This window comes from Streptomyces albospinus (assembly GCF_014648695.1).
Taxonomy (GTDB): Bacteria; Actinomycetota; Actinomycetes; order Streptomycetales; family Streptomycetaceae; genus Streptomyces; species Streptomyces albospinus.
The window spans coordinates 153,442-204,187 of sequence record NZ_BMRP01000012.1 but is presented as its reverse complement, the minus strand read 5'-3'; the positions used below and the strand labels follow the sequence as shown (position 1 = coordinate 204,187).

General features: G+C 71.2%; 46 protein-coding genes. 41 read left to right on the top strand and 5 right to left on the bottom strand.

The genetic code is table 11. From position 1 onward, the window contains the following. Positions 1-66 precede the first annotated feature (66 nt). The 9 genes from ruvB (at position 67) to IEZ17_RS18765 (ending at position 11,018) form a co-directional block, all read left to right on the top strand. Positions 67-1,158 carry a Holliday junction branch migration DNA helicase RuvB gene (gene ruvB, locus IEZ17_RS18805; protein ID WP_189301582.1) on the top strand — a complete coding sequence of 364 codons (1,092 nt, stop codon included), beginning with the start codon at positions 67-69 and terminating at the stop codon, positions 1,156-1,158. 161 nt (positions 1,159-1,319) lie between these two features. Further along, the gene (gene yajC / locus IEZ17_RS18800) at positions 1,320-1,880 is read left to right on the top strand and encodes a preprotein translocase subunit YajC (RefSeq protein WP_189301580.1); all 561 of its coding nucleotides are present in this window, start codon (positions 1,320-1,322) and stop codon (positions 1,878-1,880) included. 152 nt (positions 1,881-2,032) lie between these two features. Next, positions 2,033-3,790 (top strand): protein translocase subunit SecD, encoded by a 1,758-nt coding sequence (gene secD / locus IEZ17_RS18795; protein ID WP_189301578.1) that lies wholly within the window; start codon positions 2,033-2,035, stop codon positions 3,788-3,790. Position 3,791: 1 nt separating this feature from the next. Beyond that, positions 3,792-4,904, top strand: a complete 1,113-nt coding sequence (gene secF / locus IEZ17_RS18790; RefSeq protein ID WP_189301576.1) for a protein translocase subunit SecF — start codon at positions 3,792-3,794, stop codon at positions 4,902-4,904. After that, a complete protein-coding gene (locus IEZ17_RS18785) occupies positions 4,901-5,449 on the top strand; it encodes an adenine phosphoribosyltransferase (protein ID WP_189301574.1) in 549 nt (182 codons plus the stop codon). Before secF ends, IEZ17_RS18785 begins: the two co-directional genes overlap by 4 nt. Positions 5,450-5,621: 172 nt before the next feature. Next, complete coding sequence (locus IEZ17_RS18780; protein WP_373299864.1) at positions 5,622-8,189, top strand: RelA/SpoT family protein; 2,568 nt, start codon at positions 5,622-5,624, stop codon at positions 8,187-8,189. Between the two features lie 19 nt (positions 8,190-8,208). Next, positions 8,209-9,504: a serine/threonine-protein kinase gene (locus IEZ17_RS18775; RefSeq protein WP_189301572.1), complete on the top strand. Its 1,296-nt coding sequence runs from the start codon at positions 8,209-8,211 to the stop codon at positions 9,502-9,504. Further along, entirely contained in the window at positions 9,497-9,892 is a 396-nt protein-coding gene (locus tag IEZ17_RS18770; RefSeq protein WP_189301570.1) for an effector-associated constant component EACC1, read from the top strand. The genes IEZ17_RS18775 and IEZ17_RS18770 overlap by 8 nt, the downstream gene beginning before the upstream one ends. After that, positions 9,876-11,018 carry a caspase, EACC1-associated type gene (locus tag IEZ17_RS18765; RefSeq protein WP_189301568.1) on the top strand — a complete coding sequence of 381 codons (1,143 nt, stop codon included), beginning with the start codon at positions 9,876-9,878 and terminating at the stop codon, positions 11,016-11,018. The genes IEZ17_RS18770 and IEZ17_RS18765 overlap by 17 nt, the downstream gene beginning before the upstream one ends. A gap of 70 nt (positions 11,019-11,088) precedes the next feature. Here IEZ17_RS18765 and IEZ17_RS18760 read toward each other — a convergent pair whose 3' ends face one another. Together IEZ17_RS18760 and IEZ17_RS18755 are read right to left on the bottom strand one after the other, a co-directional pair. Beyond that, complete coding sequence (locus IEZ17_RS18760) at positions 11,089-12,318, bottom strand: DUF349 domain-containing protein (RefSeq protein WP_189301566.1); 1,230 nt, start codon at positions 12,316-12,318, stop codon at positions 11,089-11,091. Between the two features lie 241 nt (positions 12,319-12,559). Beyond that, entirely contained in the window at positions 12,560-13,393 is an 834-nt protein-coding gene (locus IEZ17_RS18755; protein ID WP_189301564.1) for a peptidylprolyl isomerase, read from the bottom strand. 159 nt (positions 13,394-13,552) lie between these two features. Between IEZ17_RS18755 and IEZ17_RS18750 the strand changes: the two genes are divergently transcribed. From IEZ17_RS18750 to IEZ17_RS18735, 4 genes are all read left to right on the top strand, one after another. Next, positions 13,553-14,269 (top strand): MBL fold metallo-hydrolase, encoded by a 717-nt coding sequence (locus IEZ17_RS18750; RefSeq protein ID WP_189301562.1) that lies wholly within the window; start codon positions 13,553-13,555, stop codon positions 14,267-14,269. Between the two features lie 11 nt (positions 14,270-14,280). Continuing rightward, positions 14,281-15,543 carry a histidine--tRNA ligase gene (gene hisS / locus IEZ17_RS18745; protein WP_189301560.1) on the top strand — a complete coding sequence of 421 codons (1,263 nt, stop codon included), beginning with the start codon at positions 14,281-14,283 and terminating at the stop codon, positions 15,541-15,543. Positions 15,544-15,736: 193 nt separating this feature from the next. Then, positions 15,737-16,378 (top strand): vitamin K epoxide reductase family protein, encoded by a 642-nt coding sequence (locus tag IEZ17_RS18740; RefSeq protein ID WP_189301558.1) that lies wholly within the window; start codon positions 15,737-15,739, stop codon positions 16,376-16,378. Between the two features lie 84 nt (positions 16,379-16,462). Further along, on the top strand, positions 16,463-17,872 hold the full coding sequence (locus tag IEZ17_RS18735) for a replication-associated recombination protein A (protein WP_189301556.1): 1,410 nt from the start codon (positions 16,463-16,465) through the stop codon (positions 17,870-17,872). A gap of 37 nt (positions 17,873-17,909) precedes the next feature. On the opposite strand, the gene IEZ17_RS18730 is transcribed toward IEZ17_RS18735, so the two are convergent. After that, on the bottom strand, positions 17,910-18,662 hold the full coding sequence (locus tag IEZ17_RS18730) for a DUF2470 domain-containing protein (RefSeq protein WP_229852380.1): 753 nt from the start codon (positions 18,660-18,662) through the stop codon (positions 17,910-17,912). A gap of 182 nt (positions 18,663-18,844) precedes the next feature. Between IEZ17_RS18730 and rpsD the strand changes: the two genes are divergently transcribed. Then, a complete protein-coding gene (rpsD, locus tag IEZ17_RS18725; RefSeq protein ID WP_039638011.1) occupies positions 18,845-19,456 on the top strand; it encodes a 30S ribosomal protein S4 in 612 nt (203 codons plus the stop codon). 24 nt (positions 19,457-19,480) lie between these two features. Here rpsD and IEZ17_RS18720 read toward each other — a convergent pair whose 3' ends face one another. Further along, entirely contained in the window at positions 19,481-21,718 is a 2,238-nt protein-coding gene (locus tag IEZ17_RS18720; RefSeq protein WP_189301553.1) for an ATP-binding protein, read from the bottom strand. Positions 21,719-21,888: 170 nt separating this feature from the next. Here IEZ17_RS18720 and IEZ17_RS18715 point away from each other — a divergent pair, with 170 nt between their 5' ends. The 14 genes from IEZ17_RS18715 (at position 21,889) to nusB (ending at position 35,344) form a co-directional block, all read left to right on the top strand. Further along, positions 21,889-22,338: a DUF948 domain-containing protein gene (locus IEZ17_RS18715; protein ID WP_229852379.1), complete on the top strand. Its 450-nt coding sequence runs from the start codon at positions 21,889-21,891 to the stop codon at positions 22,336-22,338. Positions 22,339-22,346: 8 nt separating this feature from the next. Next, the gene (locus tag IEZ17_RS18710; protein WP_189301550.1) at positions 22,347-22,691 is read left to right on the top strand and encodes a DUF6167 family protein; all 345 of its coding nucleotides are present in this window, start codon (positions 22,347-22,349) and stop codon (positions 22,689-22,691) included. After that, positions 22,691-25,360, top strand: a complete 2,670-nt coding sequence (gene alaS / locus IEZ17_RS18705) for an alanine--tRNA ligase (RefSeq protein ID WP_189301548.1) — start codon at positions 22,691-22,693, stop codon at positions 25,358-25,360. Before IEZ17_RS18710 ends, alaS begins: the two co-directional genes overlap by 1 nt. A 14-nt stretch (positions 25,361-25,374) precedes the next feature. Beyond that, a complete protein-coding gene (ruvX, locus tag IEZ17_RS18700) occupies positions 25,375-25,839 on the top strand; it encodes a Holliday junction resolvase RuvX (RefSeq protein ID WP_159509929.1) in 465 nt (154 codons plus the stop codon). Between the two features lie 126 nt (positions 25,840-25,965). Then, positions 25,966-27,717: an endolytic transglycosylase MltG gene (gene mltG / locus IEZ17_RS18695; RefSeq protein ID WP_189301547.1), complete on the top strand. Its 1,752-nt coding sequence runs from the start codon at positions 25,966-25,968 to the stop codon at positions 27,715-27,717. A gap of 10 nt (positions 27,718-27,727) precedes the next feature. Continuing rightward, positions 27,728-28,555, top strand: coding sequence for a shikimate dehydrogenase (locus IEZ17_RS18690; RefSeq protein ID WP_189301545.1), 828 nt, complete (start codon positions 27,728-27,730; stop codon positions 28,553-28,555). 138 nt (positions 28,556-28,693) lie between these two features. Continuing rightward, on the top strand, positions 28,694-29,878 hold the full coding sequence (gene aroC, locus IEZ17_RS18685; RefSeq protein WP_189301543.1) for a chorismate synthase: 1,185 nt from the start codon (positions 28,694-28,696) through the stop codon (positions 29,876-29,878). After that, positions 29,875-30,432 (top strand): shikimate kinase, encoded by a 558-nt coding sequence (locus tag IEZ17_RS18680; RefSeq protein ID WP_189301541.1) that lies wholly within the window; start codon positions 29,875-29,877, stop codon positions 30,430-30,432. Before aroC ends, IEZ17_RS18680 begins: the two co-directional genes overlap by 4 nt. Next, entirely contained in the window at positions 30,429-31,520 is a 1,092-nt protein-coding gene (gene aroB, locus IEZ17_RS18675) for a 3-dehydroquinate synthase (protein ID WP_189301539.1), read from the top strand. The genes IEZ17_RS18680 and aroB overlap by 4 nt, the downstream gene beginning before the upstream one ends. Before the next feature lie 5 nt (positions 31,521-31,525). Next, a complete protein-coding gene (gene aroQ, locus IEZ17_RS18670; protein WP_189301657.1) occupies positions 31,526-31,966 on the top strand; it encodes a type II 3-dehydroquinate dehydratase in 441 nt (146 codons plus the stop codon). Between the two features lie 235 nt (positions 31,967-32,201). Further along, positions 32,202-33,086: a Pro-rich N-terminal domain-containing protein gene (locus IEZ17_RS18665; protein WP_189301537.1), complete on the top strand. Its 885-nt coding sequence runs from the start codon at positions 32,202-32,204 to the stop codon at positions 33,084-33,086. Between the two features lie 81 nt (positions 33,087-33,167). Then, positions 33,168-34,274 carry an aminopeptidase P family protein gene (locus IEZ17_RS18660; protein ID WP_189301535.1) on the top strand — a complete coding sequence of 369 codons (1,107 nt, stop codon included), beginning with the start codon at positions 33,168-33,170 and terminating at the stop codon, positions 34,272-34,274. Positions 34,275-34,340: 66 nt separating this feature from the next. Next, positions 34,341-34,907, top strand: coding sequence for an elongation factor P (gene efp / locus IEZ17_RS18655; RefSeq protein ID WP_189301533.1), 567 nt, complete (start codon positions 34,341-34,343; stop codon positions 34,905-34,907). A gap of 2 nt (positions 34,908-34,909) precedes the next feature. Then, positions 34,910-35,344, top strand: coding sequence for a transcription antitermination factor NusB (gene nusB / locus IEZ17_RS18650; protein ID WP_189301531.1), 435 nt, complete (start codon positions 34,910-34,912; stop codon positions 35,342-35,344). Between the two features lie 179 nt (positions 35,345-35,523). On the opposite strand, the gene bldD is transcribed toward nusB, so the two are convergent. Then, complete coding sequence (gene bldD, locus IEZ17_RS18645) at positions 35,524-36,024, bottom strand: transcriptional regulator BldD (RefSeq protein WP_018539834.1); 501 nt, start codon at positions 36,022-36,024, stop codon at positions 35,524-35,526. A 222-nt stretch (positions 36,025-36,246) separates the two neighbouring features. On the opposite strand from bldD, the gene pyrR reads away from it, so the two are divergent. From pyrR to metK, 13 genes are all read left to right on the top strand, one after another. After that, on the top strand, positions 36,247-36,885 hold the full coding sequence (pyrR, locus tag IEZ17_RS18640) for a bifunctional pyr operon transcriptional regulator/uracil phosphoribosyltransferase PyrR (RefSeq protein WP_229852378.1): 639 nt from the start codon (positions 36,247-36,249) through the stop codon (positions 36,883-36,885). Between the two features lie 94 nt (positions 36,886-36,979). Further along, on the top strand, positions 36,980-37,957 hold the full coding sequence (locus IEZ17_RS18635) for an aspartate carbamoyltransferase catalytic subunit (RefSeq protein ID WP_189301530.1): 978 nt from the start codon (positions 36,980-36,982) through the stop codon (positions 37,955-37,957). 5 nt (positions 37,958-37,962) lie between these two features. After that, positions 37,963-39,258 carry a dihydroorotase gene (locus tag IEZ17_RS18630; RefSeq protein ID WP_189301528.1) on the top strand — a complete coding sequence of 432 codons (1,296 nt, stop codon included), beginning with the start codon at positions 37,963-37,965 and terminating at the stop codon, positions 39,256-39,258. Beyond that, on the top strand, positions 39,255-39,842 hold the full coding sequence (locus IEZ17_RS18625) for a PH-like domain-containing protein (RefSeq protein WP_189301526.1): 588 nt from the start codon (positions 39,255-39,257) through the stop codon (positions 39,840-39,842). Before IEZ17_RS18630 ends, IEZ17_RS18625 begins: the two co-directional genes overlap by 4 nt. Further along, on the top strand, positions 39,839-40,981 hold the full coding sequence (gene carA, locus IEZ17_RS18620) for a glutamine-hydrolyzing carbamoyl-phosphate synthase small subunit (protein ID WP_189301523.1): 1,143 nt from the start codon (positions 39,839-39,841) through the stop codon (positions 40,979-40,981). The genes IEZ17_RS18625 and carA overlap by 4 nt, the downstream gene beginning before the upstream one ends. Beyond that, entirely contained in the window at positions 40,974-44,285 is a 3,312-nt protein-coding gene (gene carB / locus IEZ17_RS18615; protein WP_189301521.1) for a carbamoyl-phosphate synthase large subunit, read from the top strand. The genes carA and carB overlap by 8 nt, the downstream gene beginning before the upstream one ends. Positions 44,286-44,365: 80 nt before the next feature. Beyond that, a complete protein-coding gene (locus IEZ17_RS18610; RefSeq protein WP_189301655.1) occupies positions 44,366-45,475 on the top strand; it encodes a quinone-dependent dihydroorotate dehydrogenase in 1,110 nt (369 codons plus the stop codon). Further along, positions 45,472-46,314, top strand: a complete 843-nt coding sequence (pyrF, locus tag IEZ17_RS18605) for an orotidine-5'-phosphate decarboxylase (RefSeq protein WP_189301519.1) — start codon at positions 45,472-45,474, stop codon at positions 46,312-46,314. Before IEZ17_RS18610 ends, pyrF begins: the two co-directional genes overlap by 4 nt. Positions 46,315-46,519: 205 nt before the next feature. Next, positions 46,520-46,843, top strand: coding sequence for an integration host factor (locus IEZ17_RS18600; protein ID WP_043263484.1), 324 nt, complete (start codon positions 46,520-46,522; stop codon positions 46,841-46,843). A gap of 38 nt (positions 46,844-46,881) precedes the next feature. Beyond that, on the top strand, positions 46,882-47,502 hold the full coding sequence (gmk, locus tag IEZ17_RS18595) for a guanylate kinase (protein WP_189301517.1): 621 nt from the start codon (positions 46,882-46,884) through the stop codon (positions 47,500-47,502). Positions 47,503-47,588: 86 nt separating this feature from the next. Beyond that, a complete protein-coding gene (gene rpoZ / locus IEZ17_RS18590; RefSeq protein ID WP_189301515.1) occupies positions 47,589-47,864 on the top strand; it encodes a DNA-directed RNA polymerase subunit omega in 276 nt (91 codons plus the stop codon). 119 nt (positions 47,865-47,983) lie between these two features. Then, positions 47,984-49,219 (top strand): bifunctional phosphopantothenoylcysteine decarboxylase/phosphopantothenate--cysteine ligase CoaBC, encoded by a 1,236-nt coding sequence (coaBC, locus tag IEZ17_RS18585; RefSeq protein WP_189301653.1) that lies wholly within the window; start codon positions 47,984-47,986, stop codon positions 49,217-49,219. A 284-nt stretch (positions 49,220-49,503) separates the two neighbouring features. Further along, positions 49,504-50,712, top strand: coding sequence for a methionine adenosyltransferase (metK, locus tag IEZ17_RS18580; protein WP_189301513.1), 1,209 nt, complete (start codon positions 49,504-49,506; stop codon positions 50,710-50,712). Positions 50,713-50,746: the final 34 nt, after the last annotated feature.

The window sequence follows — 50,746 nt, the reverse complement described above, 5'->3', positions numbered from 1 at the left end:
CACGCGCCCCCGACCGTACGACCACGCAGGCGGCCCGGCCGCCCCGACCCCGCGAGGCAATCCGCAGTGAACTGGGACGACACCGCACCGCCCACCGCCGAGGACGCCGCCGGCGCCGCGGCCGACCGGTTGGTGGCGGCCGACGCCGATGGTGAGGACACCGCCGTCGAGGCCGCGCTCCGGCCCAAGGACCTGGAGGAATTCGTCGGCCAGGAGCGGGTCCGCGAACAGCTCGACCTGGTGCTGAAGGCGGCCCGCGCCCGGGGCGCCACCGCCGACCACGTGCTGCTCTCCGGGGCTCCCGGGCTGGGCAAGACGACCCTCTCGATGATCATCGCGGCCGAGATGGGCGCCCCGATCCGGATCACGTCCGGTCCGGCCATCCAGCACGCCGGCGACCTCGCGGCGATCCTCTCCTCGCTCCAGGAGGGCGAGGTCCTCTTCCTCGACGAGATCCACCGGATGTCCCGGCCCGCCGAGGAAATGCTCTACATGGCCATGGAGGACTTCCGGGTCGATGTGATCGTGGGCAAGGGCCCGGGCGCCACCGCCATTCCCCTGGAGCTCCCGCCGTTCACGCTCGTCGGGGCCACGACCCGGGCCGGCCTGTTGCCGCCGCCGCTGCGCGACCGCTTCGGTTTCACCGGCCACATGGAGTTCTACGCCCCCGCCGAGCTCCAGCGCGTCATCCACCGATCCGCCGGTCTGCTCGACGTCGTCATAGAGACCGAGGGGGCCGCCGAGATCGCCGGCCGCTCCCGGGGCACGCCCCGGATCGCCAACCGCCTGCTGCGCCGGGTGCGCGACTACGCCCAGGTCAAGGCGGACGGAGTGATCACCCGCGAGGTCGCCTCGCAGGCCCTGGGGGTCTACGAGGTCGACGGCCGCGGCCTGGACCGGCTCGACCGCGCGGTGCTCACCGCCCTGCTCAAGCTGTTCGGCGGCGGCCCGGTGGGACTGTCCACCCTGGCGGTCGCGGTGGGGGAGGAGCGTGAGACGGTCGAGGAGGTCGCCGAGCCGTTCCTCGTACGGGAGGGGCTGCTGGCCCGTACGCCGCGTGGCCGGATCGCGACCCCGGCGGCCTGGACGCACATGGGGCTGGTCCCGCCGCAGCAGCAGGCGGGCGGAAGCGGGCAGCAGGGCTTGTTCGGGGCATGACGGCGCGGAGACTCGCCCGGTGAGGAACTGCGGTGCGATGCTGGGCGTTGTTCCACTGGTGGAGACTCGCTTAGACTCCGCCGATGCCGTCCGTATGGGCGGTGTATCCACCCCCGTATATGAGACCGCGGAGCAGCGGTCGTGCGAAGGATTTCCGTCCCGTGAGTATCGTGACTCTCCTCCCGTTCATCGTCCTCATCGGGGCCATGTTCCTGATGACGCGGTCCGCCAAGAAGAAGCAGCAGGCGGCCCAGCAGATGCGCGATGAAATGCAGCCCGGCACCGGCGTCCGGACGATCGGCGGCATGTACGCCACCGTCAAGGAAATCCACGAGGAAACCGTCCTCCTGGAGGTCGCCCCCGGCGTGCACGCCATCTATGCCAAGAACGCCATCGGCGCGGTGCTCGCGGATGAGGAGTACAACCGCATTCTGGACGGTGCCGACCCGATCGTCGGAGACGGGCAGCCGGTCGTGCCGGACGACGTCTCGTCGCTGACCGGTGCCGGTGCCGATGAGGCCACCGAAAAGGGTGACAAGGCCGAGAAGATCGACCTGGGCAAGACCGAGGCCGAGGCCAAGCCCGCCGCCGACGAGGCCGCGAAGGCCGACGAGGACACGGCGGACAAGGCCGACAAGGCCGCCAAGGCCGAGGAGCCCGCCAAGGCCGAGGCCGACACCGCCAAGGAAGACAAGAAGGCCGGCGGCGCCGACGCGAAGTAGTCCGTTCTCCGGGAACCGCGGCACGCCCCCCGATCGGCGGCACCGCGGTTCCCCGACGGTCTAGGCTCCGGCGGGGGGCAGGTCCCCACAAGACTTCGTGGCCGCTCGGCAGACATCCCAGGCCGAGGGGTTGGACAGGGAGAAACGACAAGGTGGCAGCACCGAAGAAGGGCCGCAGGGCGCCCGCTAACCAGGGGCATCCAGGGCGCACCCTGATCCTGGTCCTGATCGCGATGGCGGCGCTGGTCGGAGGCATGTTCTCCACCGGCACGCTGACCCCCCGACTGGGCATCGACCTGGCGGGCGGCACCAGCTTCACGCTGGCGGCGCAGAACCAGCCGGGCAAGCCCAACGCGATCAACGAGACCAACATGAACACCGCCGTGAGCATCATGGAGCGGCGGGTCAACGGTCTCGGTGTGACCGAGGCCGAGGTCCAGAAGCAGGGCAGCGACCACATCATCGTGAACATCCCCAAGGGGACGGACGCGAAGCAGGCCCGCCAGCAGGTCGGCACCACTGCTCAGCTCGCGTTCCGGCCGGTGCTGACCACCACCGCCGGCACCAAGACCCCGGAGCCCAAGCCCAGCCCCTCCCAGAGCGGCAAGAACGGCAAGGGCAGCGGCGAGCAGGCCACCGGCAAGGACAGCGGCAAGAGCGCCTCGCCGTCGCCCAGTGCGAGCTCCACGGCCCAGGGCCGCGCCGTCACGGACGCCCTGAAGAAGCCGTCCGCGCCGCCGTCCGCCTCCGGGTCGACCAAGCCCTCCGCCCAGCCGACGCCGCCCGCCCCCGGTGGCGCGGACATCCCGCCGGCCCTCCAGAAGCAGCTCGGTGCGCTGGACTGCTCCACGAAGCAGAGCCGGGCCACCGCCGGTGAGCAGGCCGCCAACGCCAAGCCGTCCGACCCGGTCGTGGCCTGCAAGGACGACGGTTCGCAGAAGTACGTGCTCGGCCCGGTCGGCGTCGAGGGCACGGACGTCAAGGACGCCAAGGCGGTCTTCGACAGCCAGCAGGGCCAGGGCTGGATCGTCCAGATGGACTTCACCTCCGGCGGCGGCAAGAAGTTCGCGGACATCACCGGCAAGCTCGCCACCAAGACGCCGCCGCAGAACCAGTTCGCGATCGTGCTGGACGGTGCGGTGGTCTCCGACCCGCGCGTCAGCGAGCGGCTCAACGGCGGCAACGCCACGATCTCCGGCGGTTTCACCCAGCAGTCGGCGCAGGACCTGGGCAACATGCTCTCGTACGGTGCGCTGCCGCTGTCCTTCAAGATCGACGACGAGACCACGGTCACCGCGGCGCTCGGCGGCGAGCAGCTGCACGCCGGTCTGGTCGCCGGTGCCATCGGCCTCGCGCTGGTCGTCGTCTACCTGGTCGCCTACTACCGGGGGCTGGCGCTGGTGGCGCTGGCGAGCCTGCTCGTCTCGGCGATCCTGACGTACGCGATCATGACGCTGCTGGGTCCGGCCATCGGGTTCGCGCTGAACCTCCCGGCGGTCTGCGGCGCCATCGTGGCGATCGGTATCACCGCCGACTCGTTCATCGTCTACTTCGAACGCATCCGGGACGAGATCCGTGAGGGCCGCACGCTGCGCCCGGCCGTCGAGCGCGGCTGGCCGCGGGCCCGCCGGACCATCCTGGTCTCCGACTTCGTGTCGTTCCTGGCCGCCGCGGTGCTGTTCATCGTCACCGTCGGCAAGGTGCAGGGCTTCGCGTTCACGCTCGGCCTGACCACCCTGCTCGACGTCGTCGTGGTCTTCCTCTTCACCAAGCCGCTGATGACGCTGCTGGCCCGCCGGAAGTTCTTCTCCGAGGGACATTCCTGGTCCGGCCTCGATCCCAAGCGCCTGGGCGCCAAGCCGCCGCTGCGCCGTCGTCGCACCGCCCCCACCCAGACGAAGGAGGCGTGAGATGTCCAAGCTCGGCAACATCGGCGCCCGGCTCTACCGCGGTGAGGTCGGCTACGACTTCATCGGCAAGCGGAAGATCTGGTACGGCATCTCGATCCTCATCACCATCACGGCCATCGTCGGCCTGGCGGTGCGCGGTCTGAACATGGGCATCGAGTTCTCCGGCGGTGCGGTCTTCACCACCCCGAAGACCTCGGTGACGACGGAGGAGGCCCGGCACCGGGCCGAGTCGGCGGCCAGTGGCCACCAGGCCACGGCACAGAAGCTCGGCGGCGGCGCGCTGCGCATCCAGATCAGCGGTCTGGACACCAAGCAGGCGCTGCCCGTCCAGGAAGAGCTCGCCAAGGACCTCAACGTCCCGGTGAAGGACGTCAACACCCAGCTGGTCGGCCCGAGTTGGGGCCAGCAGATCGCCGACAAGGCATGGCTGGGCCTGGGGATCTTCATGGTCCTCGTGGTGCTCTACCTGGCCATCGCCTTCGAGTGGCGGATGGCGCTGGCCGCGCTGGTCGCGCTGATCCACGACCTGACGATCACGGTCGGCGTCTACGCCCTGGTCGGCTTCGAGGTCACCCCGGGCACGGTCATCGGTCTGCTGACGATCCTCGGTTACTCCCTCTACGACACGGTCGTCGTCTTCGACAGCCTGAAGGAAGCCTCCAAGGACATCACCAAGCAGAACCGCTTCACGTACAGCGAGATCGCCAACCGCAGCATCAACGGCACCCTGGTGCGGTCGATCAACACCACGGTCGTGGCGCTGCTCCCGGTCGCCGGTCTGCTGTTCGTCGGCGGCGGGGTGCTCGGCGCCGGCATGCTCAACGACATCTCGCTGGCCCTGTTCGTGGGTCTGGCCGCCGGTGCCTACTCCTCGATCTTCATCGCGACGCCGCTGGTCGCCGACCTCAAGGGCCGTGAGCCGCAGATGCAGGCGCTCGCCAAGCGGGTCCTCGCCAAGCGCGCCGCGGCGGAGGCCAAGGACGCTCGCGAGGACGGGCAGCCGGACGCCGCCCCGGCGGACGACGAGGGCGAGGACGCCGCGGTCGTCGGGCCGCGCCAGCAGCCCGCGTCCCGCAGCCGCGGACGCGGCCGTCCGTCGGGGAAGCGCCGATGACCGCCTCTCCGGAGCTGCGCGAGCTCCTGCTGAGCCGGATCTCGGACGTCCCGGACTATCCGAAGCCCGGCGTGATGTTCAAGGACATCACCCCGCTGCTTGCCGACCCCTCCGCGTTCACCGCGCTGACCAGCGCCTTTGTCGACCTGTGCGAGCGGTACCGCGCGGACAAGGTCGTCGGCCTGGAGGCCCGCGGCTTCATCCTCGCCGCCCCGGTCGCGGTCTCCGCCGGTATCGGTTTCGTACCGGTGCGCAAGGCGGGCAAGCTGCCCGGCACGACGCTCGGCCAGGCGTACGAGCTGGAGTACGGCACCGCCGAGATCGAGATCCATGCCGATGCGCTGGCGCCCGGCGACCGGGTGCTGGTGATCGACGACGTCCTCGCCACCGGTGGTACCGCGGACGCGTCGATGCAGCTCATCCGGCGTGCGGGTGCCGAGGTCGCGGGTCTGGCGGTGCTGCTGGAGCTGGGCTTCCTGGCCGGGCGGCAGCGGCTGGAGCCGGGCCTGAAGGGCGCTCCGCTGGAGGCGCTGATCACGATCTGAGCCGGTCCTGGGCACGGTACGAGCGGCAGGGGCATCCGGAACATTCCGGGTGCCCCTGCCGCTGTGTCATGTACGGAGCCATGGCCGCGCGGCGGCCGTGGCCATGGGCTCGATACCATGGCACCCCGGCCGCTTCGAGGTCCTGGGGTCCGTACCCGCATGAGGAGTGCTCTTGCCAGACGAGGCCCAGCCGCTCTCCCCCGGAATCCGTCCGGCGGGAACCCCTGCCGTGCGCCCGGACGAGCCGAAGCCGGAGACCGCGGCTTCCTCCGACGCGCCGAAGCCCGAGCGGCAGAGCGCGGCCGACGGCACCGCCAAGCCCCGGCCGCCCGCCGACCGGCCCGCCGCGCCCCAGGCTCCCGCCGACCGGCCCCGCCCGGCCACCGCGACGCAGCCGCCGGCCGGCGGTAAGCCGCTGCCGCCCGTCTCCCCGGGCCGCTCCGGCTCGCCCAACCGCGTCCGGGCCCGCCTGGCCCGTCTGGGCGTCCAGCGCTCCAGCCCGTACAACCCGGTCCTCGAACCGCTGCTGCGTGCCGTACGGGGCAACGACCCCAAGATCGAGACCGCCACGCTGCGCCAGGTCGAGCGCGCCTACCAGGTCGCCGAGCGCTGGCACCGCGGCCAGAAGCGCAAGAGCGGCGACCCGTACATCACCCACCCGCTCGCGGTCACCACCATCCTCGCCGAGCTGGGCATGGACCCGGCGACGCTGATGGCGGGGCTGCTGCACGACACCGTCGAGGACACCGAGTACGGACTCGACACCCTGCGCCGGGACTTCGGCGACCAGGTCGCGCTGCTCGTCGACGGCGTCACCAAGCTGGACAAGGTCAAGTTCGGCGAAGCCGCGCAGGCCGAGACGGTCCGCAAGATGGTCGTCGCGATGGCCAAGGACCCGCGGGTGCTGGTCATCAAGCTCGCCGACCGGCTGCACAACATGCGCACCATGCGCTACCTCAAGCGGGAGAAGCAGGAGAAGAAGGCCCGCGAGACGCTGGAGATCTACGCCCCGCTGGCGCACCGGCTGGGCATGAACACCATCAAGTGGGAGCTGGAGGACCTCGCGTTCGCGATCCTCTACCCCAAGATGTACGACGAGATCGTGCGGCTGGTCGCCGAGCGCGCCCCCAAACGGGACGAGTACCTGGCGATAGTGACCGACGAGGTCCAGGCCGACCTCCGCGCCGCCCGCATCAAGGCCACCGTCACCGGCCGCCCGAAGCACTACTACAGCGTCTACCAGAAGATGATCGTGCGCGGGCGCGACTTCGCCGAGATCTACGACCTGGTCGGCATCCGCGTCCTCGTCGACACGGTCCGGGACTGCTACGCGGCCCTCGGCACCATCCACGCGCGATGGAATCCGGTCCCCGGCCGGTTCAAGGACTACATCGCGATGCCCAAGTTCAACATGTACCAGTCGCTGCACACGACGGTGATCGGCCCCAACGGCAAGCCCGTTGAACTCCAGATCCGCACCTTCGACATGCACCGCCGCGCCGAGTACGGCATCGCCGCGCACTGGAAGTACAAGCAGGAGGCGGTCGCCGGGGCCTCCAAGGTGCGTACGGACGTGCCCAAGGGCACCGGCAAGGGCGCCGGCCAGGACACCGTCAACGACATGGCCTGGCTGCGGCAGTTGCTGGACTGGCAGAAGGAGACCGAGGACCCGGGCGAGTTCCTGGAGTCGCTGCGCTTCGACCTCTCGCGCAACGAGGTCTTCGTCTTCACGCCCAAGGGCGATGTGATAGCGCTGCCGGCCGGTGCCACCCCGGTCGACTTCGCGTACGCGGTGCACACCGAGGTCGGCCACCGCACGATAGGAGCACGGGTCAACGGACGGCTGGTACCGCTCGAATCGACCCTGGACAACGGCGACTTGGTGGAGGTCTTCACCTCCAAGGCGGCCGGTGCGGGGCCGTCCCGCGACTGGCTCAGCTTCGTCAAGTCCCCGCGGGCCCGCAACAAGATCCGCGCGTGGTTCTCCAAGGAGCGCCGCGACGAGGCCATCGAGCAGGGCAAGGACGCCATCGCGCGCGCCATGCGCAAGCAGAACCTGCCCATCCAGCGGATCCTGACCGGCGACTCCCTCGTCACCCTCGCGCACGAGATGCGCTACCCGGACATCTCCTCGCTCTACGCCGCCATCGGCGAGGGCCATGTCGCCGCGCAGAGCGTCGTCCAGAAGCTGGTGCAGGCGCTCGGTGGGCAGGACGAGGCCACCGAGGACATCGCCGAGTCGACGCCGATCCGGCCGCGCTCCAAGCGCCGGTCCAGCGCCGATCCGGGCGTCGTCGTCAAGGGCGTCGACGATGTGTGGGTCAAGCTGGCCCGCTGCTGTACGCCGGTGCCGGGCGACCCCATCATCGGGTTCGTCACCCGCGGCAGCGGCGTATCGGTGCACCGCGCCGACTGCGTCAACGTCGACTCGCTCTCCAAGCAGCCCGAGCGGATCCTGGACGTCGAGTGGGCGCCCACCCAGTCCTCGGTCTTCCTGGTCGCCATCCAGGTCGAGGCGCTGGACCGCTCCCGGCTGCTGTCGGACGTCACCAGGGTGCTGTCCGACCAGCACGTCAACATCCTGTCCGCGGCGGTCCAGACCTCCCGCGACCGGGTCGCCACCTCCCGGTTCACCTTCGAGATGGGCGACCCCAAGCATCTGGGCCATGTCCTCAAGGCCGTCAGGGGAGTTGAGGGCGTCTACGACGTCTACCGGGTGACCTCGGCACGCAGGCCCTGAGAGAGCGGCGGGGGACACGATGGGGGAGGACCTGCTCGGCGGGCGCTACCGGCTCGTCCGGCTGATCGGCCGCGGCGGGATGGGCGCCGTCCACGAGGCGGTGGACACCGCGCTCGCCCGCCGGGTCGCGGTCAAGCAACTGCTGGCCGCGGGCGGTCTGGGCGCGGACCCGACGGCCCTGACGCGCTTCCGGCGCGAGGCGCAGGCGCAGGCCCGGATCAGCCACCCCGGGGTGGTGCACGTCTACGACAGCGGGGTGCACGAAGGCACGCCGTACCTCGTCATGGAGCTGCTGGACGGGTTGGGGCTGGCGGCGCTGGTGGAGGCGCACGGCCCGCTCCCGCCCGCGCTGGCGGCCCGCATCGGGTTGGCGATGTGCCGGGCGCTGGCCGCCGCGCACGAGGCCGGCGTCCTGCACCGCGACGTCAAGCCGACCAACGTCACGGTCACCCGCGGCGCCCGGGTGGTGCTCCAGGACTTCGGGCTCGCCCGGCTCGTCGAGGAGCCGGCGATCACCCAGGCCGGTGCGCTGCTCGGCACGCCGCAGTACATGGCGCCGGATCTGATCCGCGGTCAACTCCCGGGTCCAGCAGCCGACTTGTACGGGCTGGGGGCCTGCATGTATCTGATGCTGACCGGTGCGCCGCCGCTGGGCTCGGACCCGGTCGACGTCGGCGTCCTGGTGGAGCGGGCGGTCGAGCGGGGCGTCCCGCAGCTGGCCGGCCAGGAGCGGCGGGGACTGCCGGAGAGCCTGGCGGGGCTGGTGGACGCGCTCTGCCGGCAGGATCCCCTGGACCGCCCGGACGCGGCGTCCGTCGAGTCGCTGCTGGTGCCGCTGCTGGACGCGGACGGCGAGCGCGTGCTCCAGGACCTGGTCGCCCGCTGCGTCCGGGAGCAGGCCGTGGAGTTCGTCTACAGCCCGCCCGCCCAGGACTCCTCGGTCCCCGAACTCCTCGACTGGGCGGCGATTCCCCGGCCGGACACGGCCACCCAGGACGCGAACCGGCCGCTGACGCTGAGCGATGCCACCCGCCGGCTGGTCCTCAGCAGCATGACGGCGCAGAACGCGCAGTCGCGCCAGCGCGAGGCGGTCAACCTGGTGCTGCGCGGTGAGCTCCAGGAGGCGGTGCGGATGCTCACCGCGGTCGCCCAGGTCTGCACCTCGGCGCTGGGGCCGGACCATCCGACCACCCTGACCAGCCAGTACTGGCAGGCGGTCTGCCTGGCGCGGCTGGGCGCCGGCGCGGAGGCGCTGGAACTGTTCTCACGGGTCAATGCACACACGGAGCGGAAGAGGGGGAGCGAGCATGACTGATCTCGTCGTACGGGCGGTACCGGCGCCCGGGGGCGATGCGGAGGACGAACTGCGGTCCCTGCTGGAGTGGTTGCACGAGGACGAGGGGCTGCACCGCCAGGTGCGCGGCAGACTCGCCGCCTCCCGAGGGCCGCAACCCGGCGAGATGGGGCTGGGCTTCGACCTGCTCCAGCTGGCCGTCGGTACGGCCGTATCGGGCGGTTCGCTCGCGGTGTCCGTCCTCCAGTGGCGCGACGCCCGCCGCCGCACCCCCGAACTGACCCTGCGCGTCGGGGAGATCGAGGTCCGCATCCCGCCCGGGGCGGCCCGCGACCCCGAGACCCTCGACCGGATCGCCGCGCTGCTGGACCGACCGCAGGAGCCCGGGGGCGATGGCGGCACTGCCTGATCCGGCCGCGTCCCGGGCGGTCCTCCTCGGCACCGCCTCCTACCACCACCTCGACGGGCTCCCGGCCGTCGAGGCCAACCTCCAGGACCTGGCCGGGACGCTCGCCGACGCCACGGTCTGGGGGCTGCCCGCGCCGCACTGCGAGGTGGTGCTCGACCCGCCGAGCGCCGCCGCGATGCTCGACCCCGTCCACCGCGCCGGCGAGCAGGCCACCGACACCCTGGTCATCTATTACGCGGGCCACGGCATGCGGGACGCGGAGTCGGCCGACCTCTACCTGAGCCTGGTCGGCTCCCGGGAGAGCGTCGGCTACACCGCGGTCGCCTACCAGCACCTGCGAGGCGCCATCCGCGCCGCCCGGGCCCGCCGCAAGGTCGTCGTCCTGGACTGCTGCTTCAGCGGCCGGGCCGCCCGTACGCTCGCCGGGCGCAGCGAGGTCCTGGCCGCCCAGGCCGCGGTGGACGGCGCCTACGTGCTGACCGCCTCACCGCGCGACCGGGTCGCGCTGGCCCCGGACGGCGAGCGCCACACCGCCTTCACCGGCGAACTGCTCGGCATCCTGCGGCGCGGGATCACCGACGGGCCCGAGCTGATCGACCTGGACACCCTCTACCGCGCCCTCGAAGAACGCCTGCGCGCCAAGAACCGCCCGCTGCCGCAGCGTTCCCAGGAGAACGCCGTCGGCCGGCTGCCGCTGGCCCGCAACCGCGCGCTGGCGCAGCGCCGCGCCCCCGCCGGCCCGGTCCTCGACGCGGAGGTCCGGGCCGCCATGGTCGCGTCCGGCCTCAGCCTGGCGCGCATGCTGCGGGCGACCGGGCACAGCCGGGACGCGCTGCCGGTGTTGCGGCTGGCCCTGCGCGAGCGTGGCCCCGACAGCAAGGGCGGTCTCCTCGCCGTCCAGCTGGAGCTCTCCGAACTCCTCGCCGAAACCGGCCAGACCAAGGAGGCCATCGAGGTCCTGGAGCAGGCGTTCCAGCAGGCCCACCAGGTCTACGGGCCGGAAGCCCTGCTGGTCTGCCGACGGCTGGCCGATCTGCTCCAGGAGTCCGGCAACCACATCCAGGCGTGCGAGGTGCTCAAGCACGCCCTCGACCTGGCGGAGACGGCGCAGCGCAGCCGGCTGTGAGCCGGGCACGGCAAGCGGACGGCCCGCCGGGAATCCCCGGCGGGCCGTCGCGGACGAGAGGGGGACGGCCTCAGCCGCCGAACTCCTCCAGGCCCTTGAGCGCCTGGTCCAGCAGCGCCTTGCGGCCCTCCAGCTCACGGCCGAGCTTGTCGGCCTTGGCGTCGTTGCCGGCCGCCCGCGCCGCGTCGATCTGCTTCTGAAGCTTGTCGACGGCGTCCTGCAACTGGCCCGTCAGCCCCGCGGCACGCGCCCGCGCCTCGGGGTTCGTACGCCGCCACTCGGCTTCCTCGGCGTCCTGGATGGCGCGCTCGACGGCGTGCATCCGGCCCTCGATCTTCGGACGGGCGTCCCGCGGTACGTGGCCGATGGCCTCCCACCGCTCGTTGATCGCCCGGAACGCGGCCCGCGCCGCCTTCAGGTCGGTCACCGGGAGCAGCTTCTCCGCCTCGATGGCCAGCTCCTCCTTGCGGGTCAGGTTCTCCCGCTGCTCGGCGTCCCGCTCCGCGAAGACCTCACCCCGCGCCTGGAAGAAGACGTCCTGGGCGCCGCGGAAGCGGTTCCACAGGTCGTCCTCGTGCTCGCGCTGGGCGCGGCCCGCGGCCTTCCAGTCCGTCATCAGCTCGCGGTAGCGGGCGGCGGTGGCACCCCAGTCCGTCGAGCCGGACAGCGCCTCGGCCTCGGCGACCAGCTTCTCCTTGGCCTTGCGGGACTCCTCGCGCTGCGCGTCCAGCGAGGCGAAGTGCGCCTTGCGCCGCTTGGAGAACGCCGAGCGGGCGTGCGAGAAGCGGTGCCAGAGCTCGTCGTCGGTCTTGCGGTCCAGCCGCGGCAGGCCCTTCCAGATGTCGACCAGCGCCCGCAGCCGCTCACCGGCCGCGCGCCACTGCTCGCTGGCCGCCAGCTCCTCGGCCTCGACGACCAGCTTCTCCTTGGACTGCCGGGCCTCGTCGCTCTGCTTGGCCTTCTGGGCCTTGCGCTCCTCGCGGCGCGACTCGACCGTGCTGACGAGCGCGTCCAGCCGCTTTCTCAGCGCCTCCAGATCGCCCACCGCGTGGTGCTCGTCCACCTGCTGACGCAGATGGTCGATCGCGGTCGTGGCGTCCTTCGCCGAGAGGTCGGTGGTCTTGACCCGCCGCTCCAGGAGGCCGATCTCGACGACCAGGCCCTCATACTTGCGCTCGAAGTAGGCAAGGGCCTCCTCGGGAGTTCCCGCCTGCCACGATCCGACGACCTGCTCGCCGTCGGCGGTACGCACGTACACGGTCCCCGTCTCATCGACGCGGCCCCATGGGTCGCTGCTCACAGCGCCTCCTCCACATGATGCCGACGGGGCGTGCGGCCCCCCGGCATCGTCCACAGTTCTGTCCGGCCGGGCAGCGCCCTGGCCGGTCCGACGGGCTGTCTTGCGGGTGAGGGTGGTCAGGCCGTCGGAGCAGGCACCCTACACAACGCCAATCTAGGCGACCCGCGGTCGGCTGTCCGCATCCAGCACGACCGAAATTCCAGATGGGGAGCACGAGGCGCCGCCCCCTTCGGGCCGGCGGTCAGGATTTCGTGACCGCCGCCTTGTCGATGACGACGGTGGCGTTGGGCGCGGTGTTGCCGTTCGCCGGATCGGGTCGCGAACCGGCGGCGGCGATCTTCTTCAGGACGTCCATACCGCCGGTGATCTTCCCGAACGGCGTGTAGTTCGGGGGCAGCTGGCTGTCCTGATAGACGAGGAAGAACTGACTGCCGCCGGAATTACGGGTCTTGTCGTCCTTGCCGTCGTAGCGGTTGGCCATCGCGACCGTGCCCGCCGGATAGACACCGCCCTTGATCCGGGGGTCCTTGAGGTTCTCGTCCGGGAGGGTGTAGCCGGGCGTCCCCTCGCCGGTGCCCTTCGGGTCGCCGCACTGGAGGACGTAGATCTGCGAGTCGACCAGGCGGTGGCACCGGCTGTGGTCGAAGTAGCCCTGGCCGGCCAGGAAGGCGAAGGAGTTGACCGTGTGCGGCGCCGTGCCGGCGTCCAGCGTGAACGTGATCTGCCCGCAGGTCGTGGCCAGCTTCGCGGTGTACGACGCCGAGGTGTCGATGGCCAACGCCGGCTCCTTGGGCCAGGTCTTCGCCGACGGCGCGCCCTTCGCGGGCTTGCCGCACGGATCGGCGGCCGTGGAGGGCGCCTGGGACGCCGCGTCGTCGTGGGCCCCCTGGCGCCCGCCGCCGGTCAGCGACACCGAGGCGTAGGCGGTGACGCCCGCGGCGAGCACGACGGCCAGGGAGGACGCGATGATCACGTTGCGGCGCTTGGACTTGAGACGGTTCGCGGCCCGGCGCTCCTGCTGGCGCGCGTACTTCTGCCGGGCGAGCTGCCGCCGCCGCTGATCGCTGCTGGCCACCGGTCGTCTCCTTCTCCTGAGCATCGATCGCTGCCGTCTGCCGTGGCCGTACCGTATACGGGTTCGCCCTGCCGGGAGTCCCGCCGGTAGGCTCTGGAGCTGCCGGGATGTTCCGGGCGCGGTCCCGCGGACCGGTCCCACCGATCTTTAAGGACGAACGTGCTGATTGCCGGGTTCCCCGCCGGGGCCTGGGGGACCAACTGCTACTTGGTCGCCCCCGCCGCGGGCGAGGAGTGCGTGATCATCGACCCGGGCCACCAAGCGGCCCAGGGAGTCGAGGACGCGGTCAGGAAGCATCGGCTCAAGCCCGTCGCGGTCGTCCTCACCCACGGGCACATCGACCATGTCGCCTCGGTCGTCCCGGTGTGCGGCGCGCACGACGTCCCCGCCTGGATCCACCCCGCGGACCGCTACATGATGAGCGACCCGGAGAAGGCCCTGGGCCGCTCCATCGGGCAGCAGCTCATGGGCGAGCTGACCGTGGGGGAGCCGGACGACGTCAAGGAACTGACCGACGGCGCCGCCCTGGAGCTCGCCGGGATGGAGTTCTCCGTCGCGCACGCCCCGGGCCATACCAAGGGGTCGGTGACGTTCCGGATGCCCGAGCAGGCGGACGTTCCGCCGGTCTTCTTCTCGGGCGACCTGCTCTTCGCCGGCTCCATCGGACGCACCGATCTGCCGGGCGGCGACCACGCCGAGATCCTCCGGTCGCTGGAGCGCGTATGCCTCCCGCTGGACGACTCGACCGTGGTCCTCTCCGGCCACGGCCCCCAGACCACCATCGGCCGCGAGCGCACCACCAACCCCTTCCTGAGGCAGGTGGCCGCCGGCCTCGGAGACGGCACCCCGACCGCCGCTCCGCGACGAGGAATGTGACGAGACCTTCCGTGAGCACCTTTCAGGCACCCAAGGGCACCTACGACCTGATCCCGCCGAATTCCGCGACGTATCTCGCGGTGCGCGAGGCGATCGCCGCGCCGCTGAAGAACTCCGGGTACGGCTACATCGAGACGCCCGGCTTCGAGAACGTCGAGCTGTTCGCGCGCGGTGTCGGTGAGTCCACCGACATCGTCACCAAGGAGATGTACGCCTTCGAGACCAAGGGCGGCGACCAGCTCGCGCTGCGCCCCGAGGGCACCGCGTCGGTGCTGCGCGCGGCGCTGGAGGCCAACCTCCACAAGGCGGGCAACCTCCCCGTCAAGCTCTGGTACTCCGGCTCGTACTACCGCTACGAGCGTCCGCAGAAGGGCCGCTACCGCCACTTCTCGCAGGTCGGCGCCGAGGCGATCGGCGCGGAGGACCCGGCGCTGGACGCCGAGCTGATCATCCTGGCCGACCAGTCCTACCGTGCGCTGGGCCTGCGGAACTTCCGCATCCTGCTCAACTCCCTCGGCGACAAGGAGTGCCGCCCCGTATACCGCGCCGCGCTCCAGGACTTCCTCCGCGGGCTGGACCTGGACGAGGACACCCGCCGCCGGGTCGACATCAACCCGCTGCGCGTCCTGGACGACAAGCGCGAGGCGGTCCAGAAGCAGCTCGCCGGGGCGCCCATGCTCCGCGACTACCTCTGCGAGGCGTGCAAGGCGTACCACGAGCAGGTCCGCGAGCTGCTGACCGCGGCGGGCGTGGCCTTCGAGGACGACGAGAAGCTGGTCCGCGGGCTGGACTACTACACCCGCACCACCTTCGAGTTCGTCCACGACGGCCTCGGCTCGCAGTCCGCGGTGGGCGGCGGCGGTCGCTACGACGGCCTGTCCGAGATGATCGGCGGCCCCGCGCTGCCGTCCGTCGGCTGGGCGCTGGGCGTCGACCGCACGGTGCTGGCGCTGGAGGCGGAGGGCATCACCCTCGACATCCCGGCCGCCACCGCGGTGTACGCCGTGCCGCTCGGCGAGGAGGCCCGCCGGGTGCTCTTCCGCGCGGTCACCGAGCTGCGCCGGGCCGGGGTCGCGACCGACTTCGCGTACGGCGGCAAGGGCCTGAAGAACGCCATGAAGTCCGCCAACCGCTCCGGCGCGCGGCTGGCGCTGGTGGCCGGCGAGCGGGACCTGGCGGAGGGCGTCGTCCAGCTCAAGAACCTGGAGAGCGGCGAGCAGACCCCGGTCGCGCTGGACGCGGTGGTCGACGAGGTCCGGCGCGCGCTGGGCTGACCGCGTCGGCGAGACGACTCCGAGGGGCCCGGACGGATCGCCGTCCGGGCCCCTCGCGTCAACAGCGGGTACGCGGAATCACTCCGGATCCGCGCAGGACACCCCGGGCTCACAGGGAGGTGCGGCACAATGAAGTACCGGGCCGGGTCCGCCGGCCGAGTCTCATCCCCCAAGGGACCGACGGAACGGCGATATGACGACGACAGCGCTTGACGACGTGTCCACCGACGACGATCACGCGAGCGGCACGGGCCCCATCGGCTCGGGGCGCGCCCTGGCCCTGCTCCTGGTGATCACCGGTGCGCTCGGCGGGCTGGCGGCCTGGGTGATCACCCTGGACAAGTTCGAGCTGCTGAAGGACCCGAATTTCAAGCCGGCGTGCAGCTTCAACCCGATCATCTCCTGCGGCAGCGTCATGCAGAGCAAGCAGGCGGCCGTCTTCGGCTTCCCCAACCCGATGGCCGGGCTCGTCGGGTTCGGCGTGGTCATCGCGATCGGTATGGCCCTGCTGGCGGGCGCCCGCTTCCGCCGCTGGTACTGGATCGGCCTGAACATCGGCACGCTGCTCGCCGCCGTCTTCTGCATGTGGCTGATGTCCCAGTCGCTGTACGAGATCAACGCCTTGTGCCTGTGGTGCACCCTGACCTGGTGCGTCACGATCCTGATGTTCTGGTACACGACGGTGCACAACCTCAAGCACGGCATCATTCCCGCCCCCCAGGGGCTGCGCAACGCGGTCCTGGAGTTCCACTGGGTCGTCCCGGTGCTCTGGTACGGCGTGATCGCCCTGCTGATCCTCACCCGGTGGTGGTCGTACTGGAGCAGCCTGCTCTGAGACCTGTCCGGAACCGCACCGCGCCCCGGCCCGCCGATCACGGCGGCCGGGGCGTTGTCAGTGGTGTGGCATAGGCTCCTGAGCGTGGAGCCCGACCTGTTCACCGCCGCCGCGGAAGACCGTCAGGAGAGGGACCCCGTGGGGGCCCCTCTCGCCGTCCGCATGCGTCCGCGCACCCTCGACGAGGTCGTCGGACAGCAGCACCTCCTCAAGCCGGGGTCGCCGCTGCGCCGGCTGGTGGGCGATGACGGCAGCGGGCCCGAAGGGCCCTCGACCAAGGGCGGTGGTGGGCGACGGGTGGGAGGCGGGCCGGCGGGGCCGTCGTCGGTGTTCCTGTGGGGGCCGCCCGGGATCGGCAAGACGACCCTGGCGTACGTCGTCAGCCAGGCGACGAACAAGCGGTTCGTCGAGCTGTCCGCGATCACCGCCGGCGTCAAGGAGGTCCGGGCGGTCATCGACGGCGCCCGCCGCGCCTCGGGGGGCTACGGCAAGGAGACCGTCCTCTTCCTCGACGAGATCCACCGCTTCAGCAAGGCCCAGCAGGACTCCCTGCTGCCCGCGGTGGAGAACCGCTGGGTGACGCTGATCGCCGCGACGACCGAGAACCCGTATTTCTCGGTGATCTCCCCGCTGCTCTCCCGTTCGCTGCTGCTGACGCTGGAACCGCTCACCGACGACGATCTGCGCGCGCTGCTGCACCGCGCGCTGACCGACGAGCGCGGGCTCGCCGGGACGGTCACCCTGCCCGCGGACTCCGAGGCGCATCTGCTGCGGATCGCCGGCGGCGACGCCCGGCGGGCACTGACGGCCCTGGAGGCCGGCGCCGGGTCCGCGCTGGCCAAGGGAGAGAAGGAGATCACCCTTCAGACGCTGGAGGAGTCGGTCGACCGTGCGGCGGTGAAGTACGACCGGGACGGCGACCAGCACTACGACGTCGCCAGCGCGCTGATCAAGTCGATCCGGGGCTCCGACGTCGATGCCGCGCTGCACTATCTCGCGCGGATGATCGAGGCGGGGGAGGACCCGCGGTTCATCGCCCGCCGGCTGATGATCTCGGCGAGCGAGGACATCGGGCTGGCCGATCCGACGGCGCTCCAGACCGCGGTGGCGGCTGCCCAGGCGGTGGCGCTGATCGGCTTCCCGGAAGCCCGGATCACGCTGAGCCAGGCCACCATCGCGCTCGCCCTGGCACCCAAGTCCAACGCCGCCTACATGGCGATAGACGCAGCCCTGGCGGATGTGCGGGCCGGGCATGCCGGTGCGGTCCCCCCGCATCTGCGCGACAGCCACTACAAGGGCGCCCAGAAGCTCGGGCACGGCCAGGGGTATCAGTATCCGCACGACCTGCCGGGCGGTATCGCGGCCCAGCAGTACGCCCCGGACGAGGTGCACGGCAAGCGCTATTACGCCCCGACCCGGCACGGCGCCGAGGCGCGCTACGCCGATGTCGCCGAGCGGGTCCGCGCCAGGCTGCGCGGCGAGAGCGGCGACTGAGGCGGGCGCGGGCGGCGCCGTACGCCGGGATCCGGTGTCACTGCGCCGCGGCCTCGAAGAGGGTGTGCATCGCCCGGCGCAGCTCGGCGATGTCGCCCACCGGCTCGGGGAAGTCGAAGCGGGCGTCGAAGGACCGCTGCGCGTCGTCGGTGAAGCGCACCCGCAGCCCGAAGCGGTCCAGCGCCACCGGCACGGCCCCGTCGCGCAGTCCGCAAGCCGCATCCCGGTCGCCCAGCAGCGCGCACAGTCCGCGGACCTGCTCACCGTGCGCCGCGTGCAGATGCTGGAGCAGCTCCGCCTCGTGCGCGATCAGCGGATCGGGCGCCGCCGCGGCGAACGCGTCGGGCTCGACGGACTCCGCGCCCCAGAGGTCGTCCACCGCGCCCTCGCCGACCTCCAGGCGCAGCATCATCCAGGCGGCCCGCCCGGAGAGGCCCGGCACCGCGTCGGGCCGCAGCGCCTCCCCGATGCCGAGCAGTTCGCCGACGGGGTGCCGCTCGGCGAGCAGCAGCGCCGCCGAGCCGCGCTCTTCGTTGCGTACGGGGGTCAGCCAGCCGGCCACCCAGGCTCGTCCGCGGATCCGATGGGGTACCGAAACCGGCGCCACGTCCGTGATCTCCATCACGGCTGCCAGGTCGTCGTCCTGCGCGTGCGCCGCCGCCCGGGCCGCCGCGGAGTCCCCGGGAACCAGCAACAGCACGTCTCCCTCGTCCGTCACGCTCCGGCAGACCGGTGCCGAGAGGCCGGTCTCGTCGGGGTCCTCGACTCCGGGGATGTCCAGCGACGCCATAGCATGGGATTCGACGAGAGTTCGTATGCGCTCAGCCGCCGAGGGCCGCTGGGCGTCTTCCACGGGACGCGGCTGACCCGCCTTGGTGCTGTGAGCGCCGGGCAGGGGGATCCCAGGTCGAAACATGCGTTCTCCTCACGGTAAGGTAAGCCTCACCTAACTTACATGGAGGAACGTTCCACGTGAACCAGTCGCGTCCCAAGGTCAAGAAGTCGCGCGCGCTCGGCATCGCGCTGACGCCGAAGGCGGTCAAGTACTTCGAGGCCCGTCCCTACCCGCCCGGCGAGCACGGCCGTGGCCGCAAGCAGAGCAGTGACTACAAGGTCCGACTGCTGGAGAAGCAGCGTCTGCGCGCTCAGTACGACATCAGCGAGCGCCAGATGGTCCGTGCCTACGACCGCGCTCGGAAGGTCGAAGGCAAGACGGGCGAGGCCCTGATCGTCGAGCTTGAGCGCCGTCTGGACGCGCTCGTCCTGCGTTCCGGGCTGGCCCGGACGATCTACCAGGCCCGTCAGATGGTCGTCCACGGCCACATCTCGGTGAACGACCGCAAGGTCGACAAGCCGTCCTTCCGCGTCCGCCCCGGCGACGTCGTGATGGTCCGCGAGCGCAGCCGCGAGAAGCACCCCTTCCAGGTTGCCCGCGAGGGTGGCTACGCCACGGACGGCGAGACCCCGCGCTACCTGGAGGTCAACCTCCAGGCGCTGGCCTTCCGCCTGGACCGGGACCCGAACCGCAAGGAGATCCCGGTGATCTGCGACGAGCAGCTCGTCGTCGAGTACTACGCCCGCTGATCAGGCCGGCGCAGCACGCACCGCTCAGCCCGCCGTCTCCCCGCCGCTCGCGGAGGGGGAGGCGGCGGGCTGGTTCGTGGGCGGCGCGGCGATCCGCACCACCCCGCGCGGCCCGGGGGCGGTGCCTTCGGGGCTCCCGGGCCGGAGGATCCGGGCCACCGTCGCGTCCAGGTCCAGCTGCCCGCCGGTCCGCAGGCAGTGCTCGTAGCGCGCCGCACCGAGCCGCGCCCGGGCCTGCTGTGCGCACCGCTCGTGCGGCTGGTTGTAGTGGCGCGAGCCGAACAGCGGCAGCCCCACCGACGGCCAGATCCGGCCGGCCGCGCCCTGGAGCACCGCCGCCTCCTCCGCATCGCCCTCGTCGAGCGTCACCAGGGCCAGCAGCTCGATCGCCAGCACCGCGCCCAGCAGATCGTGGAAGGAGTGGTCGATGGCCAGGCACTCCTCCAGCAGCGCCCGCGCCTGCCCGCCCTCCCCGCGCGACCAGGCCGCGAAGGCCAGCACGAACTGCGCGTACGCCAGCGTCCAGCGCTCGCCGTGGTCTCCGCACACCTGCCGGACGTCCTCGCACAGCCGCACCGCGTCGTCCAGCCGTCCCTGGAAGGCCACCACCATCGCCAGCTCGACCTGGCCCATCAGCACATTGCTGTTGAGCTCGCCGATCTCCCGGTAGCGGGCGAGCGCCCGGCGCAGCAGCGTCTCGGCGCGCGGCATGTCGTCGCAGACCAGCGCGAGGCAGCCGGTGCGGTGCAGCGCGTACGCGGCGGCCGTGGCATTGCCGGTCCGCTCGGCCTCCTCGCGGCATTCCTGGAGCGCCCCCAGCGCGCCGACCGTGTCGCCCTGGAGCACCGCCACATGACCGCTCACCCACAGGGCCTTCAGCCGGGCGTCGTCATGGCCGCTGTCCAGCTCCAGCGCCCGGTCGAGCCAGTGCCGGCCCTCCGAGAGCCGCCCGCAGCCGACCCAGTAGAACCACAGGGTGCCGGCCAGATACTGGCCGAGGTGGACATCGTCCGCGCTCTCCAGGCTCTGCTCCAGCGCGACCCGCAGATTGGGCAGCTCGGCGTCGATCCGTGCCGCGATCTCCGCCTGCCGGGGGCTGAACCAGTCCAGCTCGCACCAGGTCGCCAGCCCCACGTACCAGTCGCGGTGCCGGCGGCGCAGCCGCTCGGCGTCCGGCGTCGCCGCCAGCCAGCCCGCGCCGTAGTCCCGCACGGTGTCCAGCATCCGGTAGCGCACCCCGGCCGCGGTGTCCTCCCGTGCGAGCACCGACTGGGCGACCAACTCCTCGACGACATCGAGGAGTTCATCGGCCGGCAGCTCCGGGCCCGAGCAGACGTACTCCACCGCGTCCAGGTCGAACTGCCCGGCGAAGACGGTCAGCCGCGCCCACAGCAGCCGCTCCTCCGGGGCGCACAGCTCATGGCTCCAGCCGATGGCGGTGCGCAGCGTCCGGTGGCGCGGTGGGGGCACCCCCTGGTTCGAACCGGGTCGCGAGCTCGGGGGAGCCTCGCGGGCCGTGCCGGTCAGCAGCCGGAAGCGGTCGTCGAGCCGGTGGAGCACCTGGTCGACGGAGAGCGCGCGCAGCCGTCCGGCGGCCAGTTCCAGGGCCAGCGGGATGCCGTCGAGGCGCTCGCAGAGTTCGGTGACGGCCGCTTCGTCGCCCGGTTCGACCGCGAAACCGGGGAGCACGGACGCGGCGCGGTCGGTGAAGAGGGCGGTGGCGTCGGCGGTGTTCATCGGGGGCACCGGCAGGTTCTGCTCACCGGGCAGGCCGAGCGGGCGGCGGCCGGCGGCCAGCACCCGCAGCCCGGGGGCGCGGCACAGCAGTTCGGCGGTGAGCTCGGCGCAGGCGTCCACCAGGTGCTCGTGGCCGTCCAGGATGAGCAGCAGTTCGCGGTCGGCGAGGTGGTCGTGGAGCGCGGTGCGGGGCGGGCGTCCGGTGCGGTCGGCCGGCGCCAGCGCCTCGGCGACCGCGTGGTCGAGGAGATGCGGTTCGCGCAGTGCGGACAGCTCGACCTGCCACACCCCATCGCAGAAGCGATCCTGCAAGATCGATGCGCCGCGGAGGGCGAGACGGGACTTTCCGACGCCGCCGAGACCGGTGAGGGTGACGAGACGGGCGGCGGCCAGCTGCCGGTCCAGCGCGGCGAGTTCGTCCCTGCGGCCGACGAACCGGTTGAGTTCCGTGGGCAGGTTGCCGGGCGCCCGCCCCCGCGCGGGCGAGCGGCGGGAAGCGGGGCCGGGGCGCGAGAAGCGTCGCATGGCACACGGAGCGTACTCGTGGTGATACGGACCGTACAATCACCCCTTCCGGTGCCCCTCTCGGCATCGGGAACGGGGTACGGACGGACAGTCACGGCGCGATAAGGTCGAGGTTGCCGTTCGAGCAGGACGAGACCAGACCCAAGAACCAGTCGGAGAGTGGTGCCAGCGTGTCCGGTGGAGAGGTGGCCGGGATCCTCGTGGCCGTCTTCTGGGCGATCCTCGTGTCGTTCCTCGCCCTCGTACTGGTGAGGCTCGCACAGACCCTCAAGGCGACGACCAAGATGGTGGCCGAGGTGTCCGAGCAGGCCGTCCCGCTGCTCGCCGACGCGTCCGCGACCGTCCGCTCCGCGCACACCCAGCTCGCCCGCGTCGATGCCATCGCCGCCGACGTCCAAGAGGTCACCGCCAACGCCTCCGCGCTCTCCTCGACCGTCTCCTCCGCCTTCGGCGGGCCGCTGGTCAAGGTGGCCGCGTTCGGCTACGGCGTGCGCCGCGCGATCGGCAAGAAGGGCGAGGCAGCCCCTGCCTCCGGGCGCACCCAGCGCACCGTCGTCGTCGGCCGTACCCTGCCCGGCGCCCGCCGCGGCGGGCGCCGCAACCGTCGCTCCAAGGACTGATCACAGCGATGTTCCGCCGCGCATTCTGGTTCACCACCGGCGCCGCCGCCGGAGTGTGGGCCACCAACAAGGTCCACCAAAAGCTGCGCAAGTTGCAGCCCGACAGCCTCGCCGCACAGGCCGCGGACAAGGCCGTCGAGACCGGACACCGGCTGCGTCAATTTGCATTGGACGTACGGACCGGAATGGCGGACCGTGAAGAGCAGCTGCACGACGCCCTCGGGCTCAGCTCGCAGACCGAGGTGCGCGAGCTGCCCGCACCGCGCCGCGCGGTGCTCGAAACGCCGTACCGCACCACGAGAACAACCGGACCGAACGGTCTGACCGGACCGACTGGAAAAGAGGACCACTGATGGAGTCGGCTGAAATCCGCCGCCGCTGGCTGCGCTTCTTCGAGGAGCGCGGGCACACCGTCGTGCCGTCGGCGTCGCTCATCGCGGACGATCCGACGCTGCTGCTGGTCCCCGCGGGCATGGTCCCCTTCAAGCCGTACTTCCTCGGCGAGGTCAAGCCCCCCTTCAAGACCGCCACCAGCGTCCAGAAGTGCGTCCGTACGCCGGACATCGAAGAGGTCGGCAAGACCACCCGGCACGGCACGTTCTTCCAGATGTGCGGCAACTTCTCCTTCGGCGACTACTTCAAGGAAGGCGCCATCAGGCACGCCTGGGAGCTGCTGACCAGCTCGCAGGCGGACGGCGGCTACGGCCTCGACCCGGAGCGGCTCTGGATCACCGTCTACCTGGACGACGACGAGGCCGAGCGCATCTGGCACGAGGTCATCGGCGTGCCCAAGAAGCGCATCCAGCGGCTGGGCAAGAAGGAGAACTACTGGTCCATGGGCGTCCCGGGCCCGTGCGGTCCGTGCTCCGAGATCAACTACGACCGCGGTCCGGAATTCGGCGTCGAGGGCGGCCCGGCCGTCAACGACGAGCGGTACGTGGAGATCTGGAACCTGGTCTTCATGCAGTACGAGCGCGGAGCGGGCATCGGCAAGGAGGACTTCGAGATCCTCGGCGACCTGCCCAGCAAGAACATCGACACCGGCCTCGGTCTGGAGCGGCTGGCGATGATCCTTCAGGACGTGCGCAACATGTACGAGACGGACACTCTTCGCGTCGTCATCGACAAGGCCACCGAGCTCTCCGGAGTACGTTACGGCGCCGCGGTCGCCTCCGACGTCTCCCTGCGGGTGGTCGCCGACCACATGCGGACGTCCACGATGCTCATCGGCGACGGCGTCACCCCCGGCAACGAGGGCCGCGGCTATGTCCTGCGCCGCATCATGCGCCGCGCCATCCGCAACATGCGGCTGCTCGGCGCCGACGGGCTGGTCGTCGGAGAGCTGCTGGACGTCGTCATCAGGACGATGGGTCAGCAGTACCCGGAGCTGCTGGAGGACCGCCGCCGCATCGAGACGGTCGCCCTCGCCGAGGAGGCCGCCTTCCTCAAGACGCTGAAGGCCGGCACCAACATCCTCGACAGCGCCGTCACGGAGACCAAGTCCGCCGGCGGCACGGTGCTCTCCGGCGACAAGGCGTTCCTGCTCCACGACACCTGGGGCTTCCCGATCGACCTCACCCTCGAAATGGCCGCAGAGCAGGGCCTGTCGGTGGACGAGGAGGGCTTCCGCCGCCTGATGAAGGAGCAGCGGGAGCGCGCCAAGGCCGACGCCCAGGCCAAGAAGCACGGCCACGCCGACCTGTCCGCCTACCGCGAGGTCGCCGACACGGCCGGCACCACCGAGTTCACCGGATACAGCGCCACCGAGGGCGAGTCCTCCGTGCTCGGCCTGCTGGTCAACGGCGTCCCGGCCCCCGCCGCCCACGAAGGCGACGAGGTCGAGGTCGTCCTGGACCGCACCCCCTTCTACGCCGAGGGTGGCGGGCAGCTCGCCGACACCGGCCGGATCAAGCTGGACTCCGGCGCCGTCGTCGAGGTCCGCGACGTCCAGCAGCCAGTCCCCGGAGTCACCGTCCACAAGGGCGTCGTCCAGGTCGGCGAGGTGGTGCTCGGCGCCGCCGCGTACGCCGCCATCGACGTCGCCCGCCGGCGGGCCATCGCCCGTGCCCACAGCGCCACCCACCTCACCCACCAGGCGCTGCGCGACGCCCTGGGCCCGACGGCCGCCCAGGCCGGTTCGGAGAACTCCCCGGGCCGCTTCCGCTTCGACTTCGGCTCGCCGACCGCGGTGCCCGGCTCGGTGCTGACCGACGTCGAGCAGAAGATCAACGACGTGCTCGCCCGTGAGCTCGACGTGCACGCCGAGGTCATGAGCATGGAGGACGCCAAGAAGCAGGGCGCCATCGCCGAGTTCGGCGAGAAGTACGGCGACCGGGTCCGCGTGGTCACCATCGGCGACTTCTCCAAGGAGCTCTGCGGCGGTACGCACGTCCACAACACCGCCCAGCTGGGCCTGGTGAAGCTGCTCGGCGAGTCCTCCATCGGCTCCGGCGTGCGCCGCGTCGAGGCGCTGGTGGGTGTGGACGCCTACAGGTTCCTGGCCCGTGAGCACACCGTCGTCTCGCAGCTCACCGAGCTGGTCAAGGGGCGCCCGGAGGAGCTGCCGGAGAAGATCTCCGGCGTCCTCGCCAAGCTGAAGGACGCCGAGAAGGAGATCGAGAAGTTCCGCGCCGAGAAGGTGCTCCAGGCCGCGGCCGGGCTGGCCGAGGGCGCCAAGGACGTCCGCGGGCTGGCCCTGGCCGCCGCGCAGGTCCCGGACGGCACCTCCGCCGACGATCTGCGCAGGCTGGTGCTGGACGTCCGCGGCCGGATCCTCGGCGACCGCCCGGTGGTCGTGGCGCTCTTCACGGTCGCCAACGGCCGCCCGCTGACGGTCATCGCCACCAACGAGGCCGCCCGTGAGCGCGGTATCAAGGCCGGCGACCTGGTCCGTACGGCCGCCAAGACGCTCGGCGGCGGTGGCGGCGGCAAGCCGGACGTGGCGCAGGGCGGCGGCCAGAACGCCGGTGCGGTGCCCGAGGCCATCGCCGCCGTCGAGCGGCTCGTGGCCGAGGCGGCCTGACCGGCGTGAGCGAGATGCGACGCGGCCGGCGCATCGCGGTGGATGTCGGGGACGCCCGCATCGGGGTCGCCTCGTGCGACCCCGACGGGGTCCTCGCCACCCCCGTCGAGACCGTGCCGGGACGTGATGTCCCCTCAGCACACCGGCGGCTCAAGGCGATTGTCGAGGAGTACGAGCCGCTGGAGGTCGTGGTCGGTCTGCCCCGCTCCCTCAGTGGGGGAGAGGGGCCGGCCGCGGCCAAGGTCCGGGCCTTCGCCCAGGAGATGGCCCGGAACATCGCACCCGTAGGGGTGCGGCTGGTCGACGAGCGGATGTCGACGGTCACCGCGACCCAGGGGCTGCGTGCCTCCGGGGTCCGCAGCAAGAAGGGACGCTCGGTGGTCGACCAGGCCGCCGCGGTGGTCATCCTCCAGAGCGCGCTGGAAACCGAACGGACCTCTGGGCAGCCGCCGGGGGAGAGCGTCGAAGTGGTCATCTGATCGCGGTACGGTAACGTTCCGCGGGATGTGGCGCCGGTTCGAACAGCCGCGCGTGCAAGTAGAGGCGGATGGGTACCGCAGGCGCTGCCGGCAAGGGGCGCCCCGCCTCTCGGCTCTAGGGGATCGATGACCGAGTATGGCCGGGGCTACGGCTCCGAACCGTGGCATCCCGAGGACCCGCTCTACGGAGATCAGGGTCCCTACGGAGGCCAGGCGCAGCAGCCTCAGTGGAACGGGCAGCAGCCCGCCGGGTATCCCCAGCAACACCCTCAGCAGCCCCCGCACCCCCAGCAGCAGCACCCCCAGCAGCAGTACGACCCGGGGCACGGCGACTGGACCGGCGCACCGCAGGCCGGCCGGCTGCCGTACGACCCGTACGACCCCTACGGGCAGCATGCGCAGCACCCGCCGGCCGATCCGTACGCGGCCCAGGGAGGCCACGAGTACTACGGCGGCCAGGACGGCTACCCGTTCCCGGACACCCAGCAACTGCCCGCGCAGCAGGCGGGGCCGCCGCAGGACCAGCAGCAGTACGGGCAGGTGCCGCATCCGCCGCATCCGGACGGGCACCCGCAGGAGTACGGTCCGCAGCATCCGCACCAGGGCGAGCCGCACTACGACGACCCGGCCGCCGCCGGGGACGACTGGCGGGCCGAGCCGGAGACGGCCGAGCGGGGGCGGGGGGACTCGTTCTTCGCCGATGACCCGGACGACGGGCACGACGACCTGGATCCGGAGGACGAGGGGGAGTCCGGCAGGGAGCGACGCGGCAAGAAGACCAAGCGGCGCAGCGGCACCGCGTGCCTGGTGGTGACCCTGGCCCTCGCCGGTGTCGTGGGCACCGTCGGCTACTTCGGCTACGACTTCATCATGCGGCACTTCGTGCCGGCCCCCGACTACACGGGCGAGGGCACCGGCGAGGTGCAGGTGGTGATCCCGGACGGGGTGCCGCTGTCCCAGATGGGCGTGATCCTCGCCAAGGACGGTGTGATCAAGAGCGCCGAGGCGTTCAGCGAGGCGGCCGACAACAACAAACAGGCGCGGAGCCTCCAGCCCGGTACGTATTCGCTGCGCAAGCAGATGTCCGCGGCTGCCGCGATCGATCTGATGCTGGACCCCAAGAGCCGTAACGGCCTCACGATCCGCGAGGGTCTGCGGGCCGCCGCGGTCTACGAAATGATCGACAAAAAGCTCAAGCTCACGGCCGGCACCACCAAGGAAGTCGCCAGGAGCCAGGCCAAGAATCTGGGACTTCCGTCCTGGGCCGATGACTCTCCGAAGATCAAGGACCCGCTGGAGGGCTTCCTCTACCCGTCGACCTACAGCGTGGGCGACAACGCGAAGCCGGCGGACGTCCTCAAGGAAATGGTCGGGCGAGCCACCCAGGAATACCAGAAGTACGATCTCGAAGCGAATGCCCAGAAATTCCATCTGACGTCTCCGCTCCAGCTCATCACGGTCGCCAGCCTCACTCAGGCCGAGGGCATGACGCACGATGACTTCCGGAAGATGGCCGCCGTCGTCTACAACCGGCTGGCCCCGACCAATAGGGATACGTTCCAGAAGCTGGAATTCGACTCGACCTTCAACTATCTGAAGAACCAGAGCAAGATCAATATCAGTACCGAGGAAATCCGGCACTACAACGACCCGTACAACACCTACTTCTACAAGGGGCTGCCGCCCGGTCCGATCGGAAATCCCGGTGCCGATGCGCTCAAGGCGACGATCAATCCGGATAATTCCGACAAGTGGCTCTACTTCATTTCGGTGGACGGTAAGACGACGGAATTCACCACAAATTACGTCGACCATCAGAAGCTGGTCCAGGAATTCAACAAGCGGCAGCAAGAGAAGAAGAAGCAGAACGGGAACTGAAGGCAAGGCCGTGTCCGACAACAAGAAGGCGGCGGTCCTCGGATCGCCCATCGCGCACTCCCTCTCGCCGGTGCTGCACCGCGCCGCCTACGCCGCACTCGGGCTCACCGGCTGGGAGTACGGCCGCCACGAGGTCGACGAAGCCGCGCTCCCCGGGTTCCTGGAGAAGCTCGGCCCGGAGTGGGCCGGCCTGTCGCTGACCATGCCGCTCAAGCGGGCGGTGATCCCGCTGCTCGACGAGATCACCCCCACCGCGGCCTCGGTCGAGGCGGTCAACACCGTCGTGTTCACCCCCGACGGGCGCCGCCTCGGCGACAACACCGACATCCCCGGCATGCTGGCCGCGCTGCGCGAACGCGGCGTGGACAAGGTCGAACGGGCCGCCGTCCTGGGCGCCGGGGCCACCGCATCCTCCGCGCTCGCCGCGCTCTCCCGCATCTGCACCGGCGAGGTCACCGCGTACGTCCGCAGCGCGGCGCGCGCCGACGAGATGCGCGGCTGGGGCGACCGGCTCGGTGTCACGGTCCGCACCGCCCCCTGGGAGGACGCCGCCGCGGCCTTCGAGGCGCCGCTGGCCATCGCCACCACCCCCGCGGGCAGCACCGACGCGCTCGCCGCCGCCGTCCCCGACCGGCCCGGCACGCTCTTCGACGTTCTCTACGAGCCCTGGCCGACGGCGCTGGCCACCGCCTGGGCCGACCGCGGCGGTGCCGTCGTCGGCGGTCTGGACCTGCTGGTCCACCAGGCCGTCCTCCAGGTCGAGCAGATGACCGGGCGGTCCCCGGGGCCGCTGGCCGCGATGCGCACGGCAGGCGAGGCGGCGCTCGCGGCCCGCTGACCCGCCGCCCCGTCCCGGCTGCCCCGCGGCCCCGGTCCGCAGCGTGGACGGGGCGCCGCCCGGCCCGTGCGACGTGGGAGGATCAGGGGGAAGACCGTATGCGGATGAGCAGCACATGAGCAGTACTGAGGAGCACCGTTGAGCAGGTTGCGCTGGCTGACGGCGGGGGAGTCGCACGGCCCCGCACTCGTGGCGACGCTGGAGGGCCTTCCGGCCGGGGTCCCGATCACCACGGAGCTGGTGGCGGACGCCCTGGCCCGCCGCCGGCTGGGCTATGGCCGCGGTGCCCGGATGAAGTTCGAGCAGGACGAGGTCACGTTCCTGGGCGGTGTGCGGCACGGCCGCTCGCTGGGCTCCCCGGTGGCGATCATGGTCGGCAACACCGAGTGGCCCAAGTGGGAGCAGGTGATGGCCGCCGACCCGGTCGACGAGAGCGTACTGGCCGAGCTGGCCCGCAACGCCCCGCTGACCCGCCCCCGCCCCGGTCATGCCGACCTCGCCGGTATGCAGAAGTACGGCTTCGACGAGGCCCGCCCGATCCTGGAGCGCGCCTCCGCCCGGGAGACCGCGGCCCGGGTCGCGCTGGGCGCGGTCGCCCGCTCCTTCCTCAAGGAGGCGGCCGGCATCGAGATCGTCTCGCACGTCGTCGAACTGGCCGCAGCCAAGGCCCCGTACGGCGTCTACCCCAAGCCCTCCGACGTCGAGAAGCTGGACGCCGACCCGGTGCGCTGCCTGGACGCGGACGCCAGCAAGGCGATGGTCGCGGAGATCGACCAGGCCCACAAGGACGGCGACACCCTGGGCGGTGTGGTCGAGGTGCTGGCGTACGGCGTGCCGGTGGGACTCGGCTCGCACGTCCACTGGGACCGGCGGCTGGACGCCCGGCTGGCGGCGGCCCTGATGGGCATCCAGGCCATCAAGGGCGTCGAGGTCGGCGACGGCTTCGACCTGGCGCGGGTGCCCGGCTCGAAGGCGCACGACGAGATCCTGGCCACCGACGACGGCATCAAGCGCGCCTCGGGCCGCTCCGGTGGCACCGAGGGCGGGCTGACCACCGGTGAACTGCTGCGCGTGCGGGCCGCGATGAAGCCGATCGCGACCGTGCCGCGGGCGCTGGCGACGATCGACGTCGCCACCGGCGAGGCGGCCAAGGCGCACCACCAGCGCTCCGACGTCTGCGCGGTGCCGGCCGCCGGCATCGTCGCCGAGGCGATGGTGGCGCTGGTGCTGGCGGACGCGGTGGTGGAGAAGTTCGGCGGCGACAGCGTGCCGGAGACCCGCCGCAACGTGCGCAGCTTCCTCGACAACCTGGCGATCAAGTGACCGCGCCCGTCGTCGTACTGGTCGGCCCGCCCGGGGCCGGCAAGTCCACCGTGGGCGCGCTGCTGGCCGGGCGGCTGGGCGTCGGCTACCGGGACACCGACGCGGACATCGTCGCCACCGCCGGCAAGCCGGTCGCCGAGATCTTCATCGACGAGGGCGAGCCGCACTTCCGCGACCTGGAGCGGGAGGCGGTCCGTACGGCTCTCGACACCCATCCCGGAGTCCTCTCCCTCGGCGGCGGGGCGATCATGGACGACGGCACCCGGAAGCTGCTGACCGGACTGCCGGTCGTCTTCCTGGACGTCGAACTGGCCGATGCCGTCAAGCGGGTGGGCCTGGACGCGCCCCGCCCGCTGCTCGCGGTCAACCCGCGCAAGCAGTGGCGCGAGCTGATGGAGCGGCGCCGTCCGCTGTACACCGAAGTCGCGCGTGCCGTGATCGCCACGGGGGAGCGCACCCCCGAGGACGTCGCCGACGCGATCGTGGACGCTTTGGAGCTACGGCCGACCGCCGCGGACACCCCGCGGCCCGCCGGCAGGGAGGAACAGGCATGACGGAGCAGGCCACCCGCATCCAGGTCGGCGGCACCGCGGGCACCGACCCTTACGAGGTGCTCGTCGGGCGCCGGTTGCTGGGCGAACTCCCCGGCCTGATCGGCGCCGCCGCCAAGCGCGTCGCCGTGCTGCACCCCGAGGCGCTGGCCGCCACCGGCGAGGCGCTGCGCGAGGACCTGGCCGGCCAGGGCTACGACGCGATCGCGATCCAGCTGCCGAACGCCGAGGAGTCCAAGACCGCCGAGGTCGCCGCGTACTGCTGGAAGGCGCTCGGGCAGACCGGCTTCACCCGCACCGATGTGATCGTCGGCGTCGGCGGCGGTGCCACCACCGACCTGGCCGGCTTCGTCGCCGCGACCTGGCTGCGCGGGGTGCGCTGGATCGCCGTACCGACCACCGTCCTGGGCATGGTGGACGCGGCGGTCGGCGGCAAGACCGGCATCAACACCGCCGAGGGCAAGAACCTCGTCGGCGCCTTCCACCCGCCGGCCGGAGTGCTCTGCGACCTGGCCGCGCTGGACTCGCTGCCGGTCAACGACTACGTCTCCGGCCTGGCCGAGGTGATCAAGGCCGGCTTCATCGCCGACCCGGCGATCCTCGACCTGATCGAGTCGGACCCGGAAGGCGCCAGGCGCCCCGACGGCCCGCACACCGCCGAGCTCATCGAGCGGGCGATCCGGGTCAAGGCCGAGGTGGTCTCCGCGGACCTCAAGGAGTCCGGTCTGCGCGAGATCCTCAACTACGGCCACACCCTGGCGCACGCCATCGAGAAGAACGAGCGCTACAACTGGCGGCACGGCGCCGCGGTCTCCGTCGGCATGGTCTTCGCCGCCGAACTCGGCCGGATCGCGGGCCGGTTGGACGACGCCACCGCCGACCGGCACCGCGCCGTCCTGGCCTCCGTCGGACTGCCGCTGACCTACCGCGGCGATCAGTGGCCCAAGCTGCTGGAGACCATGAAGGTCGACAAGAAGTCCCGCGGCGACCGGCTCCGCTTCATCGTCCTGGACGGCCTCGCCAAGCCGACCGTCCTGGAGAGCCCGGACCCGGCCATGCTGCTCGCGGCGCACGCCGAGATCGCGGCGTGAGCCCGATGAGCCGCCGCGTGCTGGTCCTCAACGGCCCCAACCTCGGCCGGCTGGGCTCCCGGGAGCCCGACGTCTACGGCGCCACCTCCTACGCCGGACTGGTCGCCGAGTGCGCCCGGCTCGGCAGGGAGCTGGGCTTCGAGGCCGAGGTCCGGGAGACCAACGACGAGGGTGAGATGGTCCGTTGGCTGCACGAGGCCGCCGACGGATCGATTCCGGTCATCATCAACCCCGGTGCGTTCACGCACTATTCGTACGCGATGCGGGACGCCGCGGCCCAGCGCACCGCCCCGCTGATCGAGGTGCACATCTCGAACCCGTACGCCCGCGAGGAATTCCGCCACAATTCGGTCATCGCGGCCGTCGCCAGCGGCACCGTCGCGGGTTTCGGGATCGGTTCGTACCGGCTCGCGCTCCGCGCGCTGGCCGAGGAACTCTCCGGCTGACGCACCCGCTTCGGTCATCCTCCCCGCCCTCGGCCGTTCATTCGACGGACGCCGGGGGTAGGGACCCTTCCGGGCAGCCGTCGGGAAGGTACGGTTCACAGCAGCACCACCCACCACCGGCGGTGGGGCACCAACGGCCCTTCCGGGCCGGTCGGTTACCGCACGGCGCACCGGGCAGCCAGGCCCGGCGCCGGGCACCGCACCACGTAGACCGCACGAGACGGAGAGCCACCGGATGCAGTACGCAGTGGGGGCCCCGCTGCCGCCGCCCCGCGGGCCGCTTCACACCCCCGGGGCCACCATGAGCTGGACGCCCCACCCCGGGCAGCCCCTCCCGCCCGGCTCACCGCCCGCCCCCGCGGGCCCGCCGCCGCCCGCCGCCCCGCCGGCCCCCGTGCCCCCCGCGCACGGCGCCCCCGGACCGGGCTGGCCCGCCCCCGCACCGCACCAGGCCCCGCCCACCCAGCACAGCACCGACATCACCGGCCATATCCAGCTGCCCCCGGGCGCCCCGGTCGCGCTGCCCAGCCCGCCCCTCGGCGCCGCCGCACCGGACGCCGCGCACGCCGCCGTCGCGGTGCTGCTGATCGGCCCGGCCGGCGCCGGCAAGACCAGCGTCGCCCGCCACTGGGCCGACACCCGGCGGGTGCCGACCGCGCACATCAGCCTGGACGACGTCCGTGAGTGGGTCCGGTCCGGCTTCGCCGATCCGCAGTCGGGCTGGAACGACAACTCCGAGGCGCAGTACCGCCTCGCCCGCCGCACCTGCGGCTTCGCGGCCCGCAACTTCCTCGCCAACGGCATCTCCTGCATCCTCGACGACGCGGTCTTCCCGGACCGCCCGGTCGTCGGCCTCGGCGGCTGGAAGCGCCATGTGGGCCCCGGCCTGCTGCCGATCGTGCTGCTCCCGGGGCTGGAGATCGTCCTGGAGCGCAACGCCCGGCGCACCGGCAACCGCCGCCTCTCCGACGAAGAGGTGGCCCGGATCCACGGCCGGATGGCCGGCTGGTACGGCTCCGGACTGCCGATCATCGACAACTCCCAGCACGACGTCGCCACCACCGCCGGGATGCTGGACGACGTCGTCGCCCGCAGCATCGCCAGCCCGCCCAGCTGGTAGTCCGCGCCCGCCGCCGGACTCCGGTCCCCCGGGCGGCCGTCTCGAACGGCCGCCCCGGGAGAGCGGTCGTACGCTGGCGATATGTCCGAGTTGTACGCGGTTCGACGCACGCGGCTGCGCGACCGCTGCGCCGCAACCGGAAGCTGTGCCGCCCTGATCTCGCGCCCCGCGAACGTCCGCTACCTCACCGGCTGCACGCCGCCCGGTGCGGCGCTGCTGCTGGGTCCCGGCGATGACGTACTGCTCTGCGGCAGACCGCTGAGCGGCGATCCCACCGAAGGGCGGCCCGCCGACGACGTCCGGATCTCGGTGCTGCCCACCCGCGGCGGCGACCCCGTCGTGGCCGCCGCCGACCTGGCCGCCAAACAGGGCGTTCGCACGCTGGCCGTCGAGGAGCACCACCTCACCGTCACCCGCCACCGGGCGCTCGCCCAGGTCGCCCCGCGGATGCGGCTCACCGATCTGGCCTGTGCCGTGGAGGCGCAGCGGCTGGTCAAGGACGACGACGAGATCGCCTGTCTGCGGATCGCCGCCGAGATCAGCGACCAGGCCCTGGGCGAACTCCTGGAGTCGATCCTGGTCGGCCGGACCGAGCGGCACCTCGCGCTCGAACTGGAGCGCCGCCTGGTCGACCACGGCGCCGACGGCCCGGCCTTCGCGACCTCCGTCGCGACCGGGCCGAACTCCGGCCGCGGCCGGCATCTGCCCACCGACCGCAGGGTGGAGGAGGGCGACTTCCTGACCGTCGGCCTGGGCGCGAACTACCGGGGCTACCGCTGCGAGATCGGCCGCACCTTCGTCATCGGCACCACTCCGGCGGACTGGCAGATCGAGCTGTACGAACTGGTCTTCGCGGCCCAGAAGGCCGGCCGGGAGGCGCTGGCACCGGGTGTGGAGTGCCGCGAGGTGGACCGGGTGACCCGTCATCTGCTGGAGACGGCGGGGCACGGCGAGGGGCTCGGACCGTGGACCGGGCACGGCGTGGGACTCGAAATCGACGAGGACCCTCAATTGTCACCTGCCGCCATGGGTAAACTGGACGCTTGCGTGCCGGTCACCGTCGAGCCGGGGGTTCACATCCCGGGCCGTGGGGGTGTCCGGATCGACGACACCCTCGTCGTCCGCCCCGAGGCGGACGGCGGACCCGAGCTACTCACGATCACGACCAAAGAGCTGCTCGCCCTGTGAGCCCGCGGGCTCGCTGCGCGCGGCTTCGAGGTTTCCACCACCTGTAGTCCAGGAGATTCCGCAACCGTGGCTTCCACGAACGACCTCAAGAACGGCATGGTGCTCAAGCTCGAAGGCGGCCAGCTCTGGTCCGTCGTCGAGTTCCAGCACGTCAAGCCCGGTAAGGGCCCGGCCTTCGTCCGCACCAAGCTGAAGAACGTGCTCTCCGGCAAGGTGGTGGACAAGACCTTCAACGCCGGTGTGAAGGTGGAGACGGCCAACGTCGACAAGCGCGGGATGCAGTTCTCGTACATGGACGGCGACTACTTCGTCTTCATGGACATGGACACCTACGACCAGCTGCACGTCGACCGCAAGGCCGTCGGCGACGCCGCCAACTTCCTGATCGAGGGCTTCGAGGCCGTCGTCGCGCAGAACGAGGGCCAGGTGCTCTACGTCGAGCTGCCGGCCGCCGTCGAGCTGGTCATCCAGGAGACCGAGCCGGGCGTCCAGGGCGACCGCTCCACCGGCGGCACCAAGCCCGCCACGCTGGAGACCGGCTACGAGATCCAGGTCCCGCTCTTCATCACCACCGGTGAGAAGATCAAGGTCGACACCCGTACCGGCGACTACCTCGGCCGGGTGAACAGCTAACCGTGGCTGCCCGCACCAAGGCCCGTAAGCGCGCCTTCCAGATCCTCTTCGAGGCCGACCAGCGCGGTGCCGATGTGCAGTCCGTGCTCGCGGACTGGATGCGTCACGCCCGGACCGACCCTCGGCAGCCCCCGGTGAACGAGTACACCCTGGAGCTGGTCGAGGGCTACGCCGAGCATGTCGCACGCATCGACGAGCTGATCTCCACCTACGCCGTCGACTGGGACCTCGACCGGATGCCGGCGGCCGACCGCTCGATCCTGCGGCTCGGCGCCCACGAACTGCTCTGGGTGGACGGCACACCGGACGCGGTGGCGATCGACGAGGCCGTGCAGCTCGCCAAGGAGTTCTCCACGGACGACTCCCCGGCCTTCGTCAACGGCCTGCTGGGCCGTCTCAAGGAGCTGAAGCCGAGCCTGCGGCGCGAGACGCACTAGCGGCCGGCCGAGCATCGGAACGGGCCCGGAGCGATGGTTCATCGCTCCGGGCCCGTCGTATGCCCGCCCGGCGCCGTTGGCACCCGCTGGATCCACCGGACCCGCACATGACGACCGCCGCCCCGGGAGGACCCGGAGCGGCGGTACGTTTCTGCGTGTGAAGCGTGGGGCAGAGGTGGTCAGATCTCCTCGTGCTGCACGGCGCGGCGCGCGTCCGCGTCCAGCACGCCCCAGCTGATCAGCTGCTCGGTCAGCACCGAGGGCGACTGGTCGTAGATCACCGCGAGGGTCCGCAGATCGTCCTGGCGGATCGAGAGGACCTTGCCGTTGTAGTCGCCGCGCTGGCTCTGGATGGTGGCGGCGTAGCGCTGGAGCGGGCCGGCCTTCTCCTGCGGGACATGGGCGAGGCGCTCCAGGTCCAGCACCAGCTTCGGCGGCGGCTCGGCGGCGCCGCCGGGCGTCGTGCCCGGAAGCAGCTCCTGGACCGGGACGCCGTAGAAGTCCGCCAGCTCGGCGAGGCGCTGCACGGTCACGGCACGGTCGCCGCGCTCGTACGACCCCACCACCACGGCCTTCCAGCGGCCCTGGGACTTCTCCTCGACGCCGTGGAGAGAGAGGCCCTGCTGGGTACGGATGGCGCGGAGCTTGGCCCCGAGCTGTTTGGCGTATTCGCTGGACATAAAGCTCCCCAGACGGCTATATGGACATGCGGCACCGCCGCGTGGCTGGTAACTCACTGTGAGGTTACGCAGCGTAATCTGACTTCGTCAAGCCGAATGAGGCAGACCCTCACCCGTCAGGGGGGTGCGCGGCCCCTGACGGGCCTCCTGATAGCCTGAACAACGTAATTCCGACGTCCTTTAAAGTCCGTCCCGTGAGGCGGAGAAGGAGGTCCGTTTCGTATGGACGCAAGCAGTTCCGACACGAGAGTTCAGCTTCCCGCGCGGCCGGTGCTCGAAGGCCCGGACATCGCGCGGATGCTCACCCGCATCGCCCACGAGATCGTCGAGCGCGCCAAGGGCGCGGACGACGTGGTGCTGCTGGGGATTCCCACCCGCGGTGTCTTCCTCGCCCGGCGGCTGGCCGCCAAGCTGGAGGAGATCACCGGCCGCGCCATTCCGGTGGGTTCGCTCGACATCACGATGTACCGCGATGACCTGCGGCTGGGCCCGGCCCGCGCGCTGGCCCGTACGGACATCCCCGCCGACGGCATCGAGGGCCGGGTCGTCCTCCTCGTCGACGACGTGCTCTTCTCCGGGCGCACCATCCGCGCCGCGCTCGACGCCCTGGGTGACATCGGGCGCCCGCGCGCCGTACAGCTCGCGGTGCTGGTCGACCGAGGCCACCGCGAACTGCCGATCCGCGCCGACTACGTAGGCAAGAACCTCCCCACGTCGCTGCGGGAGACGGTCAAGGTCCAGCTCACCGAGGAGGACGGCCGGGACGCCGTGCTGCTCGGCCTCCGCTCCGCTTCGCTCCGCCTCGGCTCTTCGACCGAGTCCTCGGAAGCCGAGCACAACGCCCCGGCCGGCGAGCGCTAGCGCACCGCGTACGGACCCGGTGACCCCGGGGCCCGCACCCATGCCCGCTCAACGGACATTCCCGTACACCTCCCTCACTCCCGGAGAAAACCGGATGAAGCGCCACCTCATCTCGGCCGCCGATCTCACGCGGGACGACGCCGTGCTGATCCTCGACACCGCCGAGGAAATGGCCCGGGTCGCCGACCGGCCGATCAAGAAACTGCCCACGTTGCGCGGACGCACGATCTGCAACCTCTTCTTCGAGGACTCGACCCGGACCCGGATCTCGTTCGAGGCCGCCGAGAAGCGGCTGTCCGCGGACGTCATCAACTTCGCCGCCAAGGGCTCCAGCGTCTCCAAGGGCGAGTCCCTCAAGGACACCGCCCAGACCCTGGAGGCGATGGGCGTCGACGCCGTCGTCATCCGGCACAGCGCCTCCGGCGCCCCGTACCGGCTCGCCACCTCCGGCTGGATCGACGCCCCCGTCATCAACGCCGGCGACGGCACCCACCAGCACCCCACCCAGGCGCTGCTCGACGCCTTCACCATGCGCCGCCGCCTCATCGGCCCGGACGCCGGGCTCGGCCAGGACCTCGGCGGCAAGCGCATCACCATCGTCGGCGATGTGCTGCACAGCCGGGTCGCGCGCTCCAACGTCGACCTGCTGCACACCCTCGGCGCCGAGGTCACCCTCGTCGCACCGCCCACCCTGGTGCCGGTCGGCGTCGAGACCTGGCCGTGCGAGGTGTCGTACGACCTCGACAGCGTGCTGCCGAAGTCCGACGCCGTGATGATGCTGCGGGTGCAGCGCGAGCGCATGAACGCCGCGTTCTTCCCGACCGAGCGCGAGTACGCGCGCCGCTACGGCCTGGACGGCGACCGGATGGCGCGGATGCCCGGGGACGCCATCGTGATGCACCCCGGACCGATGGTCCGCGGTATGGAGATCACCGCCGAGGTCGCCGACTCCGACCGCTGCACGGTCGTCGAGCAGGTGGCCAACGGCGTGTCCATCCGCATGGCCGTCCTGTACCTGCTCCTGGGCGGTAACGAGCCCGCCGTCACGAACCCCCGTACCGAGGAGAAGTAAGAGACATGAGCAAGATCCTGATCCGCGGTGCGAAGGTGCTCGGCGGCGAGCCGCAGGACGTCCTGATCACCGACGAGACCATCACCGCCGTCGGTACCGATCTCACCGTCTCCAGCGCCGAGGGCGCCCAGGTCGTCGAGGCCGGCGGCAAGATCCTCCTGCCGGGCCTCGTCGACCTGCACACCCACCTGCGCGAACCCGGCCGGGAGGACTCCGAGACCGTGCTGACCGGCACGCGGGCCGCCGCCTCCGGGGGCTACACGGCCGTGTTCGCCATGGCCAACACCTTCCCCGTCGCCGACACCGCCGGCGTCGTCGAGCAGGTCTACCGGCTCGGCAAGGAGCACGGCTACTGCGACGTGCAGCCCATCGGCGCCGTCACCGTCGGCCTGGAGGGCAAGAAGCTCGCCGAGCTGGGCGCCATGCACGAGTCCGCGGCCGGCGTCACCGTCTTCTCCGACGACGGCAAGTGCGTCGACGACGCCGTGATCATGCGCCGGGCCCTGGAGTACGTGAAGGCGTTCGGCGGGGTCGTCGCGCAGCACGCCCAGGAGCCGCGGCTGACCGAGGGCGCCCAGATGAACGAGGGCGTCGTCTCGGCCGAGCTGGGGCTGGGCGGCTGGCCCGCGGTCGCCGAGGAGTCGATCATCGCCCGCGATGTGCTGCTCGCCGAGCACGTCGGGTCCCGGGTGCACATCTGCCACCTGTCGACCGCCGGCAGCGTCGAGATCGTGCGCTGGGCCAAGTCCCGCGGCATCGACGTGACGGCCGAGGTCACCCCGCACCACCTGCTGCTCACCGACGAGATGGTGCGCACCTACAACCCCGTCTACAAGGTCAACCCGCCGCTGCGCACCGAGCGCGACGTCATGGCGCTGCGCGAGGCCCTCGCCGACGGCACCATCGACATCGTCGCCACCGACCACGCCCCGCACCCGCACGAGGACAAGGACTGCGAGTGGGCCGCGGCGGCCATGGGCATGGTGGGCCTGGAGACCGCGCTGTCCGTCGTCCAGCAGACGATGGTGGAGACCGGCCTGCTGACCTGGGCGGACGTCGCGGAGCGGATGTCCTTCGCGCCGGCCCGGATCGGCCGCGCCACCGGCCACGGCCGCCCCGTCTCGGTAGGCGAGCCCGCCAACCTCACGCTGGTCGATTCCGCTTACCGTGGAGAGGTGGACCCCGCGGGCTTCGCCTCGCGCAGCCGCAACACCCCCTACGAGGGCCGTGAGCTGCCGGGGCGCGTCACCCACACCTTCCTGCGGGGCCGCGCAACGCTCGTCGACGGGAAGCTGGCGTGACTCCTCCACTCATCCACTTGGCCCAAGCGCCGCACTCCGCTCCGGTCACCGACTGGGCCGCACGGATCGGCTGGGTCGTCGGGCTCCTGGTCTTCGTCGTCTTCGTCTACTGGCTGATGCGCCAGGGCTGGAAGTGGCGCGGCACCCTCCAGGGCGATCTGCCCGAGCTGCCCACGGCGCCCGACGACGCGGGCGAGCCCCGGCTGACCCTCAGCGGCCGGTACCACGGCTCCACCACCGCCGGGCAGTGGCTCGACCGGATCGTCGCCCGCGGCCTGGGCACCCGCAGCCGCGTCGAGCTGGCCCTGACCGACCGGGGCCTGGACGTCGTACGGCCGGGGGCCGAGGACTTCTTCGTGCCGGTCGCCGCCCTGCGCGGCGCCCGCCTGGACAAGGGCATCGCCGGCAAGGTCCTGACCGAAGGCGGCCTGCTGGTCGTCACGTGGGAGCACGGCGACCGACAGATCGACTCCGGCTTCCGCTCCGACCGGGCCGGCGAGCACCCGGCCTGGGTCGAGGCCATCAACCGGCTCAGCAACAGCGAGCACACCACCGAGCACACCGAAACGGAAGGCGCACGATGACGACCTCCACCAAGGGGACCGCCAAAATCCCCGCCGTACTCGTCCTGGAGGACGGCCGCACGTTCCGCGGCCGTGCCTACGGGGCCGTGGGGGAGACCTTCGGCGAGGCGGTGTTCTCCACCGGCATGACCGGCTACCAGGAGACGCTGACCGACCCCTCGTACCACCGCCAGGTCGTCATCATGACCGCCCCGCACGTCGGCAACACCGGCGTGAACGACGAGGACCCCGAGTCCGCGCGCATCTGGGTCTCCGGCTATGTCGTCCGTGACCCCGCCCGGGTGCCGTCCAACTGGCGCTCCCGGCGCTCCCTCGACGAGGAGCTGCGCCGCCAGGGCGTCGTCGGCATCAGCGGAATCGACACCCGTGCGCTCACCCGCCATCTGCGCGAGCGCGGCGCGATGCGGGTGGGCATCTTCTCCGGCAACGCGCTGCCCGACGCGGGCACGATGCTCGCCGAGGTGCGCCAGGCCCCCGAGATGAAGGGCGCGAACCTCTCCGCAGAGGTCGCCACCAAGGAGCCGTACGTCGTCCCGGCGATCGGTGCGAAGAAGTTCACCGTCGCCGCCGTCGACCTCGGTATCAAGGGCATGACCCCGCACCGGATGGCCGAGCGCGGCATCGAGGTGCACGTCCTGCCGGCCACCGCCACCGCCGAGGACGTCTACGCGGTCAACCCCGACGGCGTGTTCTTCTCCAACGGGCCGGGCGACCCGGCCACCGCCGACCACCCGGTCTCCGTGATGCGCGAGGTGCTCTCGCGGAAGACCCCGCTGTTCGGCATCTGCTTCGGCAACCAGATCCTGGGCCGGGCGCTGGGCTTCGGCACGTACAAGCTCAAGTACGGGCACCGCGGTATCAACCAGCCGGTCCAGGACCGTACGACGGGCAAGGTCGAGGTGACCGCGCACAACCACGGGTTCGCCGTGGACGCGCCGCTCGACAAGGTCTCCGACACCCCCTTCGGCCGCGCCGAGGTCTCCCACGTCTGCCTCAACGACGACGTGGTGGAGGGGCTCCAGCTCCTCGACCAGCCGGCCTTCAGCGTCCAGTACCACCCCGAAGCCGCCGCGGGTCCGCACGACGCCGCGTACCTCTTCGACCGCTTCGTTTCCCTGATGGAGGGCCAGCGTGCCTAAGCGCACCGATATCCAGTCCGTCCTGGTCATCGGCTCCGGCCCGATCGTCATCGGCCAGGCCGCCGAGTTCGACTACTCCGGAACCCAGGCGTGCCGGGTCCTCAAGTCCGAGGGCCTGCGCGTCGTCCTGGTCAACTCCAACCCGGCCACGATCATGACCGACCCGGAGATCGCCGACGCGACATATGTCGAGCCGATCACCCCGGAGTTCGTCGAGAAGATCATCGCCAAGGAGCGCCCGGACGCCCTGCTGCCCACCCTGGGCGGGCAGACGGCGCTCAACACCGCCATCTCGCTGCACGAGGCCGGCACCCTCGACAAGTACGGCGTCGAGCTGATCGGCGCCAACGTCGAGGCGATCCACAAGGGCGAGGACCGCGACCTGTTCAAGGAGGTCGTCGAGGCGGTCAACGCCAAGATCGGCCACGGCGAGTCCGCCCGCTCGGTCATCTGCCACTCCATGGACGACGTCCTCAAGGGCGTCGACGAGCTCGGCGGCTACCCGGTCGTCGTCCGCCCCTCGTTCACCATGGGCGGCGCCGGCTCCGGCTTCGCGCACGACGAGGAGGAGCTGCGCCGGATCGCCGGCCAGGGCCTCACGCTCTCGCCGACCACCGAGGTGCTCCTGGAGGAGTCCATCCTCGGCTGGAAGGAGTACGAGCTGGAGCTGATGCGCGACAAGCACGACAACGTCGTGGTCGTCTGCTCCATCGAGAACTTCGACCCCATGGGCGTGCACACCGGCGACTCGATCACCGTCGCGCCGGCGATGACGCTCACCGACCGCGAGTACCAGATCCTGCGCGACATCGGCATCGCGGTGATCCGCGAGGTCGGCGTGGACACCGGCGGCTGCAACATCCAGTTCGCGGTCAACCCCGAGGACGGCCGGGTCATCGTCATCGAGATGAACCCCCGGGTCTCCCGCTCCTCCGCGCTGGCCTCCAAGGCCACCGGCTTCCCGATCGCGAAGATCGCCGCCCGGCTCGCCGTCGGCTACACCCTCGACGAGATCCCCAACGACATCACCGAGCAGACCCCGGCGTCCTTCGAGCCGACGCTCGACTACGTCGTCGTGAAGGTCCCGCGGTTCGCCTTCGAGAAGTTCCCGGCCGCCGACGCCAGCCTCACCACGACCATGAAGTCGGTCGGCGAGGCGATGGCCATCGGCCGCAACTTCACCGAGGCGCTCCAGAAGGCGCTGCGCTCGCTGGAGAAGAAGGGCAGTCAGTTCGCCTTCACCGGTGAGCCCGGTGGCAAGGCGGAGCTGCTGGAGCTGGCCCAGGTCCCGACCGACGGCCGGATCAACACCGTGATGCAGGCGATCCGGGCCGGCGCCACCCCGCAGGAGGTCTTCGACGCCACGAAGATCGACCCGTGGTTCGTCGACCAGCTCTTCCTCGTCAAGGAGATCGCCGACGAGATCGCCGCGGTCGACAAGCTCGGCCCGGACATCCTTGCGGACGCAAAGCGCCATGGCTTCTCCGACGCCCAGATCGCGGACATCCGCGGCCTGCGCGAGGACGTCGTCCGCGAGGTCCGGCACGCCCTCGGCGTCCGCCCGGTCTACAAGACGGTCGACACCTGTGCGGCCGAGTTCGCGGCGCGGACCCCGTACTTCTACTCGTCCTACGACGAGGAGACCGAGGTCGCCCCGCGCGAGAAGCCGGCCGTGATCATCCTCGGCTCCGGCCCCAACCGCATCGGCCAGGGCATCGAGTTCGACTACTCCTGCGTCCACGCCTCCTTCGCGCTCAGCGACGCCGGCTACGAGACCGTGATGGTCAACTGCAACCCGGAGACCGTCTCCACCGACTACGACACCTCCGACCGGCTCTACTTCGAGCCGCTCACCCTGGAGGACGTCCTGGAGATCGTGCACGCCGAGACCCAGGCCGGCCCGGTCGCCGGCGTCGTCGTCCAGCTCGGCGGCCAGACCCCGCTGGGCCTGGCGCAGGCGCTCAAGGACAACGGCGTGCCGATCGTCGGCACCTCGCCCGAGGCCATCGACCTGGCCGAGGAGCGCGGCGCGTTCGGCCGGGTGCTGACCGAGGCCGGGCTCCCGGCCCCCAAGTACGGCACCGCCTTCTCCTTCGACGAGGCCAAGACGATCGCCGCCGAGATCGGCTACCCGGTCATGGTCCGGCCCTCGTACGTGCTCGGCGGCCGGGGCATGGAGATCGTCTACGACGAGCCGTCGCTGGCCGGGTACCTGGAGCGGCACGCCGGCCTGATCGACCGGCACCCGGTCCTCATCGACCGGTTCCTCGACGACGCCATCGAGATCGACGTCGACGCGCTCTACGACGGCCACGAGCTCTACCTCGGCGGCGTCATGGAGCACATCGAGGAGGCCGGCATCCACTCCGGCGACTCCGCCTGCGCACTGCCCCCGATCACCCTCGGCGGCTTCGACATCAAGCGGCTGCGGGCCTCAACGGAGGCCATCGCCAAGGGAGTCGGGGTCCGCGGGCTGATCAACATCCAGTTCGCGATGGCCGGCGACATCCTCTACGTCCTCGAAGCCAACCCGCGCGCCTCGCGCACCGTCCCCTTCACCTCGAAGGCCACCGCGGTGCCGCTGGCCAAGGCCGCCGCCCGGATCTCGCTGGGCGCCACCATCTCCGAGCTGCGCGCCGAGGGCATGCTGCCCAGGACCGGCGACGGCGGCACCCTGCCGCTGGACGCGCCGATCTCCGTCAAGGAGGCCGTCATGCCGTGGTCGCGGTTCCGCGACATCCACGGCCGCGGCGTGGACACCGTCCTCGGCCCGGAGATGCGCTCCACCGGCGAGGTCATGGGCATCGACTCGGTCTTCGGGACCGCGTACGCCAAGTCGCAGTCCGGCGCCTACGGGGCGCTGCCCACCAAGGGCCGCGCGTTCGTCTCCGTCGCCAACCGCGACAAGCGCTCGATGATCTTCCCGGCCCGCGAGCTGGTCGCCCACGGCTTCGAGCTGCTGGCCACCTCCGGCACCGCCGAGGTGCTGCGCCGCAACGGCATCAAGACCACCGTGGTGCGCAAGCAGTCCGAGGGCCAGGGCCCCAACGGCGAGAAGACCATCGTCCAGCTGATCCACGACGGGGAGGTCGACCTGATCGTCAACACCCCGTACGGGACCGGCGGCCGGCTCGACGGCTACGACATCCGCACCGCTTCCGTCGCCCGCGGCATCCCCTGCCTGACCACGGTCCAGGCGCTGGCCGCCGCCGTCCAGGGCATCGACGCGATGTCCCGCGGCGACGTCGGGGTGCGCTCCCTCCAGGAGCACGCGCGACATCTGACCGCGGCCCGCGAGGAGTAGGCCCGGGAGGGGGACACCACGGCGGTGTCCCCCTCTTCATGAGCCCACCCGAACCCACCCGCGGAAGGCCCCGCCCCACCATGTACCGCCTGTTCTTCCAGCTGTTCTTCCAGCGCATGGACCCCGAGAAGGCCCACCACCTGGCCTTCCGCTGGATCCGCCTGGCCGCCCGTGTGCCGGTGCTGCGCACCTTCGTCGCGGCTGCCCTCGCCCCCCGCTACAAGGAGCTGCGCACCGAGGCCCTGGGCCGCCGGATGCACGGCCCCTTCGGCCTGGCCGCCGGCTTCGACAAGAACGCCGTGGCCATCGACGGGATGACCATGCTCGGCTTCGACCACGTCGAGATCGGCACCGTCACCGCCCAGCCGCAGCCCGGCAATCCGAAGAAGCGGCTGTTCCGGCTGGTGCCGGACCGCGCCCTGATCAACCGGATGGGCTTCAACAACGAGGGCTCGGCGGCCGTCGCGGCCCGCCTGGCCGCCCGGAACCCGGTGTTCCGGACCACCGTCGGGGTCAACATCGGCAAGACCAAGGTCGTCCCGGAGACCGAGGCGACCGCCGACTACGTCACCTCCACCGAGCGGCTGGCCCGGTACGCCGACTACCTCGTCGTCAACGTCTCCTCCCCGAACACGCCCGGACTGCGCAACCTCCAGGCCGTCGACCACCTGCGCCCGCTGCTGACCGCGGTCCGCGAGGCCGCCGACGGCACGGTCACCGACCGCCGGGTCCCGCTCCTGGTGAAGATCGCCCCGGACCTGGCCGACGCGGACATCGACGCGGTCGCCGACCTCGCCGTCGAGCTGGGCCTGGACGGCATCATCGCCACCAACACCACCATCGCCCGCGAGGGCCTGGGGCTGACCTCCGACCCGAAGCTGATCGCCGAGACCGGCGGCCTCTCCGGCGCCCCCGTCAAGGAGCGCTCCCTGGAGGTGCTGCGCCGCCTGTACGCCCGGGTCGGCGACCGGATCACCCTCATCGGGGTCGGCGGCATCGAGACCGCCGAGGACGCGTGGCAGCGGATCCTCGCCGGTGCCACCCTCGTCCAGGGCTACAGCGCCTTCATCTACGAGGGCCCGTTCTGGTGCCGCGCGATCCACAAGGGCCTGGCCGCGCGCCTGCGCAACAGCCCGTACGCCACCCTCGCCGACGCGGTCGGCGCCGACCACAAGAAGGTGACCTCATGACGGCCGGACCCGAGCCCTTCGGCGCCCGCCTGCGCCGCGCCATGGACGAGCGCGGCCCCCTCTGCGTCGGCATCGACCCGCACGCCTCGCTGCTGGCCGACTGGGGCCTGAACGACGATGTCGCAGGTCTGGCCCGCTTCACCCGGACCGTCGTGGAGGCACTGGGCGAGCAGGTCGCGGTCTTCAAGCCGCAGTCGGCCTTCTTCGAGCGCTTCGGCTCGCGCGGTATCGCCGTCCTGGAGACCGCCGTCGAGGAGGCCCGCGAGCGCGGCGCACTGATCCTCATGGACGCCAAGCGCGGCGACATCGGCTCCACGATGAGCGCGTACGCCGAGGCGTTCCTGCGCAAGGACTCGCCGCTGTTCTCGGACGCGCTGACGGTCTCCCCGTACCTGGGCTACGGCTCGCTGCGGCCGGCCGTCGACATGGCGCGGGAGAACGGCGCCGGGCTGTTCGTGCTCGGGCTCACCTCGAACCCGGAGGGCGCGGAGGTCCAGCGCGCGGTGCGCGAGGACGGCCGCAGCGTCGCCGCCACCATGCTCGGCCACCTCGCCGCGGACAACGCCGGCCAGGCGCCGCTGGGGTCCTTCGGCGCGGTCGTCGGGGCCACCCTCGGCGATCTCTCCGCGTTCGATCTGGCGATCAACGGCCCGCTGCTGGCCCCCGGCATCGGAGCGCAGGGCGCCACCCCCGCCGACCTGCCCACCGTCTTCGGCGACACCGTCCGCAACGTGGTGCCGAGCGTCAGCCGGGGAGTGCTGCGGCACGGCCCGGACACCGCTGCGCTGCGCGCGGCGGCGGCCCGTTTCGCCGACGAAGTGCGGACCGCGGTCGGATAAGGCGGTCATTTGGTCCCGAAATGTCCTGGTCAGCAGAGTCTGACCAGGACTTTTCGTCTGTTCTCGCTGACTCCGGCGCGATCGGCCGCTAGTCTCCGTCGAGAGCACTGCACGTAAGCGCGTTGCTCGTTGCTCCGCTGATGCGGGGCGACTAGGTTCCACACCGGTCCGTATCCGACAGTTCGACATCCGAGGTGACGTAGGCGTGGCTCTTCCGCCCCTTACCCCTGAACAGCGCGCTGCCGCGCTCGAAAAGGCCGCCGCGGCTCGCCGGGAGCGCGCCGAGGTCAAGAATCGGCTCAAGCACTCCGGTGCCTCCCTCCATGAGGTCATCAAGCAGGGCCAGGAGAACGACGTCATCGGCAAGATGAAGGTCTCCGCCCTTCTGGAGTCCCTGCCCGGCGTCGGCAAGGTCCGTGCCAAGCAGATCATGGAGCGGCTCGGCATCTCCGAGAGCCGCCGCGTACGTGGCCTCGGCTCCAACCAGATCGCATCGTTGGAGCGCGAGTTCGGCAGCCCGGCTTCCTGAGTTTTCCGGCACCGCCGGGAAGCTGGAATAATCGCTGCATGAGTTCTGCAGTCTCCCGGGGGACAACCCCCGTCCCCCCGGCCAGACAACCGCGGCTGACCGTGCTCTCCGGCCCCTCGGGGGTCGGCAAGAGCACGGTCGTCGCGCATATGCGCAAGGTCCACCCCGAGGTCTGGCTCTCGGTTTCGGCCACCACCCGCAAGCCGCGCCCCGGGGAGCGCCACGGCGTCCAGTATTTCTTCGTCGACAACGAGGAATTCGACAAGCTGGTCGCCAATGGTGAGCTGCTGGAATGGGCCGAATTCGCGGGCAACCGCTACGGCACCCCCCGCAAGGCGGTGCTGGACCGGCTGGAGTCCGGCGAGCCCGTCCTGCTGGAGATCGACCTCCAGGGCGCCCGCCAGGTCCGTGAGTCCATGGCCGATGCCCACCTGGTCTTCCTGGCCCCGCCGAGCTGGGAGGAGCTGGTGCGCCGGCTCACCGGCCGCGGCACCGAGGCGCCCGAGGTCATCGAGCGCCGGCTGGAGGTCGCCAGGGTCGAGCTGGCCGCGGAGAAGGAGTTCGATGTGACTCTCGTCAACACCTCCGTCGAGGACGTCAGCCGTGAGCTGCTAGCCTTCATGCTGCGTCGATCTGGGGACCGGAACGCCAGCAGCTGATCCCGACTCCGATCCCGGCGCCGCGGATTTCCCGTTTCAGCGTTTCCACGCTGCCACCTGCTTCATCCCCTTTCGGAAGGTAGAGAGTGTCCTCTTCCATCACCGCACCCGAGGGCATCATCAACCCGCCCATTGATGAGCTTCTCGAGGCCACCGACTCGAAGTACAGCCTCGTGATCTACGCCGCCAAGCGCGCGCGCCAGATCAACGCGTACTACTCCCAGCTCGGCGAGGGCCTGCTGGAGTACGTCGGCCCGCTGGTCGACACGCACGTCCACGAGAAGCCCCTGTCGATCGCGCTCCGCGAGATCAACGCGGGTCTGCTGACCTCCGAGTCCGTCGAGGGCTCGGCCGCCCAGTAGGCGGTAGCGCAGATTCCTCATCGAGGGCCCGGCAGAGCGTCTGCCGGGCCCTTGGTGTGTCATGGGGGCATACGTAGAGCGCCATGCGTTCGGACCGAGACTCGGGGAGCGGCGAAGCGATGGAGAAGCAGGAGCGGGAGCGGCCGAGGGTCGTCCTGGGGGTCAGCGGCGGGATCGCCGCGTACAAGGCGTGCGAGCTGCTGCGGCAGTTCACCGAGTCGGGCCATGACGTACGGGTCGTGCCGACCGCCGCGTCGCTGCACTTCATCGGCGAGGCCACCTGGGCCGCGCTGTCCGGCAACCCGGCTTCCACCGAGGTCTGGGAGTCCGTCCACGAGGTCCCGCACGTCCGCATCGGGCAGCGCGCCGACCTCGTGGTGGTCGCCCCGGCCACCGCCGACATGCTGGCCAAGGCCGCCCACGGCCTCGCCGACGACCTGCTGACCAACACCCTCCTCACCGCCCGCTGCCCGGTGGTCTTCGCGCCCGCGATGCACACCGAGATGTGGGAGAACCCGGCCACCCAGGAGAACGTCGCCACGCTGCGGCGCCGCGGCGCGATCGTCATCGAGCCCGCGGTCGGCCGGCTGACCGGCGTCGACACCGGCAAGGGCCGGTTCCCCGACCCCGTCGAGATCTTCCAGCTCTGTCGCCAGGTGCTGGCCCGCGGCGCCAAGGGCCTCCCGCAGGACCTCGCCGGCCGCCATGTCGTGGTCAGCGCGGGCGGCACCCGGGAGCCGCTGGACCCCGTGCGCTACCTGGGCAACCGCTCCTCCGGCAAGCAGGGCTACGCGCTCGCCCGTACGGCCGCGGCCCGCGGTGCGCGGGTCACCCTCGTCGCGGGCAATACGGAACTGCCCGATCCGGCCGGTGTCGACGTGATCCACATCGGTACCGCCGGGCAGCTGCGGGAGTCCGTGCTGAAGGCCGCGGCGGACGCCGACGCGGTGGTGATGGCCGCCGCCGTCGCCGACTTCCGGCCCGCCGTCTACGCCCCCGGCAAGATCAAGAAGCAGGAGGGCCAGGAGCCGGAACCCGTCACCCTGGTACGGAATCCGGACATCCTCGCCGAGCTCTCGGCCGACCGGGCCCGACCCGGCCGGCTGGTCGTCGGTTTCGCCGCGGAGACCGACGACGTGCTCGCCAACGGCCGGGCCAAGCTCGCCCGCAAGGGCTGCGATCTGCTCGTCGTCAACGAGGTCGGCGAGCACAAGGCATTCGGCTCGGCCGAGAACGAAGCCGTGATCCTGGCCACGGACGGCACCGAGACGCCCGTCCCGTACGGACCCAAGGAAGCCCTCGCCGACACTCTCTGGGACCTGGTCGCCCCCCGTCTGGCCGGCCCCGGCCGCTGACCGGGGAAGCCCCTGAGGGACCAGGGAAAGCGCACCGGAATGGTCCCCCTCAGTACTCCCACTGGCCCCGCAAAATTCGGCATGCCCTCTTGACCCGACCGATTCTCAAGGTGATCGTCACTACCGTGAGGCGTGGTGTCCCAGGTCACGGGGGTTCCATAAATCGAGACTGGGTGCCCGAGCGCCACATACGACCCGTAAACTGGCAGTGGATTCGGCCGAGCGCAGCTCTCGGCCTTTCCGCCAATGATCAGCCAGCAGCCGCTGCAACCCCAGGGAGCGATGTGTCCCGCCGCCTGTTCACCTCGGAGTCCGTCACCGAGGGCCACCCTGACAAGATCGCTGACCAGATCAGCGACACCATCCTCGACGCGCTCCTCAAGGAGGACCCGACCTCCCGGGTCGCCGTGGAGACGTTGATCACCACCGGCCTGGTGCATGTGGCCGGCGAGGTGACGACCAAGGCGTACGCCGACATCCCCAACCTTGTCCGCAACAAGATCCTGGACATCGGATACGACTCGTCCAAGAAGGGCTTCGACGGCGCGTCCTGCGGCGTCTCGGTGTCCATCGGCGCGCAGTCCCCCGACATCGCCCAGGGTGTCGACACCGCGTACGAGAACCGCGTCGAGGGCGATGACGACGAGCTGGACCGACAGGGCGCGGGCGACCAGGGCCTGATGTTCGGCTTCGCCTGCGACGAGACCCCCGAGCTGATGCCGCTCCCGATCTACCTGGCGCACCGGCTCTCCCGCCGCCTGTCGGAGGTCCGCAAGAACGGGACCATCCCCTACCTGCGCCCCGACGGCAAGACCCAGGTCACCATCGAGTACGACGGCAACAAGGCCGTCCGCCTCGACACCGTCGTCGTCTCCTCGCAGCACGCGTCGGACATCGACCTGGACTCGCTCCTGGCGCCCGACATCCGCGAGTTCGTCGTCGAGCACGTCCTGAACCAGCTGGTCGAGGACGGCATCAAGCTGGACACCGACGGCTACCGCCTGCTGGTCAACCCCACCGGCCGCTTCGAGATCGGCGGCCCGATGGGCGACGCCGGCCTGACCGGACGCAAGATCATCATCGACACCTACGGCGGCATGGCCCGCCACGGTGGTGGCGCCTTCTCCGGCAAGGACCCGTCCAAGGTCGACCGCTCCGCCGCGTACGCCATGCGCTACGTCGCCAAGAACGTCGTCGCCGCGGGCCTCGCCTCGCGCTGCGAGGTCCAGGTCGCCTACGCCATCGGCAAGGCCGAGCCGGTCGGTCTCTTCGTCGAGACCTTCGGCACCGCCACCGTGGACACCGACAAGATCGAGCAGGCCATCGCCGAGGTCTTCGACCTCCGTCCCGCCGCGATCATCCGCGACCTCGACCTGCTCCGCCCGATCTACGCCCAGACCGCCGCTTACGGCCACTTCGGCCGCGAGCTGGAGGACTTCACCTGGGAGCGCACCGACCGGGTGGACGCCCTCCGCAAGGCCGCGGGGCTGTAAGCCTCCGCTCCGCAGGGCAGATGACCGACGGCCC

Bases quoted from the DNA above. Each gene is read 5' to 3' on its own strand.
- mltG (WP_189301547.1), top strand. From the start codon at position 25,966: ATGACCGAGTATGGCCGGGGCTACGGCTCCGAACCGTGGCATCCCGAG.
- IEZ17_RS18665 (WP_189301537.1), top strand. From the start codon at position 32,202: ATGCAGTACGCAGTGGGGGCCCCGCTGCCGCCGCCCCGCGGGCCGCTT.
- pyrF (WP_189301519.1), top strand. From the start codon at position 45,472: ATGACGGCCGGACCCGAGCCCTTCGGCGCCCGCCTGCGCCGCGCCATG.
- IEZ17_RS18730 (WP_229852380.1), bottom strand. From the start codon at position 18,662: ATGGCGTCGCTGGACATCCCCGGAGTCGAGGACCCCGACGAGACCGGC.
- bldD (WP_018539834.1), bottom strand. From the start codon at position 36,024: ATGTCCAGCGAATACGCCAAACAGCTCGGGGCCAAGCTCCGCGCCATC.
- IEZ17_RS18765 (WP_189301568.1), top strand. From the start codon at position 9,876: ATGGCGGCACTGCCTGATCCGGCCGCGTCCCGGGCGGTCCTCCTCGGC.
- IEZ17_RS18660 (WP_189301535.1), top strand. From the start codon at position 33,168: ATGTCCGAGTTGTACGCGGTTCGACGCACGCGGCTGCGCGACCGCTGC.
- IEZ17_RS18710 (WP_189301550.1), top strand. From the start codon at position 22,347: ATGTTCCGCCGCGCATTCTGGTTCACCACCGGCGCCGCCGCCGGAGTG.
- aroQ (WP_189301657.1), top strand. From the start codon at position 31,526: ATGAGCCGCCGCGTGCTGGTCCTCAACGGCCCCAACCTCGGCCGGCTG.
- IEZ17_RS18740 (WP_189301558.1), top strand. From the start codon at position 15,737: ATGACGACGACAGCGCTTGACGACGTGTCCACCGACGACGATCACGCG.
- IEZ17_RS18610 (WP_189301655.1), top strand. From the start codon at position 44,366: ATGTACCGCCTGTTCTTCCAGCTGTTCTTCCAGCGCATGGACCCCGAG.
- pyrR (WP_229852378.1), top strand. From the start codon at position 36,247: ATGGACGCAAGCAGTTCCGACACGAGAGTTCAGCTTCCCGCGCGGCCG.
- IEZ17_RS18775 (WP_189301572.1), top strand. From the start codon at position 8,209: ATGGGGGAGGACCTGCTCGGCGGGCGCTACCGGCTCGTCCGGCTGATC.
- gmk (WP_189301517.1), top strand. From the start codon at position 46,882: ATGAGTTCTGCAGTCTCCCGGGGGACAACCCCCGTCCCCCCGGCCAGA.
- IEZ17_RS18630 (WP_189301528.1), top strand. From the start codon at position 37,963: ATGAGCAAGATCCTGATCCGCGGTGCGAAGGTGCTCGGCGGCGAGCCG.
- coaBC (WP_189301653.1), top strand. From the start codon at position 47,984: ATGGAGAAGCAGGAGCGGGAGCGGCCGAGGGTCGTCCTGGGGGTCAGC.
- IEZ17_RS18720 (WP_189301553.1), bottom strand. From the start codon at position 21,718: ATGCGACGCTTCTCGCGCCCCGGCCCCGCTTCCCGCCGCTCGCCCGCG.
- IEZ17_RS18785 (WP_189301574.1), top strand. From the start codon at position 4,901: ATGACCGCCTCTCCGGAGCTGCGCGAGCTCCTGCTGAGCCGGATCTCG.
- IEZ17_RS18770 (WP_189301570.1), top strand. From the start codon at position 9,497: ATGACTGATCTCGTCGTACGGGCGGTACCGGCGCCCGGGGGCGATGCG.
- IEZ17_RS18635 (WP_189301530.1), top strand. From the start codon at position 36,980: ATGAAGCGCCACCTCATCTCGGCCGCCGATCTCACGCGGGACGACGCC.
- ruvX (WP_159509929.1), top strand. From the start codon at position 25,375: ATGCGACGCGGCCGGCGCATCGCGGTGGATGTCGGGGACGCCCGCATC.
- aroB (WP_189301539.1), top strand. From the start codon at position 30,429: ATGACGGAGCAGGCCACCCGCATCCAGGTCGGCGGCACCGCGGGCACC.
- secF (WP_189301576.1), top strand. From the start codon at position 3,792: ATGTCCAAGCTCGGCAACATCGGCGCCCGGCTCTACCGCGGTGAGGTC.
- alaS (WP_189301548.1), top strand. From the start codon at position 22,691: ATGGAGTCGGCTGAAATCCGCCGCCGCTGGCTGCGCTTCTTCGAGGAG.
- carA (WP_189301523.1), top strand. From the start codon at position 39,839: ATGACGACCTCCACCAAGGGGACCGCCAAAATCCCCGCCGTACTCGTC.